This is a genomic window from Rhodopseudomonas parapalustris, assembly GCF_053772255.1.
In genome coordinates this window covers 56,851-112,377 of sequence record NZ_JAMKBZ010000003.1, presented here as the reverse complement: position 1 = coordinate 112,377, position 55,527 = coordinate 56,851, and the positions used below count along the sequence as shown (strand labels likewise).

Here is a 55,527-nt window from a genome sequence, read left to right as displayed (position 1 = left end):
CAGTCGATCAGCAGCGCTTCGGTCTCCAACGTCACCGCATTCACCACCAGCCGGCCGCCGGCGGGCAGCGCGTGCCACACCGCATCCATCACGCCCGGACGGCTGGCGCCGCCGCCGATGAACACCGCGTCGGGTGTGGGCAGTCCGGCGAGCGCCTCGGGCGCTGCGCCGAGCCGCAGATCGAGTTGCGGCACGCCGAGCGCCTCGGCATTGGCGCGCGCGGTGGCGAGCCGGTCGGCGCGCGTCTCGATCCCAATCGCGCGATTGCTACGTGCTGCCAGAAGCCATTCGATGCCGATCGAGCCGGCACCGGCGCCGATGTCCCAGAGCAGCTCATGGCCGCGCGGCGCCAGCGTCGACAGCGTCACCGCGCGGATCTCGCGCTTGGTGAGCTGGCCGTCGTGCTGAAACAGCTCGTCCGGTAGGCCGCTGACGCACGGCATGATCACGGCATTCGGCTCCGCGGCTGCGGCGATGCCGAGTGCGACTGGCGCGGTGACGTCGGGGAAAGCGAAGATCGAGGCGGTGGTTCGCCGAACGCGCTCGCGCGGGCCGCCGAGTGCCTCGAGCACGGTCAGTTCGGACGCGCCGAATCCGTTCGCCGCGAGATGCGCGGCGATCTCGCCGACCGCGGCGCCGTCGCGCACCAATACGATCAGCCGCGCCTGCGGGCGGAGATGCGGACGCAGCGTCGCGACCGGCCGCGCGTGCAGGCCGAGCGTCACGGTGTCTTCCAGGCGCCAGCCGAGCCGCGCCGCAGCCCAGGCAAAGGTCGATGGCGCCGGGACGGCGGTCCATTCCTTTGCCGCGAGATGATCGGCCAGCACTGATCCCGCGCCGTGCCAGAACGGATCGCCGGAGCAAAGCACGGCGACGCGGCGGCCACGCTGCGCCAGCACGTCGGCGAGAGAAGCCGCGAACGGCACGCGCCACGGCATTGTGGGCTTGTTCAATGTGGCGACGAGGGAGAGATGGCGATCACCCCCGACGATCAGCTCGGCGGTGTCCAGCAGCGCGCGTGCGCGCGCCGACAACCCGTCGAGGCCGTCCTCACCGATTCCGACGATGGACAGCCAGGGCTGCGTCGTGTCATCGCTGGTGATCATGACGCTCCCTTCATCGCACCGCTCGCGCGTATTGATCCTCGGCGGCACGGCCGATGCCTCGGCGCTCGCCAGGACGATCGCCGCCGAGCCCAACATTGACGCGGTGCTGTCGTTCGCCGGCCGTACCGATCAGCCGAAGCCGCCGCCGATTCCGTTTCGGGTCGGTGGTTTCGGCGGCGTCGGCGGTCTGGTCGATTACTTGCGCGCCGAGCGGATCGAGCGCGTCGTCGACGCGACGCACCCGTTCGCGGCGCAGATGAGCCGCCATGCGGTGATCGCCTGTGCCGAAGCGGGCGTGCCGCTGTTGGCGTTGGAGCGGCCGGCGTGGCAGGCGGTCGCCGGTGATCGCTGGGTCGACGTCGAAGATCTCGCTCAGGCGGTGAGCGCGCTCGGCGCAGTGCCGCGACGGGTGTTTCTCGGCATCGGCCGGCAGAACCTCGAGCTGTTCGCCGCGCAGCCGCAGCACGCCTATCTGGTGCGGCTGGTCGATCCGCCGCGCGGACCGTTGCCGCTGCCGAATGTCGAGGTGGTCGTGGCGCGCGGACCGTTCGATCTCGCCGGCGACCTTGCGCTGCTGCAGGCGCACCGCACCGAAATCGTCGTCGCCAAGAACGCCGGCGGCGAGGCTGCCGTAGCCAAGATCACCGCGGCGCGTGAACTCGGGCTGCTGGTGATCATGGTGAAGCGGCCCGCGGTGCCGGATCGGCGCAGTGTCGCCGCGGTCGCCGACGTGATGGCCTGGCTCGCTCACGACACCGCTCCGGCGAACCGCGGAGTGTAGACGAAAGCGGCGGCGCTGCGACGCGGAATGATCCGGGTCTGCGACGAGCCGATCATCACCAGCGTTCGCATGTCGGCGCGTTGCGGCACCGCCTCGCCGAGCGGCGCCACGTCGATGCGCTCGCGCGGATCGCTGATTGCGGTCGCAAAGATCACAGGCACGGACGCGGGATGGATGCTGCGCAGCAGCTCGAAGGCGCGGCCGAGCTGCCAGGGCCGGGCTCTCGAGATCGGGTTGTACAGCGCGATGACGAAATCGGCTTCGGCCGCGGCGCGCAGCCGCTTCTCGACGGTCTCCCACGGCTTCAGATTGTCCGACAGGTTGATCGCGCAGAAATCGTGGCCGAGCGGCGCGCCGATCCGCGCTGCAGCGGCGAACATCGCGCTGATGCCGGGCAGGATGCGGATGTCGAGCTCGCGCCACGACGGATCGCCGGCCTCGATCGCCTCGAACAGCGCCGCCGCCATCGCGAACACGCCCGGATCGCCGGAGGAGACGATCACGACATGCCGGCCCTCGGTCGCCAGCCGTAGCGCGAAGCCGGCGCGATCGAGTTCTTCGCGGTTGTCGGAAGCGTGCCGCTGCAAGCCGTCGCGTTCGGCGACGCGAGCGACATAAGGTGCGTAGCCGACGATATCGGTCGCATGCGCCAGCGCGGCGCTGACTTCCGGTGTGATCAGTTCCTGCGCGCCGGGCCCGAGGCCCGCGACAACGACAGATCCGGTCATGGCCGTCGCCCCTGTCCGTGGACCAGCACGATCGAGAAGTAGGGCGCGTCGTCGGTGGTCTTGTCGGCGAGCGGCATCACCACCTGATCGGCCATCGCGCCGCGCTCGACATAGATCGCCCGGTCGAGCAGGCCGGCGTCGTCGAGCGCGCGGCGCACCTTCGGCAGATTGCGGCCGAGCTTCATGATCACGATCGCATCGCCGGTGGCGAACGCCGCCTTCAGCCGGTCCGGCCCGAGGGTCGCCGGTACCACGCAGAGCACGTCGTCACCGTAAGTGATCGGCGTGCCGCTGGCGGTCCAGCACGCCGCCATACCGGAGATGCCGGGCACGACTTCGACACGCATGCGCGGCGCCAGCCGGCTGTGCAGATGCATGAACGAGCCGTACAGAAACGGGTCGCCTTCGCACAACACGACGACGTCGCGGCCTTGTGCGATGTGCTCGGAAAGCCGCGCGACGCATTGTTCGTAGAAGCTGCGCAGCGTCGCCGCATAGGCTGGATCGTCGAGCGCGATCTCGGTCGTCACCGGATAGTCCATCGGCTCTTCGATGACGCCCTCCGGCAGCAGGCCGTCGGCGATGCGGCGCGCGTGGCCGGGGCGTCCGGCTTTGCGGAAATACGCCACCACCTTGGCTGCACCGATTAGTCGCGCGGCGCGGACGCTCATCAGGTCCGGCGCGCCGGGGCCGACTCCGACACCGTAGACGGTCGGTGCGCTCATTCACGTTCACTCGCCAGCGCGTTGATTGCGGCTGCGGTCATCGCGCTGCCGCCGCGACGGCCGCGCACGATCACGCAAGGCGAGGGCGAGTCCGCCAACAGCGCCTCCTTGGACTCGGCCGCGCCGACGAAACCGACCGGGATGCCGATAATCGCCGCGGGGCGCGGTGCGCCGGGCTCGGCAAGGATTTCGAGCAGTCGGAACAGCGCGGTCGGCGCGTTGCCGATCGCGACCACCGCGCCCTGCATCCGGTCGCGCCACAGATCGACCGCGGCGGCCGACCGGGTGGTGCCGAGCTTTGCGGCGAGGGCCGGGACATCGGGATGGTTCAGCGTGCAGATCACTTCGTTGTCGGCCGGCAGCCGCTTGCGGGTGACGCCGTTGGCGACCATCTGCGCGTCGCACAAAATCGGTGCGCCGGCCTGCAGCGCGGCGCGGCCGGCCGATACAAAGCCGGGCGTGAACGCGATGTCGCCGGCGACTTCGACCATGCCGCTGGCGTGGATGATACGCACCGCGATCTTCTCCTCGACGGCGGTGAATCGATCGAGCGCAGCTTCGGAGCGGATGATCGAAAACGACTGACGATAGATCGCGTCGCCGTCTCGTTCGTAGGCGTAGGTCATCGGGCGGCGTCCTCGATCAGCTCGGGGAGAATGGAGGGATGCTGGTTGGCTTCGGCGGTCGCGCTCTCGCTCGGCGCGTCCATGGCAGAGATGCTGAGGCCCGCGGCGAGCGCGAGCTGCATCAGGATGGCGCGTGCGGCATCGCCAGCGCGCTGAATGTACAGCCTGTTCAGGCGACGGAGCGTCGTGGGGGGCAGGTTGGTAATCAGTTCGCTCGGAACGTTGGGCTGCTCGCGGGCAGAGAGGACCGCGAAGGCAATGCGTCGGCTGCCGGCGAATGCGGCGATTGCTTCGACGGCTTCACGGCAAGGATGCGCCTGATCCGGCAGCGCGATCAGAATCGCGCGTAGCGGCGACGCGTCGAGGGAGCGATCACATGCCTGCGCAGCAAAGCTTGCGAGATCGCTGGTGTGCAATCGGTTGACGTTGCCGGGCCATGCCTGGGCGAAGGCCGCCAGCGTTTGGGCGCCGGGCGACAGCACCGCGATCTCGGCGGCGTCCAGCGTAAGCGACGGCTGAGAACCGGTAAAGACACCGGGATGGAGCGCAGTGGGCGGCATCGCGCCGAATCTCGTCGGTTGGCCATCGCGAGCGATGGCTCAAAACCGGCGAACGGACCTGCACTCCGGACCGCCGAAAGACATCCCGGGGCACCCCGCCCGAAACGACGTCAACATAGCAGGCGACGGCAGGTCTCCTGGCTCACGGGTCGTCGCCGATGCAGCCTTCCCGGAGGTTATCCAGTGGCGTGTTGCGTCGGCTCACCGTTTACAGTTGCGGGGGCAGCTTCGGCTCGATCGCTGCGGGCAGCGACCTTCCGATATTCCCTCTTCGTCCTGTCCGAGGACAGGACACCGTCGGCGCGCGATGTTTGGGACGGAAACGGCGAACTGTCAATCGACCTTGATGGTCGGGCGGTTGCCAGCAAAACATCATCAATTTCGCGCCAGCTTGATCGGGATCAAGGCGAGTCGCTGGCTGCATCAGGAGCGCGCCCCGAAGCGCTGCGCTGGCTGTCGATCGCGGCCCGCAGCAGCGCAGCCGCCCGGAACGGCGCGTGCAGCGCCTTGCTGAACGGCAGCGCGGCGAACAGGCCGAACACCAGTCCGAGATGGGTAGCGAGCAGCAGCCCCATCGCCGGCGTGCTGCGGAAGCCGAGCACCGCGAGCCCGCTGGCACCGACCAGGGCCAGCAGAATCAGAAACGCGACGTTCAGCCGGGTCTCGCCGCGATCACTCGGCGCGCGATCGGCCCACGCTTCCAGTCCCAGCAGCCCGACAGCGCCGATGGTCATCGTCACGCCGCCGCCGAGCCCGAGCATCACCGGCAGGCTGGCGACAGGGTAGGGCGCCATCACGCCCAGCAGGTGATGATAAGCCGAGGCTACGATCGTCGACAGGCCGCTGAGCACGAAGCCGCCGGCGGTGAGGTGATGCAAGATCCGTCGCCGCTGTGAGGTTCGCTCATCATGGTCGTGGCAGCCGGGGCCGCCGCCGCCGAGGTGGCGCAGCGTGACGATGTCGGACAACGCGATCGGCAGCGCGCGCACGATTTCGCTGATCGTCGTCTTTGGCGCGATCGTGCGCCAGTATCGCAGGGTCGCCAGCGTGACCGCGATGACTGCCCATCCGAAGGTGGCGGCCGCGAGCCCGGCCATCGCCGGCCACGGTAGCACGCGATAGAACGCGCCTTCGCTTGCATCGGCGGCGAGGAAGGTCGCTGGCGAACCGGCGCTGAGCACGAGAGCGAAGGTGATCAGCAGCGCGAGCGCGACAGTGCCTGGCACCGCAAGCGATGATGCACGAAAGGCGCGCCCGAGCACCGGCGGCCACAGATGGTCAGCGTAGGAGCGCTGCCGCAGGCCGGCGAATGTCGCCGGCAGGTTGACGGCGAACGGATGCGGCGGCGCGTACTGACAATCGTGCCAGCAGCCCTGGCAGTTGTGGCACAGGTTCGACAGGTAGCTGACCTCGCTCAGGCTGAAGCCGTGCTTGCCGTCGATCGCCGGAAACACCGGGCAAAGTCCGTCGCAATACATGCAGGCGCTGCAGATCCGCAGCACGCGCTCGGCTTCTAACATCGGATCAGCCGCGGACATGGCGCGCCGCCTCGTCGCCGGCGATCTGGCCGAACGCCGCCGACAGGGTGATGCCGAGCCCGGCGAGATAGCCGCGGCGCAGCACGTTCGCAGCCATGATCATGCCGGCTGCGAACAGGCCGTCGTGTCGGCTTCCGTCAGCCTGCACCACCCGCATCGTCGCATCGACCTTGATGCCGTAGTGTACGAACGTCAGCCCCGGCCGCATTGGATAGGCGGCGAATGGTGGCTCCGCGATGGTCCGCGCGGCGTTGGCCGGCGTGGCATTGAAGTGATCGATGCTCCGTGAAAAGGCCGTGGGATCGATCTGCAGCGCAGCAGCCAATTCGCCGAGTTTAGGTGCAGTGATCGGTGCCAGCGCGGACGGCGCCGCGCGGGCTAGACCCGCTGCATCGAGTATCAGATGAGCGAGTTGGCCGGGGCAGGCGGCGATCCTTGGTCCCCATTTGGCGTAGTGCGTCGGCTGCGATCCTGCCCCTGCGACGTCGATGCGCGCGCCGGATCGGTCGACCACGAGGCCGAGCGGAATGGATGTGATTCGAGTGACGATGCCGCCGTCGAACTGCGGCCCGCGCGCATCGACCGGAACGACATGGCATGTAGTCGGATCGCCGATCGCACAGCCGCCGGCCCCGATCAGCAGATCGAGCAGGCGACCGTCCGAATAAGGCGTACCGCGGACCATCCATCCTTCGGCGGCGCTGCCGAAATTTTCGTGCAACCAGGCGGGGTCGGCCCCGGGGCCACCGGCACAGGCCACGACGCTGCGCGTGCGGATGGCGGCGTCCGCCCCAGCGGATCGAACGTTGATCGTCCAGCCTTCGTCTTCGGCACGCCGCAGCGACCGTGCCTCGCTGTCGTAGCTGATCGCGACGCCCATCCGGTTGGCGGTGGCGTACAACGCATTGATCATCGCCTTGCCGCCACCGAGCGGAAATGCGGTGCGTCGGGAATACGGCATCACTCCGGTGCTTGGTGGCTGCAGGTGCACGCCGTGGTCGATCAGCCAGCCGGCGATACTGTGCGCGCGTTCAATCAGTAGCTCCGTCAGCGCCCGGTCGGTGTCGTCGCCCGTCACGCTGCGCAGCTCGGCGCGCAATTCTTCCGCCGTGTAGCGATCGGGGACGTAGTCGAGTGGCGTCTCGTGTGTCAGCCGGAAATTGCGACCGTGGCGCGCATTGCCGCCGCGAAGGGGGCGCGGTGCCGCTTCGAGCAAGCGGACCGCGGCGTCGCCGCGGCGCGCGGCGATCGCCGCGCAAAGACCGGCGATTCCGCCGCCTATCACTGTCACGTCCCACAGCAAGATGCGGTCAATCCGGTCGAGATGATGCGCCTAAGCCGCTCGATAGCGGCCAAGAAAAGCGCGGCCTGGTGGACCTTCGTCTTAGAGGGCGGCTCCGGGGCGTTGTCAATCTTGCGCCCGAGGCATCGGCGTGCTGTGGTGCCGCTCGCTTCGGTGCCCTTCGTTCGAAGGGTGAAACGGGAATGCGGTGCGGCGAGCAATCGCCAAGTCCGCGGCTGCCCCCGCAACTGTAAGCGGACCGCTTCCGGTCACACCGCCACTGAGCACGGCGCAACAGCCGCTCGGGAAGGCGACCGGGACAATGTCCGCGAGCCAGGAGACCGGCCGAAGTCCGAAAACCATGCCATTCGACGGTGGGTCGAAGAAGGACACAGACATGCTGCACCGACCGCCGACCTGACGCGCGCCTCCGCTTCTCGCGGAGACATCCTGCCGTCGCCCGAACGAATCCGCGCGATCAGCTTCGCTGTCGTCGCCGCTATTTTGTTCGATCGTTCTCACTGCCCCGCAGAAGCGGCGGCAGCGCATTGCTATTGCCGAGCTTCCGAATGCACGCGCCCTTGCTTGATCCCCGTATCGTTTCCGTTCCGCCGATCGATCCTGCTCCTGAGCTTGAGCTGCGATCCCGGCTCGACGGCAAGGCGAAGCCGCCGGGCTCGCTGGGCCGGCTCGAAGATATCGCTGTGCAGCTCGGGCTGATCTGGCATCCCGCGCCGCCGCGCGCTGAGCGGGCGGCGGTGTTCATCTTCGCAGGCGATCACGGCCTCGCCGCCGATCGGGTGTCGCCGTATCCGGCGAGCGTCACGCGTGCGATGGTCGAGGCGTATCTAGCGGGTCGCGCCGGCGTCAACGTTTTGGCGAATGCGGTGACGACCGAGGTGCGGATCGTCGACGGCGGCATCGATGCCGACATGCCGCCGCACCCCAAGCTGATTGATCGCAAGATCCGCCGCGGCACCCGCAACGCCCGCCACGAACCGGCAATGACTCACCAGGAGGCCGCGCGTGCCATCACCGCGGCGGCCGATCTGGTGCGCGAGGATATCGCCGGCGGGCTCGACATCGTCGCGATTGGCGAGATGGGAATCGGGAACACCACTTCGGCCGCACTGATCACCCACGCGCTGACGGCGGCGCCGATCTTCGATTGCGTCGGCCGCGGCGCCGGGATGGACGATGCCGGGGTCGCGCACAAGCGCGCCATCGTCGAACAGGCGGCGGCGCGGGCGCAGCCGACGGCGCCGCTCGACGTGCTCGCCGAATTCGGCGGCTTCGACATTGCGATGATGGCCGGCGCAGTGCTCGGCGCCGCGGCCTCGCGGCGGCCGGTGGTGATCGACGGCTTCATTGCCAGCGCTGCGGCGCTGCTCGCGGTGCGGCTGCAGCCCGCGGCGCGCGGTTACTGCGTATTCTCGCATCGCTCGGCCGAGCGTGGCCACCGTGTGCTGCTCGAAGCGATGCAGGCGGTGCCGTATCTCGATCTCGGCTTGCGGCTGGGCGAGGGCACTGGCGCATTGATGACCGTGCCGTTGTTGCGCGCTGCCGCCGGCATTCTCAACGACCTCGCCGCGCTCTCGGACGTGCTGGCGGGCCGGCTCGGATCGCGCTCGTGAGCCGGCAGATCCAATCCCTGCTCAATGCCGTGCAGTTCATGACGTTGGTGCCGACGCCGCGCACCGCGCAGTTCGACGACGACTGGCTGCTGAGCGCATCGAAGTACTTTCCGCTGGTCGGCGCTGGGATCGGTCTGGTCTGTGGTGGCGTGCTGCTCGCGGGCTCGCTGATCTGGTCGGGCATGGTGCCGGCGATGATGGCGGTGGCTGCTGGCGCCGCGCTCTCCGGCGCGCTGCACGAAGACGGCATCGCCGACACCGCCGATGGGTTGTTCGGCGGCCGCACCCGCGAGCGGCGCCTGGCGCTGATCAAGGACAGCCGCCTCGGCCTGTATGGCGCGGTGGCGCTGGTCCTCAGTTTCGCGATCCGCGTTGCAGCGCTTGCGAGCCTCCCACCGTGGCTCGGCGTCGCCACTCTGGTGGCCGGCTATAGTCTGGGGCGGACCGGCATCGTCGCGGCGATGTCCGCGCTGCCTTATGCCGGCGACGCCGCCACCGGCAAGCTGAGCTATCCGACGCGCACGATCAGCACTGCAGGCTGGTTCGGGCTGGCTGCGTTCAGCGTGCTGGGCGCGCTGTGGCTGATCATGCTCAATCCGCTGGCGGCCATCGTCGGGCTGCTGGTCGCGGGTGTGTTCGCCCTTGCGGCGCCGTGGATCGCGCTCCGGCTGATCGGCGGCTATCGCGGCGACGTGCTTGGCGCCACTGAACAGATGATCCAGATCGGCCTGTTGCTCGGCGTCGTCGCGATGGCCGGTCCTGGCTGAGTGATGCCGCTGCTGCCGATCACCGTCAACCGCAGGCGCCGGCGCCTGCGGTGTTTCCTCTCAACTGCATGCCATCGAGTAGTTTCATGACCGACGCCCATGTCGAGGAGCTCATCTCCCGAATCCAATTTACGCCGCGCACGAGCAACGGCTCGCGCCGCGCCCGCTCGCTGATGATCCAGGGCACCAGCTCGGATGTCGGCAAGAGCATGGTGGTCGCGGGACTGTGCCGCGCCTTCACCCGGCGCGGGCTGGTGGTGCGTCCGTTCAAGGCGCAGAACATGAGCAACAATGCCGCGGTCGCATCCGACTCCGATCTGCCTCTCGGTCCGAACGGTGAACTGGTCCGCGGTGAGATCGGCCGCGCCCAGGCGCTGCAGGCGCGCGCGTGTCGGGTCGCGCCGTCGATCCACATGAACCCGGTGCTGCTGAAACCGCAGTCTGAAATCGGCGCCCAGGTGGTGCTGCGCGGACGCGTGCTCGGCAACTGCCCGGCGCGGATCTATCACCACATGCGGCAGCGGCTGATCCCGGCGGTGGTCGACAGCTTCGAGCGGCTCACCGCCGAGGCCGATCTGGTGCTTGTCGAAGGCGCCGGTAGCGGCGCCGAGGTTTATCTGCGCGCCTCCGACATCACCAATATGCGGTTTGCGGAAGCGGCCGATCTCCCGGTCGTGTTCCTGTCCGACATCGATCGCGGCGGCACCATGGCGGCACTGGTCGGCAGCTATGTTCTGCTCAACGAGGGCGATCGCGCCCGCGTCGTCGGCTATCTGATCAACAAATTCCGCGGCGACTTCTCGCTGTTCGAACCCGGCTGCAAAACGATCACGGCCGAGACTGGCTGGCCGTTCCTCGGCGTGCTGCGCTGGTTTCCAGGCGCCGACCGGCTGCCGGCCGAAGACTCGCTGGCGCTGGAACGGGCCGCGGCGGCGAGCCGGGGACAGCTCAAGATCGCGGTGCCGCGGCTGCAGCGCGTCGCCAATTTCGACGACCTCGATCCCCTGGTGGCCGAGCCCGACATCGATCTGCAGTGGATTCAGCCGGGCTCGCCGATCCCGGCGGATGTCGACGTCGTGGTGCTTCCGGGCTCAAAAGCGACCCGCACCGAGCTGGACCTGATCCGGCGCGAGGGCTGGGACATCGACATTCATGCTCACGTCCGCCGCGGCGGACGCGTCGTCGGACTGTGCGCCGGCTTCCAGATGCTCGGCCGCGTGGTGCGCGATCCGCAAGGCATCGAGGGGCCTGCCGGCGAGACCGCGGGGCTTGGCCTGCTCGACATCGAGACCGAGATTTCCGGCGATAAGCGCTTGGTCGAGATCGATGCGCTCGATCGGGTCAGCGGATGCCGGGTCGTCGGCTACGAGATGCATATGGGCCGCACCACCGGCGCAGGATTGTCGCGGCCATGGCTGAGGCTGGAGGAGGGTGGCAGCGAACGGGCCGAAGGCGCAGTGTCGGCTGACGGCCGGGTCAGCGGCGGCTATCTGCACGGCATCTTCGGCGGCGATGCGTTCCGCTCCGCCTGGCTGGCGCAGATCGGTGCGGCGTCGTCCGGGCTCGATTTCGAGCGCCGGGTCGAAGAGACGCTGGACGCGCTCGCGGATCATTGCGAAAGCAATCTCGATCTCGACGCTTTGCTGGCGCTGGCGCGGTGACGCGGCGTTTGCGCGCAGGAATAGGACGACGATGCGGAAGATCTTGTTGATCGGAATTGGGCCGGGCGGTCCGAACTACCTGACCCTTCAGGCGGTCGAGGCGTTGAACCGCGCCACCGTGTTCTTCATTCCCGACAAGGGCGAGGAAAAGGCCGAGCTGCGGCTGGCGCGCGAACAGATTTGCGAGCGCTTCATCAAGTCGCCGGACTATCGTTTCGTCACCATCGACATTCCGAAGCGCGAGGCGCAGCCGCAGGACTATCGCGCCACGGTGAACGATTGGCATGCCGAGATCGCGGGCCGGTTTCAGCAGGCGATGATCGAGCACCTGCCGGAGGACGGCTGCGGCGCATTTCTGGTGTGGGGTGATCCGTCGCTGTACGACAGCACGATCCGTATTCTCGACCGGCTGCGCACGCGCGGCATGGCGCTCGACTACGAGATCATTCCCGGCATCACCGCGGTGCAGGCGCTGACGGCGCGTCATGGCATCGCGCTCAATGGCATCGGCGAACCCGTCACGGTCACGACAGGGCGGAAGCTCGCTGCCGCCGGTCGCTGGTCGGGCGAGACCATGGTGGTCATGCTCGACGGCGAGGAGACCTTCGCCAAGATCGCCGCCGAGGGCGCCGAGATTTTCTGGGGCGCCAATCTCGGGATGGACGACGAAGTGCTGGTAGCGGGGAAGCTCCCGGAGATCGTGCCGGAAATTCAGCGTGTCCGCCGGCAGGTCCGCGCCGCCAAAGGCTGGGTGATGGATATCTATCTGCTGCGCAAGGCGGACGGCGACGCGGAGACCTGACACCCCGTTGTCAGGCGTCCGTCATCGGCGTCGAGTTCGCCACTTACGCCTGTCCTCGCGGCGAGGCGATGCCGAGCGCCTTGATCCGGGATGCCAGCGTGGTCGGCTTCATGTCGAGCATCGCCGCGGCGCCGTCGTCGCCGAACACCTTCCCTTTGCACGCGCGCAGGGCCGCGACGATGTTGGCGCGTTCCAGGTTGCGAAGGTCGGCGGTGGTCATCACGGCAGGCTGCGCGTCCGGTTTTTGGCGGCCGGCACTCGCCGCGGCGTGGCTGCTCGCTGATTCCGGCAGGTCGATGCGGAGCCGGCCATTCTGCGCCAGGATGGTGGCGCGTTCGATGACGTTCTGCAGCTCGCGGACGTTGCCGGGCCAGTCGTAGCGCATCAAACGCCGCACGTCGCCCTGCGACAGCCGCAACTCGGCTTTCATCTCGCGGGCTTCGTTGGCGAGGAAGTGCTGAGCCAGCAAGGGAATGTCCTCGCGGCGGTCGCGCAGCGGCACCGACTCGATCGGAAACACGCTGAGCCGGAAGTACAAATCCTCGCGGAAGTGCCCGCGCTGCACTTCGCGTTTCAGGTCGCGGTTGGTGGCGGCGATCAGGCGGACGTCGACGTTGCGGGTGCGCTCCTCGCCGACGCGCTCGAAATTGCCCTCCTGCAGCACGCGCAGCAGCTTGCTCTGCAGCTCCAGCGGAATTTCGCCGACCTCGTCGAGAAACAGCGTGCCGCCGTCGGCGAGCTCGAAACGGCCGATGCGATCACGCACTGCGCCGGTGAAGGCGCCGCGGGCGTGGCCGAAGAATTCGCTCTCGAACAGCTCCCGCGGGATCGCCGCGCAGTTGACCCTGATCAGCGGACGGTCGCGGCGCGTGCTGGCTTCGTGGATCGCGCGCGCGATCAGCTCCTTGCCGGTGCCGGATTCGCCGGTGATCAGCACCGTCGCGGCGGTCGGCGCGACCAGCTTGACCTGGCGCAGCGTGGTCTGGATGGCTTCGCTTTGCCCGATGATGCCGCGCGGATTGGTCTCGATCCGGATTTCTTCCTGCAGGTAATCGTTTTCGAGCTGCAGCCGCTCGCGGAGGCGGTCGACTTCGGCGAGCGCGGCGTGCAGCTTCTCGTCGGCTTCGTGGCGCTGGCTGACGTCGCGAAACACCACCACCGCGCCGACCACCACGCCGCTGCGGTCGTGGATCGGCGTCGAGGTGTACTCGACCCAGACCGGCTTGCCGTCCTTGTGCCAGAACACTTCGCTGTCGACGGTGTGCACCGCGCCGTCGCGGAACGCCGCATAAATCGGGCACTCCTGGCCTGGATAGTGCCGGCCGTCGTGATGGCTGTGATGCACCATGGCGTGCATCTCCTTGCCCACCAATTCATCGGCGGACCAGCCCAGGATCAGCTCTGCGGCCGGATTGACGAAGGTGGTCTTGCCCTCGGCGTTGACGCCGTAGATGCCTTCGCCGGCGGCGCGCAGGATCAGCTGGTTCTCGCGTTCGATGTTCTGAAATACGCGCTCGACGCGCTGCCAGGCCGGCAGACCGTCGCGCATGTAGTCGTCGGCGACGGCATCGACATAGCGTCGCCGGCGCTGCTCCAGATCGCTCATCGTCAGCAGCAGCAGCGACCGATCGCGGTAGGACAGGTGTTTGCCGGCGTATTCCAGCCGAAGCTGCGCGCCGTCGGCGTGGGTCGGCGTCAGCGCGTGGCTCCAGTAGGTGCTCTTGGCAAACACCGCCTGGGTGAACACCACGAGGGCCGGCAGTTGCGAGCCGTGCAGCGCGCTGAACTTGGTCCGCAGCAGGGTGTCGTAGTCGAAGCCGAGCAGATCGCAGGCCGCGCGATTGGCGTCGACGATCTGGTCCGATGCCGGGTCGATCAGCAGAACCGCCTCGATCGCGCCGTCGAACACGGAGGCCCGCAGCGACGGATCAATTGAGGGCGTCAGCGCGGAAGGCGACGAGAGGTCCATTGGACGCTCCGAGATTTCGTAACTCGACTACGAAATTCCGTATATTACGAGATTTCGTATCCGGCAATCACTGGAAAGCACCCATATCGTCGCATCCGGCGATGATCCTGCGGTTGGCACGCTCCTTGCGAACTTGGTCCCGACGTCAGCGCAGGAGGTCCCATGTCAACATTCGACAATCCGTTCGATCCCAATCGCCGGCTGCATACCACAGGTTGTAGTTGCGGTCGTCATGCGACCGAAGCCGAGCACGCCGCCGAACAGGCGTCGTTGCAGCTCGCCGTGACGCAGGGTGAGGAGAAGCGGTTCGAAGGCGTCGTCGCCTCGGCGGTGATGCGGGCGATGTTTCCGCAGGATGCGTCGCGCCGCGCGTTCCTGAAGTCGGTCGGGGCGGCCACGGCGCTGGCCGCGGTGTCGCAGTTCTTCCCGCTGCAGACCGCCACCGAGGTGTTCGCCGCGGGCGGCCCGCTGGAGAAGACCGACCTCAAGGTCGGTTTCATTCCGATCACCTGCGCCACGCCGATCATCATGGCGCATCCGATGGGCTTCTATGCGAAGTACGGCCTCAATGTCGAAGTGATCAAGACCGCCGGATGGGCGGTGATTCGCGACAAGACGCTCAACAAGGAATACGACGCCGCACACATGCTGTCGCCGATGCCGCTCGCGATCACCATGGGGGTCGGATCGAATCCGATTCCGTACACCATGCCGGCGGTGGAGAACATCAACGGCCAGGCCATCACCCTGGCCATGAAGCACAAGGACCGGCGAAACCCGAAGGACTGGAAGGGGTTCAAGTTCGCCGTCCCGTTCGACTACTCGATGCACAATTATCTGCTGCGCTATTATCTCGCAGAGCACGGCATCGATCCCGATGTCGACGTCCAGATCCGCGCCGTGCCGCCGCCGGAGATGGTCGCCAACCTGCGCGCCGACAACATAGACGGCTATCTGGCACCAGATCCGATGAACCAGCGTGCCGTCTATGACGGCGTCGGCTTCATCCACATTCTCACCAAGGACATCTGGGAAGGCCATCCGTGCTGCGCGTTCGCCGCCTCGAAGGAGTTCGTTACCACGATGCCGAACACCTACGGTGCGCTGCTCAAATCGATCATCGAAGCGACCGCCTACGCGCACAAGCCGGAGAACCGCAAGGAGATCGCGCAGGCGATCGCGCCGGCCAACTACCTGAACCAGCCGGCAATCGTGCTGGAGCAGATCCTCACCGGCACCTACGCCGACGGTCTCGGCAACGTCGTCAAGCAGCCGAACCGGATCGATTTCGATCCGTTCCCGTGGCAGTCTTTCGCCGTCTGGATCATGACGCAGATGAAGCGCTGGGGCCAGGTCAAAGGCGACATGGACTACAAGAGCATTGCCGAGCAGGTCTATCTGGCGACCGACACCGCCAAGCTGATGAAGGAGGCCGGACTGACCCCACCGGACAAGACCACGCGGTCGTTCTCGGTGATGGGCAAGTCGTTCGACGGCTCCAACCCTGAAGAGTATCTCGCCAGCTTCAAGATCAAGAAGGCATCCTAGCGGGGCTCGCGTCGTGCTCCGGACGCGCCGGGGTACGACGCTCGCCCGCGACAGCGTTCGACGTTGCAGCGCCGTGGACAGGACGCTGCAGCGCCGGACCACAGTGGATCGGTGAACGTCATGACAAAATCCCTTCGTCTCCGTGCTGCGATGGTCTCCATCCTGCTGTTCTGCGGCTTCATCGCTGCCTGGCATCTGGCGACGCGCGGCAGCGGCGAGGTCGCCAAGATGAGTCCGGAATATGCGGCGCTGATGGGCGCCACCGCGACCCAGGGCAAATCGGCAATGCCAGGGCCGTTCGACGTCGGCGCCAAGCTGTGGGAGCACATTCAGCGACCGTTCTACGACAACGGACCCAACGACAAAGGGCTCGGTATTCAGCTCGGCTATTCGATCGCACGGGTGATGATCGGCTATTTACTGGCGGTGGCCGTCGCAATCCCGCTCGGCTTTCTGATCGGAATGTCGCCGCTGATGAACAAGGCGCTCGATCCGTTCATCCAGGTGCTGAAGCCGATCTCGCCGCTCGCCTGGATGCCACTGGCGCTCTACACCATCAAGGATTCCAGCCTGTCGGCGATCTTCGTGATCTTCATATGCTCGGTGTGGCCGATGCTGCTCAACACCGCGTTCGGCGTCGCCTCGGTCCGCAAGGAGTGGATCAACGTCGCGCGCACGCTCGAGGTCGGCACCGTGCGCCGCGCCTTCACGGTGATCCTGCCGGCCGCCGCGCCGACCATTCTCACCGGCATGCGCATCTCGATCGGCATCGCCTGGCTGGTGATCGTCGCCGCCGAGATGCTCGTCGGCGGCACCGGCATCGGTTACTTCGTCTGGAACGAGTGGAACAATCTGTCGATTACCAATGTCATCATTGCGATCTTGACCATTGGTATCGTCGGCATGCTGCTCGATCAGGTGCTGGCGCGGTTCACCCGCATGGTCACGTTTCCGGAGTGAGCCAGATGACGAACGAAAAGTTCATTTCCGTCGAAGCCATCGCCAAGCGCTACCCCGCCGCGGGCGGGGGGCAGACCACGATCTTCGAGAATCTGTGGCTGTCGTTGCCGCGCGGCGAGTTCGGCTGCGTGATCGGCCACTCCGGCTGCGGCAAGACCACCGTGCTCAACATCCTCGCCGGCCTCGATCAGCCGACCGACGGCGCGGTGATCGTCGACGGCCAGGCGATCGAGGGCACCAGCCTCGACCGCGCGGTGATCTTCCAGAGCCACGCGCTGCTGCCGTGGCGCACCGTGATGGGCAACGTCGCTTACGCGGTGTCGTCGAAGTGGCGCGGCTGGGACAAGGCCAAGGTCCGTGCCCATGCGCAGCGCTTCATCGATCTGGTCGGGCTCACCGGTTCGGAGAACAAGCGGCCGTCGGAGCTGTCCGGCGGCATGAAGCAGCGCGTCGGCATCGCTCGGGCGCTGTCGATCACGCCGAAGATCATGCTGATGGACGAGCCGTTCTCAGCGCTCGACGCGCTGACCCGCGGCTCGCTGCAGGACGAGGTGCGGCGGATTTGCCTGGAGACCGGGCAGACCACCTTCATGATCACCCACGATGTCGACGAAGCGATGTATCTCGCCGACAAGATTTACCTCATGACCAACGGCCCCGGCGCGGTGATCGCCGAGATCGTCGAGAACCCGCTGCCGAAGGATCGCGCTCGGATCGATCTGCACCGGCATCCCTATTACTACGGCCTGCGCAACCACATCGTCGACTTCCTGGTGACGCGCAGCAAGACCTTCACCAGCAGCAATCCGAACCACGATCCGCTGCATGTGCCGATCGTGCGTCCCGGCATCGAGGACGCCTCGGTCGTGCCGCTGCAGGCGAACGCCCGCTGATCCCCACCACCCACCGATCCCCCACCTCACAAGGAGACCGACCATGAAACGAGCCGACCTGACCGAGAAGCTTCTCGACATCAAGCGCGAGAAGGGCTGGACCTGGAAATACATCTGCGAGACCATCGGCGGCCATTCCGAAGTGCTGGTCGTCGGCGCGATCCTCGGCCAGATGAAGCTGACCAAGCAGCAGGCGGCGAAGGCGGCTGAGCTGTTCGGGCTGTCGGCGGTGGAGACCGCGATGCTCAACGAGGTGCCGATGCGCGGCGAGGGCCTCACCATGCCGCCGACCGACCCGTTGATCTACCGTTTCTACGAACTGGTGATGATCAACGGCCCGGCCTGGAAGGCGCTGATCGAGGAAGAGTTCGGCGACGGCATCATGTCGGCGATCGACTTCGACATGGTGATGGAACGGCTGCCGAACCCGAAGGGCGACCGCGTCAAGCTGTCGATGTCCGGCAAGTTCCTGCCGTACAAATACTACGGCGCCACCGGCAACCACGCCGAATACGGCTTCAAGGAGGAGTGAGGCGCGAACCTCGCGAACAGCACCTGACGCCAATCGTCGTCGTCCCCCGCGCAGGCGGGGGACACAGTATGGCAGAGAGTTGGTAGAGGGCTCACGACGGATCAACCAGCGCTCTGAGATACTGGATCGCCCGCCTGCGCGGGCGATGACGTGAGGGGTGGGAGCGACGCCTCCCATCACGGATAGCGTTTGCGGACTAGGGGCCGTGCAGGCACATGGTCGAGCGGCGATCCAGCGCTGCCGACCGTCAGTGAATCAGCACCGGCTCGTTCGGCGCCACGGTGTGGGTCGGCTCGGCGACCGGATCGACTACATCGCCGCCGCTGCGGGCGAGGAAGCGGTGGCACTGCAGTTCGCGGTCGTAGCCGAGCAGGATGCCGAGCATGAAGTCGTGCTCGGCCGACAGATTACACAGCGGCCCGGTCATGAAGCCCTGCACCGTGCGCACCGCCGAAGCGACGCCGAACACCACGTTGATGCGGTGCTGGCAGGCTTCGTGGACGTGATGGGCGATGCCCGCGGTGCGCAGCCGTGCCACGATCGCGGTGGCGTCGACCGCCGGCAGCGTCATCATCGCGAGCGGGCGCATGCCCTTCGACAGCTCGTAGAGGTGATGCTGGAAGATCTGCAAGGTGGCGGCGCTCATGTGAGACGACTGATCCATTCGGTGATCCTTTTTTCGGTCTTGGATGACTGTCCGTCCTCGTCGAGGGCGAGGCCGACGAAGCGGCCGTCGCGCTCGGCTTTGGACGCCGTGTAGTCGTAGCCCGCGGTGTCGGTGAATCCGACGACGTCGGCGCCGAGATCGACGACGTGGTCGTAGAGCAGCCCCATCGCATCGACGAAGCTGTCCGGGTAGTTGGTCTGATCGCCGGTGCCGAACAGCGCCACCTTCTTCCCCGTCAGATTGGCGGAGGTGAGCTTGTCGATGTTGGCTTCCCAGTCGGTCTGCAGATCGCCGAATCCGTAGGTCGGCGCACCGAGGATCAGCAGACTGCACGTTTCGAAATCGGCGGTGGTGGCGGATTTGATATCGACGGCGCGCCCCTGCATCCGTTTGGCGATGCGCGAGGCGATCGAGCGGGTTACGCCGGAATCGGAGCCGAATATCACGTTGACGCTCATAGGCTGTTGGACTTTCGCTGCGAACGATGAAAAGTGATTTCTGGTGGTAATCGTTGTCGCGGCGATAGATTGGTAACGCCGCGCCCGAACAAGCTAAGCGGCGGGGCGCGAACCAACAAATTGAACTGGTCCAAAACCGGACCGATTGGGGCCGCGACGATTTAGAATGTGTGTCAGGTGGTAGGCGGAGGCGGTGTGGCGCGCTGTCAGGCGTGCGTAGCGCTGCGGCGAGCGTCCGCCAGTTCCGGCAGCACGAAGGGCTGGCCGGCGCGGTCGGTGTTGACGGTGAGCGCCACGTCGAACACCTCTGCGATCAGCTCGTGACGCAGCACGGCAGCCGGAGCGCCATCGGCGGCGATCCGGCCGCCGCTCAGCACGATGATGCGATCGGCGAAGCGGGCGGCGAGGTTGAGGTCGTGCAGGATCGCGATCACGGTGGTGCCGCGGTGGGCGCAGCGCCGCGCGGTCTCGGCGAGATCGAGCTGGTGGCGGATGTCGAGGCTGGAGGTCGGCTCGTCGAGCAGCAGCAGTCCGGGGCCGGTGTCTGCTTCGCCGCTCCACAATTGCACCAGGATGCGGGCGAAATGCGCGCGCTGCTGCTCGCCGCCCGACAGCGTGGTGATGTTGCGGTGGCGGAACTGGTCGAGGCCGACGTCGCGTAGAGCGGCGTCGAACAGCGGCGCCGCCTTGCGCGGATCGATGTCGGCGCCCATCGCCACGATCTCTTCGACCGAAAACGGGAACGAGACGGTGGTGTGCTGCGCCAGCATTGCGCGCCGGGCGGCGAGCGCGCGCGGCGAGTAATCCGCGAGCGCGCGTCCGTCCAGCGACACGGTGCCGGAGGTCGGGCGCAGATCACCCGACAGCATCCGCAGCAGCGTCGACTTGCCGGCGCCGTTGGGGCCGACGATCGCCACCAGTTCGCCTTGCGCGATGCTGAGATCGACGCGGTCGACCAGCACGGCTCCCGGCAGCGCGAACGAGGCGGCCTCGGCTTTCAGCACGCCGCTCATGGGCCGACCAGCTTGCGCTGCCGCAGCAGGATGGCGAGGAAGAACGGCGCACCGATCGCGGCGGTGAGAATGCCGATCGGCATTTCGGCAGGCGCCACGATGGTCCGCGCGACGGTGTCGGCGATCAGCAGCATGACTGCGCCGAGGCAGGCCGAGGCCGGCAGCAGCAACCGATGCGACGGGCCGATCACCAGCCTGAGCAGATGCGGCACCACGATGCCGACGAAGCCGACGACACCGGCAACCGCGACCGCGACGCCGGCCATTGCCGACACCAGCACGATCGTGACCCGCTTCAGGCGCTCGACATCGACGCCGCTGTGATAGGCTTCGGTCTCGCCGAGCACCAACAGATCGAGCCGCCCGGCGAGGCGCTGCAGCACCAGCAGCGCGATCAGCAGCACGGAGGCGGTGGAGGCGGCCTTGGGCCAGTTGGCGCCGCTGAGCGAGCCGAGCATCCAGAAGGTGATGTCGCGGAGCTGTCGATCGTCGGCGACGAACACCAGGACGCCGAGCCCGGCATTGGCGATCGCCGCGATCGCCAGGCCGGCGAGCAGGAACAGTGCGATCGAGGTGCGGCCAGATCGGCTCGCGATCCGGTACAGCAGGATGGTGGTCACCAGCGAGCCGGCGAAGGCGGCAAACGCCAGCAGATATTCCTGCAGGCCGCGCAGATGCGGGCCGAGCACGTGCTCGAGGAACACGATCGAGGCGGCCGCACCGAAGGCGCCGCCGCTCGAGACTCCGACCAGCGCCGGATCGGCCAGCGGATTGCGAAACAGACCCTGCATCAGCGCGCCGGCGGCGGCGAGCAGGCTGCCGACGATCGCGGCGGTGAGGATGCGCGGCATCCGGATCGACCACAGCACGAGCTGATCGCGGGTGGTGGTGGGATCGGCCGCGGCGCCGGACAGGCCGAGCGCGGCGGGCAGCCGTGATAGTGGAATGCCGGCGGCGCCGACCGTCAGCGCCAGCGCAATCGCGGCGATCAGCACCATGCCGAGTACTGCCAAAGCCAGCCCCGCAGGCGGGCGCGGCGCGCCGGTGCGACCGCGGCGATGCAGTGCGAGCACGCTCATGAGCGGCAATCGACCGTGGTGGCCTTCGGCTTGAAGCCGGCGGCCTCTGCTGCGAGCTGCGGATACAGTTTCGACGCGACTTCGATCGCGGCGGCCGGTGTGCGCGGCCCGAAGCCGAGCAGATACAGCCCGTCCATCGCCAGGAAGGCGCGGTGCTGGCCGGCCGGCGTCAGCGCGAACGCCGGATGGGCGTAGAACGCATCGGCCTCGAACGAATCCCTGCCGCGCTTGATCGTCAGCACCATGTCGGGCCGGGCTGCGACAATCGCTTCGTCGTTGATCGCCTTGTAGCCGTCGTAGCCGTCGATCGCGTTGACGCCGCCGGCGAGCGCGATGACCGCGTCGGCCGCAGTGTTGCGACCTGCGGCCATCGCCTGGCCGTTGACCAGCGACATCACAAACATCACCCGTACCGGCTTGGTGATCGCGGCGCGCAGCTTGCGCAGCGTGGCGAAATCGTCGCCGACCGCGGAGGCGAGGCAGGTGGCGGCCTTGTCCGCCTGCATCGCGTGGCCGATCAGCGCGATCTTGTCGAGCAACCCCTTCTCGGAATACGTCTCCGGCACCGACACCATCGGAATGCCGGCCGAATTGATCGCATCGATGGTCTGCTTCGGCCCGGCGTAGTCCATCGCCAGGATCAGGGTCGGATTGAGACCGATCACGCCTTCCGACGACAGCTGGCGCAAGTACCCGACATTGGGTTTCCCGGCGACGGCTTCGGGCGGATACACGCTGGTGGAGTCGACGCCGGCGATCCGCTTCTCCAGCCCGAGATCAGCCAGCACTTCGGTGATCGCGCCGCCGATCGACAGCGTGCGCGAGGAATCGGCGACCACGACGTCGTGGCCATGCGCGTCGGTGACCTTGACGGGCTCGGCGCCGTGCACCGGCAGCGCGGTTGCGCAGGCAAGGAGCATGGCGGCGAGCAGGGCGCGGCGGCGCGCAAAAGTACTCAGCACGATCATTTGGTCAGGATCAGTTTGTTCTGCGAGGTGAGGCGGAGGCGGTAGCGGTCGTCGCCGTGCGCGATCACGATTTCCCGATCCATCGTGAACAGGTCGCGGCTGTCGATCTGGTTGCCGACGATGCTGACGGCGCGCGCGCCACCCGGGCTCGCGACGGACTGCGTAGGATCTGCGCCCAATCGATCGGATGTTGTCATCATACCGCTTCTGGTTGTTCTGAGTTCGACGTGAGCGATTGGTTATAAGCGGTGATCCGAAAATGTGTCTTATAATTACTATAAACGGCGTGATCGGCGCTTGAGCGATCGCTGCGGTGCATCGTAACGTTCAAGGAACGCGAGGCCGAATTGTGCCTTGTGGTGCGCCAGCCAGCTCCCTGCGTTTCGCAGCGCCCGCCAGCAACTTCTGCAAACTACGAGTGTGATCGGATGGTCGGGCCGGCCAGCTACTCGCACGCGCATGCGTCGGCTGACCGTGCGTCGCGCGCGGCTGGCGCTGCTGCCCGTTGGACGATGGAGCGCGGGCGGTGAGAATGGCTGAGGCGAAGCAGGGCGATCGGATCGCTGTGCCGGCACATGGCGGGCACGGCAGTCACCCAGGGCATGGCAGCCTACGGGGGCATGGCGCCGGCCATCCGGCGGCTCTCAAGCCTGTATCGATTGGGGATTACTTGGTGCGGGTCGGCTGCGATCCGCTCACCGAGGCGTTCGGAAAGCGGGCGTTCTCGCCGCCGTGGCGCGGCAGCCGGCCGATCGATGCCGACAATGCCGACGTGGTGATCGAGCGGGTATTCGCGACGCCGCGCAGCGAGACGGCGGTGGCTTATTTGCACGTCCCGTATTGCCAGAACCATTGTCTGTTCTGTGGCTTCTTCGAAAACGTCTGGCGGCCCGAGGCCGGCCCGGCCTATGTCGATGATCTGATCGCGGAGCTGGCGGCGAAATCTCATTCCCCGCTGATCGCGAGCGCGCCGATCGATGCGATCTATATCGGTGGCGGCACGCCGTCGGCGCTTGATGCGGACGATTTGTCGCGGCTGATCGAGGCGCTGCATCGCTACCTGCCGCTCAGCGCCGATTGCGAGATCACGCTGGAGGGGCGTTCCTACGGTTTCGATATCGCCAAGGCGGCAAAGCTCGCCGATGCCGGCGTCAACCGGCTGTCGATCGGCGTGCAGAGCTTCTCCACTGACGTGCGGCGGCGGCTCGGCCGCAAACGCACGGGTGAGGAGGTTGCGGCGTTCCTCTCCGAGCTGATGGCGCTCGGCCGCACCTCGGTGGTGTGCGACCTGATCTATGGGCTGCCGGGGCAGAGCGACGCCGACTGGCGGCGCGACATCGACACCGTGGGCCGAATCGGCCTCGACGGTGTCACGCTGTATGCGCTCAACATGTTTCCCGGCGGGCCGATGGCGCGTGCGGTGGAGAACGGCAAATTGCCGCGGCCGGCGACTCCGGCCGCACAGGCCCGGCTCTACGCCGAAGGCGTCGAGCGGTTGACCGAGAACGGCTGGCTGCAGGTGTCGCAGTCGCATCTGGTCAGGTCGCTGCGCGAGCGCAACCGCTACAACGCGTCGATCAAGCGCGGCGTCGCCTGCCTGCCGTTCGGCGCAGGAGCCGGCGGTCAGGCGCACGGCCATCGCTGGCGCAACGTCATCGACATCGCGCAGCGCCGCGACATGATCGCGCAAAACCGTGCGCCGATCGAGGGATTGGCGCTGGTGCCGCCTGATCATGCCGCGCATGCGATGATCGCCGCGGGGCTGGAGACCGGGCGGCTCGATCTGGCCGCGGTCGAAGCGCTGCGGCCGGGATTCCGCGTCGCTGTCACGCCGCTGCTGGCGAATTGGACGGCGGCCGGCTTGGGCGAATTGCAGGGCGACGGATTTTCGCCGAGCCTTGCCGGATCGTTCTGGATCAGCAATCTGACCAGCGGGCTGACGGCCGGCCTGTCGACCGCGGCGACGATGTGAGAGGACAGATGCGTGTTGTGATCTTCGGCGCCACCGGGCGTACCGGGCGGCATCTTGTCACGCAAGGTGCGGGGCGCGGCTGGACGGTGTTCGCCGCGGGGCGGGACGAGGTGCGGCTCAACGAGCTGAACGGCATTGCCGGTGTTGCCAGCGTCGATCTGGCTGATAGCAGCTCGGTCGCGGCGGTGCTGAACGGGTTGAAGCCGCAGGCGATCATCTCGACCATCGGCGGCGCCGGACCGGAGGCGCTGCTGATCGACGAGATCGGCAACAACGCGATCACCGACGCTGCGGTGAGTTGCGGTGTGCGGCGCGTGCTGCAGGTGTCGTCGCTGGCCTGCGGCGACAGTCGCGCCTATGCGTCGGAGCGAATCGTCGCGGCGATCGGGCCGGTGCTCGACGCCAAGACCCGTGCCGAAGATCATTTGCGGCACAGCGCGCTCGACTGGACGATCGTACGGCCGGGCGGGCTCACGGAGGGGGAGCCGACCGGGCAGGGGGCGCTGTACGACGACCCGCGCGTGCACGGCCGGATCGCACGGGCCGACCTCGCGACGCTGCTGCTCGACGCGCTGGCGACGCCGGCCAGCATCGGCCGCGTGCTGTCGGCGGTCGATCGCCCCACCTTGCCGGCAGAGCCGGCGGACATCGCCGAATTCGATCTCACCGTCGCAGCGTAGTGGGCGGCGCGCCATAGCGTCCCGCCGACGCGTGTCCGGCGCCGCCTCCACAGATTGGTTATAATTGCTTTAATCAGCGCCTCGGTCCGATTGACCGGGAACCGTCGCTCGGTTACCAAAAATGAGAGCCGTTAGCAGTTGTGCCGACGGCAAATTGCCAGCCAGCCGCCTCGTGCGAGCCCGCCAGCCAGAGTCAACTAACAACACTGGGGCTGTCATGGTGGGGCTGAATTCGCGCGCCTGCGCGCTATTGCTATCCGTATCCGTCGTCGCGTTGGCGACTGCACCGGCTGTCGCGCAGACCGCGACCGGGCAGGGTTCGTCCCGATCGCAGACAGAGGCGAAGCGAGACCGTGCCGTGCCTGCCGCGCAACCTGCTGCTCCGGCCGCCAATCCGCGTGACGCCTATGCCCAGGCGGCCGGATCGACGCAGTCGCTCGACGCCATCACCGTGGTGGCGACCAAGAACGAGGAGAAGGCGATCGATGCGCTGGCGCCGGCCAGCGCCATCACGCTGCAGCAGATCCAGCAATTCCCGCCGAACCGGCTGCAGGACGTGTTCGTCGCCACGCCCGGCGTGTCGTTCCAGGACCGCGGCGACGAGCCGTCGACCTCGATCAACATCCGCGGTCTGCAGGATTTCGGCCGGGTTGCGGTGGTGGTCGACGGTGCGCGGCAGAACTATCAGCGCTCCGGCCACGGCGCGCAGGGCTCGTTCTTCCTCGACCCCGAACTGATCGGTGGCATCGACGTGGTTCGTGGGCCGAGCGCCAACATCTACGGCTCGGGCGCGATCGGCGGCGTGGTGTCGTTCCGCACCAAGGACATCGACGACGTTGTGCGCGCTGGCGAGCGCTGGGGCGTCGATCTCAGTGGCTCCTACGGCAGCAACAATGCACGCGGACTCGGCTCGGTGTTCGGCGGCGTGCGGGTGGATCCCAGCGTCGATGTGTTCGGCGGCGCGGTGTACCGTACCCAAGGCAACTACAAGGATGGCGCCGGCACCGAGATCGGTAACACCGGCAACGATCTGGCGGCCGGGTTGCTGAAATTCACGGTGCGCCCAGCCGACGGCCACGAGGTCAAGATCGGCGGCATCTTCCAGGACTTCAACTACGACGTCGGCCAATTCAATCGCGGCCCGGTCCTGACCGCGGCGCAGCGCGCGCTGTATCAGGGCTCCTCGGTGTACGGCACCAATCTGCGGAACTACACCGGAACCCTGAGCTGGAAATATTCGCAGCCGGACGACACCTGGTTCGACTGGAATATCAATCTGTACGGCAACCGCACCACCAGCGACCAGACCAAGACCTATCACTATTCGACCAGCGGCTCGGGCTATTGCGGCGCCGGCAATTACGGCAACAATATCTCCGGCTGCATCGGCGACCAGCGCGGCTACAATCTCGACACCGTCGGGATCGACGCCCACAACACCTCGCGGTTCGAATACGGCAATTGGCGCACCGCAGTGACCTACGGCGTCGACGCATTCAACGACAAGGTGACGACCTGGGATGGCCGCGGCAATTCCAATGTCACCACGCCGGGCGGCGAGCGCACGGTGTCGGGCGGCTTCATCCAGGTGAAGAACAATTACGCGCAGTGGCTCGAAGTGATCGGCGCGGCGCGCTACGACCATTATGAGCTGAATTCGCAGTCGACCACCGCGAGCGGCAGCCGGCTGTCACCGAAGGTGACACTCGGCCTGACGCCGATCGCGGGCTTCACCCCTTACGTCGCCTACGCCGAAGGCTATCGCGCGCCGTCGATCACCGAGACGCTGATCTCCGGCGCTCACGTCACCGGCGGAGGCCCAGCGCTGTTCACCTGCGGCGACGGCTCCACCGGCCTTTTCTGCCTGATCCCGAACGCCGGGCTGCGTCCGGAAGTCGGCAAGAACAAGGAGGTCGGCATCAACCTGAAGTACGACGGCATTTTTACGGCGTCCGACAGCTTCCGCGGCAAGATCAACGCCTTCCGCAACGACGTCGACAATTACATCGAGCTGGTCGGCTCCACCCCGCAGGTGTCGCAGCTCGGCCCGGCGTTTGGCCTGTACAGCAAATACTATCAGTACCAGAACATCCCGCGCGCCCGGATCGAGGGCGTCGAGGTCGAGACCAATTACGATGCGGGGATCTGGTTCGTCGGCGTCAACGCGGCAGTGATCCGTGGCACCAATCCGGACACCGGCCTCGGTCTGGCCTCGGTGCCGGCGCGCAAGGTCGTCACCACCGGCGGGCTGCGGCTGCTCGATCGGCAGTTGACGATCGCGGCGCAATGGGCGTCGTATGCGGCCAACACCAATCTGCCGACGGGCTATCTGCCGGGAACCTCCTACGACCTCGTCAATCTCAACATCGCATATCGGCCGACGCCGGACGTCACGCTGAACTTCTCGATCGATAATCTGCTCAACAACTATTATCGTCCGTATGCGATCCCCGGATCGTCGACCGACGGCACGTCGCAGAACGACATTCTGTTCAGCAGTCCGGGGCCGGGCGTGGTGTATAAGGGCGGCATCAAGGTTCACTTCGGGGGAGCGTGAACCGCCGGTTCCATCGGGCCGGAGCGCGGCGAGCTAAAACAACAAGCCAGCAAGCAACAAGCCAGCAAGGAGAGAAAATGTTCATCGCGATGAATCGGTTTCAAGTGAAGCGCGGCGCCGAGCAGACCTTCGAGGACATCTGGGCCGCGCGCGAATCCTATCTCAGCGAGATGGATGGCTTCGTCGAATTCCATCTGCTCAAGGGGCCGGTGGCGGAGGATCACACGCTGTATGCGACCCACACCACCTGGGCCAGCAAGTCGGCGTTCGAAGCATGGACGACATCCGAACAGTTTCGGCGCTCGCATGCCCGCGCCGGCAACGACACCGGGCAGAGCATCTATCTCGGCCATCCGCGGTTCGAGGGGTTCGAGGTGATCCGCAGCGAGCGCAACGCCGCGGCGGCGTAAGACGGAAGGAGAGTGTGATGGCGACTGCAGCGGCATCGGTGGTGACGTCCGAGACCGGGGATCTTCGTGCTTTCATGGCGGCCAACCCGGCCGCCGTGATCGAGGAGGTCGCCAAGCAGTGGAGTGTGTCGCCGCTCGCGGTGATTGAGGCGCTGCCGGACGGCATGGTCCGGCTCGGGCCAGGCGACGGCTTCGTCGCGGCGATGAACGACATTGCGGCCTGGGGCGAGGTGACGCTGATCGTCCACACCGAGGATGCGATCTTCGAATTCACCGGCGAAGTGCCGCGCGGCGAAGTCAGTCGCGGTTATTTCAACCTGATGCAGCCGAAGGGGCTGCACGGCCATCTGCGTCACGACAACTGCGGCGCGATGGCGTTCGTCGAGCGCCCGTTCATGGGTAAGGCCAGCGCCTTCGTGGCGTTCCTCAACCGCGACGGCGGCATCATGTTCAAGGTGTTCGTCGGCCGCGACGCCAATCGCGAGCTGCGCGGCGATCAGCTTGCACGATTTCATGCGCTCGCTGAGCAGTTCAGCGAGGCGCGCAATGCGTAAACCCCAAGGCGCCGCGGCTCGATCGGCCGGTGCTGCGATTGCGGCACTGGCGGTCGTCGCAGCGGCGCTGCCGGGGGAGGCTTGCGCCGCAGCGGCCGATCTGGCGACGCTGCCGCGCGACCTGTCGCCGTGGGGCATGTTCCTCGGCGCCGACGTGGTGGTGAAGACCGTGATGGTCGGTCTGGTCGCGGCGTCGCTGGCGGCGTGGACGGTGTGGCTGGCGAAGTCGATCGAACTGCGCCGCAACGTTGCGGTCGCCCGGCGTGGTCTCGACCGGCTGGAAAGCGACACCACGCTGCAGCAAGCCGCAGCCGAAACCGCCGATCAGCGCGACGCGGTGGCGCAGATGATTCACACTGTCGATCGCGAGGCCAGTCTGTCCGGCGGCGCTCACGACGACGGCTTTCGCGAGCGCGTGGCGCTGCGGCTGGAGCGGGTCGAGGCGGCGGAAGCGCGGCGCGCGGCGATCGGCACCGGGCTGCTTGCCAGCATCGGCGCGGTGGCGCCTTTCGTCGGCCTGTTCGGCACGGTGTGGGGGATCATGAATGCGTTCATCGGCATCTCCAAGGCCAACACCACCAATCTAGCGGTCGTCGCGCCAGGTATCGCCGAAGCGCTGCTAGCGACCGCGCTCGGCCTCGTCGCGGCGATCCCGGCGGTGGTGATCTACAATCATCTGACGCGGCGGGTGTCGGCGTATCGGGCGCTGCTCGGCGACGCATCCGCGCAGCTCTTGTTGATGATCAGCCGCGAGGCGGCGCGACCGCCGATGCGGGCGCGTGCGGTGAGGTGAGAGCGATGGCTGCCAAGATAGCGGGCCGCCGCGGCGGTGGCGACGACGACATGGTCGAGGCGCACGAGATCAACGTCACGCCGTTCATCGACGTGATGCTGGTGCTGCTGATCATTTTCATGGTCGCTGCGCCGCTCGCCACGGTCGATGTCGGCGTCGATCTTCCGGCCAGCACCGCCGAGCCGCAGCAGCGGCCGGACAAACCGGTGTTTGTTTCGTTGAAGCCGGATCTGTCCTTGGCACTCGGCGAGAACATCGTGCCGCGCGACGCGCTGGTTTCGGCGTTGGATGCCGCGACCGGTGGCAACAAGGACGAGCGGATCTTCCTGCGCGCCGACAAGGCGGTGAGCTACGGTGATCTGATGGCGGCGATGAATCTGCTGCGCGATGCCGGCTATCTGAAGGTGGCGCTGGTCGGTCTGGACGGCCACGCCGCGCAGCCATGAACGCCCGCGCGCTGCACGACACCGCGGCGGCGCCGGGGGCGTCGCGCTGGCTGCTGTCGGCCGCGGTGATCGTCGGGGTCCACGCCGTGGCGGTCGCGGCGGCGCTGGCGTACTACACGCAGACGCCGCCGCCCGGCGAGCCGCTGGCCGCGATCATGGTCGACATGGCGCCCGTCACGGCGTCGCCGCAGCCGAGTTCGCTCGATCTCGCGCCGGGTCCGGAGATGCAGGAGGCCGAGGCGCCGCAACCGGAGCCCGAGCCGACGCCGCAGGCAACGACGGTACCGGAGATCGCGCCGACTCCGCCACAGCCGAAGCCCGAGGTGGCGCTGCCGCCGGAAGCCAAAGCGGCGCCGGAGCCGAACAAGCCCCAGCCGGTGAAGATCGAGCAGCCGAAACCGGTCGAGCCGAAGCGCGAGCCACCGAAGCGGCGCGAGCGCACGGCCAAACAGCATCCGTCCGAACGACCGCCGGCACCGCGGACGACCGCGCCGCAGCGGGCAGAACGCCGCGCCGCCGACGCGATGGCGTCGCTCGCCGGTGCGCGCGCCGCCGCTGTGCTGCCGAGCTATCGTCAGCGTCTGGCGGCGCATCTGCAGCGGTTCAAGCGCTATCCGTCCGAGGCCCGCGCATCCGGCGTGCAGGGCACTGCGACGCTCAGCTTCACGGTCGGGCGCGGCGGGCAGGTGCTCGGCGCGCGATTAGTACGGTCGTCGGGCAGCGCCGCGCTCGATGCCGAAACCCTGGCGATGGTACACAGGGCCCAGCCGTTGCCGGCATTCCCGCCCGAGATCACTCAGGCTTCGCTGAATTTCAGCGTGCCGGTGAATTTCTCGGTGAGGTAATTCGCGGTCACAGCGCTGCTACGCATCGTCGTCTTCCGCACCATCGATCGCCACGCGTCGTTAGTTTGGAACGATTCAGGGTGGCGATGCACAGAAACTACCGCCGCCAGCAGACCAAATCATGCATGTAGTTGCGTGCACGGCGCGCGACGCGAGACAGCGTGCGGCCGGAGCCGAACAGCCATGCGGAGGGAATGATGGCGAACGTCGATGCCGAGCAGCAATCGAAACACAACGAACCGTTCGACAGCGCGCGCAGTGAGGCCGAGCGGCCCGGTCTGGCGATGCGGGTCTGGGCGCGGCATCGGCTGCGTGAGCTCGCCGAGAGCGGTCGCCTCGGCATCGGCGTGGTGGCGGAACGCCGACGCGGCTGATCAGCCCGCACCGCGCCGCGCGTGAGCAGCGGTGCGGTGCCTCGTCGGTGAGGCGTTGCCGCGACGGATTACGCGCGCAGCGCTTCGGAGCGAGGGGGATCGATCCGAATCGCCGACGACGCATCGCTGGCGCAGCGCGAGGCGGCGGTCTGAGCGGCAAGCAGCGAATCGAACGATTGACGCTCCAGCGCGTGGAAGTCGCGATGAGCGGCGAAGAAGCAATAATTGTCTCCCTCGCGAACCACGATACCCGCAGTGCGGGCGCGAACTTCGATGACGCAGGCGTCGGGCATTGCATCTCACCGGAGGTTCCGGTGCCTTCTTGGCTGCATCGAACGCAGGGGCATGATGCCGATCGTTCGACACGAGCGTGAGTGGTCGATCTAGACGCTTCGCAACGCTTAGGGTGACCGAACGTTCCGGCAGTTTCGATGTGTTCTACGGTCGCATTCGTCTTTGGTCGAAGCCCTGCGGCTACATCAGCAGCCCTTTGAGTCCGGCGGCGAACAAAACCACCGCCAGCGCGATCTGCAGCCCGCGGCCGGGCAGCCGGCCGGCCGACAGACCGCCGAGGATCACCGCGGGAATCGAACCGATCAGCAGGCTGACGAGCATTCCCCAATCCACCATGCCGACGATCAGATAGCCGGCGCCGGCGACGGTCGCGAGCGGGATGGCGTGGGCGAGGTCGGTCGCCACCAGCCGATGCGGCAAGAGCCGGCGCGGATACAGATAAAGCAGCGCCACTGTGCCCAGCGCGCCGGCTCCGATCGAAGTGAGCGCCACCAATCCACCGAGTGTCGCGCCGGTCAGCACCGTCAGCACGGTGCGATCCTGGGATGGCGATGTATCCTCGGTGTGTGACGCCGGATACAGCGACGCGAGCAGGGCGGGTGCGAGCACGATGCCGAGGGCGGTGAGGATCACCACCACGCCGATGAGCCTGGTCAGCCACTCGGTCCGTCCGACTGGATCGGCGAGGGCGACGATCGCGACCATCAGTGCGGCGGCTGGAAGGCTTCCGGCCCACAGCCGGGTGACGATCCGCCAGTCGATGTTGCCCTTGCGATTGTGCACTGTCGCACCGACCAGCTTGGTGATCGCGGCGAACCACAGATCGGTGGCGATCGCCACATGGGGCGCGATGCCGAACACCAGCAGCAGAATCGGCGTCATCAGCGCGCCGCCGCCGACGCCGGTGAGGCCGACGACGAATCCAGTGGCTGCGCCTGCAAGCGCATAGCTCGGATCGATTGCGATGCCGTGGAAACCCGTCAGTTGATCGCCTCCCCATGGACGACGCGCGTCGGCGCGACTCGGCCCGTCAGGTTGTACGCGGCGACGGCACGCCGCGGCAACGCAGGATCGTGGTTTCGGGGGGCGGCGATGATGCTGCGATCGCGGCGGGAAGGGGATGGTAGTTCTACTTGGGTGTTGATTTCGAACTAATTCGCTCGATTCGATCGAAGATGATTGGTTAGTGCTGCTGGAACCACGCCAATCGATGTCGCTTTCGTTCGCTGCGCAGTGCGTGCAGAGTTCGCGCAGACAGGACGCTCACCGTAGGTCAGCCCTTGGCCCGGAGATCCTGCTGTCAGCGCCGAGACCTCCCCGGTAGGCGATGACTGGCCCCGGGGCTACCCCCGCCAGCCCTGGGGCCACCCTGTCTTCTCCGATGCAAGCGCGGCCCGTTCCCAGCGGGTTACGGACGTGGGAGCCTGCCTGGAAGCCCCGTCTCGTCCTGGAAGGTACCGTCGAGGACGAAGAACTCCTCACCGCCGGGATGACCATGATGGGGAAAACGGCTCACCGGTGCATAGCGCACGATCGCCGTCGCGCGGGCCTCCTCGCCGCCAGTGCGGAACAGTATTCGCCAATCCACGCCCGGCGTGGGGCTAGCGACCAGTCCTGCCTTGCCGCATGGGCATCCGCCGGCAAGCTCAGATCGTCGTTGAGAAGCATCGTCAGATCTCCCCAAGCCCGCCATCGACGGCGATCTCGGCGCCGAGCACGTAGCTGGAGTTGTCGCTTGCAAGAAACGCAACAGCCGCAGCGATCTCCTCGGGGCGGCCCATGCGCCCGGCGGGCACTCTCTTGCCGACCTTCTCCGCATATGCCCTGAATTCCTCTTCGGTCTGACCCGGCGAGCGGTGGATCGGCGTCTCGATCGGGCCGGGGCTGACCGCATTGACGCGGATCTTCCGATCGACAAGCTCGGCGGCCAGCACCCGCGTGAACGAGCGAACGGCAGCCTTGGACGCCGACAGCGCCGCGCGGCCCGGCGTGCCGACCTGGCCCAGCCACGAGGTGTTGAGGATAATCGAGCCGCCGTCCGCCATGATCGGCAGAACAGACTGGACGGTGAAGAACACGCCCTTGACGTTGATGTCCATCAACCGGTCGAAGCTCTCTTCGTCGGTTGTGCCGATCGGGGTGCCGTAAGCGGCCCCGGCATTCGCGAAGAGGATGTCGAGTTTGCCGAATGTCGCGCCTACGGTCTCGGCCATCGCCTTCAGGTCGGCGACCGAGCGCACATCAGCGCGTATTACCAGCGTGTCGTCGCCAATCTCCTGACGTGCGGATTCCAGCTTACCCACGTCGGTACCAGTGATCGCGACACGGGCACCCTCGGTGCGCAGGCGCTTCGCCGTGGCAAGGCCGATCCCGCTACTGCCGCCCGAGATCAGCGCGGTCTTTCTACTCAGCATGTCGCGGTCTCCTTCGCATCAACGAGTCGGGTTCTGATCTCGGCGACGGCGCGCTTTGCGGCATCGACAGCACCGGCGAGATAGCCGGGCTCGTGAGCGCTGGTTTCGCTGCCGCCAAGCGACAGCCGATCGGCCCAGGCGCCGGTTATCCATGGCATCTGACTGGGTGCCGGGTGAGCCCCGCCGACCCGATCGGCTTCGGTCGCTGTCAGTGGATCGGCAGCCCAGTCTTTGAACAAGGTGGCTCGAGGCCTTGCCGCCTCGGGTCCGAACAGTCGACCAAGCTGAGCGAGGCACGAATGCGCCAGCGCATCTTCGCCGATGGAACTGCGCTGATCGACGCCGACGCCGAGAAAGCCGAACAGCGCGGCCGTAGCCGAGGCCGTCGTGGCGTCGTGAATTTCGACGAGCGGCCCTACCATGCTCTGCGCCGTTCCGGAGAGCCCCGCATCGCGCCAGAATGGCCGATCGTAGATCGCGAAGAATTTCGCATGGGGGGCCATCCAAGTCGCGGTGCCCTGCCAAAGCGAGACTGTTGACGGCTCTATCGGCGGATCGAATGCAATCGTTCGCGCCAGGAGTCTTGGCGGCAGCGCAAGGATCAGATGACCGGCAATCAGGTCTTCAACCGAAGCATCCGTTCTGCTGACGGTCAGGGCCATGCCATCATGCATGAGCGTCAACTTGGTCACAGGCGCGCCGAGATGGAGTCGCTCCGGCGGAAGCGCTGTGACGAGTGCGTCGATCAGCGCTCCAGTCCCGCCGGCAAACCGCATCGAATCGGGCTCCTGCCGCATGGGTCGGAAGCGGTGGATGGGTTCCCTCGACATGCGTTCGAACAGGACGTCGCCTTCACTGTGTTGCGGGAACACTGCGAGCCGAAGCTCGCGGGCCAGAGCAGCCATAGCCGGCTGCATGCCGGGCCAGAACCAGGACGGGCCAAGATCGAAGCCGTCGGCGGAAGGCCTGCCGGCGCTATTGAGCGAGAGAATGCGTCCGCCGAAGCGATCCCTCGCTTCGAGCAACTGGAAGTCGATTCCGGCGGCGTGAAGCAAGCGCGCGGCATAGAGACCTGAGAGGCCGCCTCCGACAATGGCGACAGTGGTGCGCATGAGGCGCCTCCTGGAAAGATCGGGTAGGTACGTTGACCCGCGGTTCGGATGGCTGATGCCGGACCGGCCAAGCCGATCCGGCATCACCGTGGATAGTTACATTTGGGGCAGTGCGTCGATAGTGTCGAAGACGCGCGCGGTGTAAGTGAGCGCCGCGCCCGCATTCAGCGCAATTGCGACGCCGAGCGCTTCGGCGATCTCCTCGCGCGCTGCGCCGAGTTGCACCGCCTTCTTCGCATGGATCGATATGCAGCCGTCGCAACGGGTCGTCACGGCGACCGCCAGCGCGATCAGCTCGTGCATCTTCGGCTCGAGCTTGCCGGTCTTGGCGGCGCTGCCTTCGATCGTATTCAGGCCACGCAGCACGTCGGGGCTGAGATTGGCGAAGTCGCCGACGCGCCCCAGAAGCGCGTTGCGATAGGCGTTCCAGTCCTGCATATGGCTCATGATCTGGCTCTTTGTTCTGCTTACTGGCGTCCGGCGGTTACGCCGCCATCGACCGGAAGGACTGTGCCAGTGATCCACGACGCCAGATCCGAAGCGAGGAATAGGATCGCCTCGGCGACGTCGCGCGGTTGTCCGTTGCGACCGAGCGGATGAAAGGCGTCGAAGGTCGGGAGAACCTCCCGTACCTGATCGTCGGACATGAAGGTGTTGTACACCGGAGTTTCGACGACGGCGGGGGCCACCGCGTTGATGCGGATCTTGTATGGCGCGAGCTCGATGGCGAGGTTACGCACCATCGCGTGGACGCCGGCATTCGCGGCCGAATAGGCGGCCGACGGCGTAGCACCGATCGCCTGGATCGCCCACATGGAGCCGGTTTGGACGATCGCGCCGCCGCGGTCCCCGTTGTGCTCCTTCATCGCCTTGGCGGCAGCCTGTGCGGTGAAGAACTTCCCCTTGAGGATCGTGTCGAGATACCAATCGTAGTCAGCCTCGGTCAGGTCGAGGAACGGCTTGGGATTGAACACGCCCGCATTGTTCACCAGCACGTCGAGCTTTCCGAACCGGGAAACGGCCATATCGACCAGAGCCGCGCCCGTAGCCGGATCGGCGATGTCGCCTGCCGAAACGGCGACCTTTTGGCCGTTGGGATCGATCTCGTGCGCGGCTGCTTCGAGCTTGGCCTGATTACGGCCGTTGATCACGACCATGGCACCTTCCGCCACGAAACGCGCCGCCGTTTCCTTGCCAATGCCGGAGCCAGCGCCGGTAAGCGCCACGACCTTGCCTTCAAATCTCGTCATTTTCACTCTCCTTACCTGTCGGTAGATAGATTGACGGCGCGTGCTTACGTCTTGCCAGGCGCGTTTGCAAGAACTATCTACCGATAGGTAGGTAAATCGTTTTTGATGGATGAGATCGTATGAGCGAAACAGTGGAAGCGATCATGGATGCGACTGAGCGCCGTATCAGGGAGGCCGGCTATAGCGGCTTCAGCTTCCGCGAGATCGCCGCAGAGGTGGGCGTGAAAAGCGCCAGCATTCACTATCATTTCCCGACCAAGAGCGCGCTCGCTGCCGCCGTTGCCCGTCGCTACAATGCCCGCATCATCGCCGCAGTCGATGCTTCAGTCGCAGCCGGACACAATGTCGTGCAGGCTTGGAGAGCCGTCTTCCGGAGCGCGCTCGATGAGGGGGCAAAAATGTGCCTGTGCGGCTCGCTTGGCGTTACGGTAGGGGATCTTACGCCAGATGTGGGCCACGAAGTGCGGCAGTTCTTCGAGGCGGGTATCGCCAGTCTGGTCGCCGGCGGGCTGACGCAGGAGCGCGCGACCCAAGTACTCGCGACACTTGAAGGCGCAATCCTGATGGCCAGCGCGCAAAGCGATCCAGTCATCTTCGATCGAGCGACCGTGGATCTCGGCTGAGGCCGCTCCACATTCGTAGAAATGAATCAGCGAAGCGCACGGCAATTCAGCAAGTTGCGCGGCGCTTTCAGGCGTTAACTTGACGCCCTTAGCTTAGGCGAAGCCATCATCTTCAATCGGTCCGACGCGCCGCAAATCCTGCGACTGCCGAAGCGTGAGAGAATTTTGCAATTGATTTGCAATTGCAAAATTATCAGAATGTTCCCTGCTTGAATTTTGCGGCGCTCTCGCGCGGTTGTGGTGCACTATCGATGCACGTCGGATGCGGGACTGCGAATGGGGCTTTCCGGGCCGGTGTTGGCGGCCCTTTCGGGGATCGGGATGGCGGACGGACAATCGGGATTGGCGGGCGCCAGGGGACGGCAGGGGCTCGCCCAAGCTGGGACGCGTCGCGGCGGCTTCTACGCCGCCCGGTCTCTGGTTGCTCTGCTGGCGGGCGCCGTGCCCGCGGTAGGCGAGGAGGCGCCAGACTGGCGCGGCGCTGCGCGGTCTCCGCAGCTTGCGGCGCCGCACGTCGCCGCCGACAAGCCGGAGACGGTGCCGGGCAGCCACCATGCCGAGGGCATCGACACCGAGCACATCTTCGGCTTCAGCATGGGCTCCGATATCGGGCGGCCGGGCGAGATCGAGGTCGAGCTGGAGAACGTCGCCGGTTTCGGTAAGCGCAGCGGCAGCTACGCGGCGCTCACAACCCTGACCCAGGTCAAATACACCCTGACCGATCGCCTCCGGATCGCTCCGGGCTTCGCGATCGGTGCGCAGCGGATCGATGCCGTTCCCGGCTACGACGACCGCCGACATCTGTCGTTCAACGGCGCTGGGTTCGAGGTCCGTTACAAGCTGATCGACCGCGAGGTCGCGCCGTTCGGACTGACGCTGCACGTTCAGCCGGGCTGGAGTCGCGTCGACGAGGGCAGCGGCGTGCGGATCGAGCAGTACGGTGCCGAATTCGCCGCCTTGTTCGACCGCGAACTGATCAAGGACCGGCTGTTTGCCGCTTTCAACGTCTGGTTCGGCACCGCGGCGACCCGCGAGCACGGCACCGGCCTCTGGGGGCACGATTCCGAGCTGCAGCTTCATGGCGCGCTGTCCTATGCGTTCGCGCCGACCTTCGTCGCCGGCGTCGGGCTGCGCTATCTGCGTGCCTATGACGGCGGCGGGCTCGACCGGTTCGGTGGCGACGCGGTGTTCGTCGGTCCGACCCTCTCCTACGCGATCACCCCGACGCTCGGCGTCTCCGGCACCTGGCAAGTGCAGGTCGCCGGCCGGGCGCTCGGCGATCCGCAGCGGCTCGATCTCGATCACTTCGAACGTCACCAGGCGATGCTGCGGCTCAACGCGCATTTCTGAACCGGCGCAATATGCCAATGCGGCAGCGCTGCGGCGTCACCATAATCTGGTCCAACTCCACAACTAACAGTCGCATCTGAACGCGGGGGCGTTGGTCGTGCGCAAGCTGCGCACCAGTTGGATGTCCAGATGCCCGAAGCCGTTTCTCCGGCCGCCAGTTCGTCGTCACAGTCTCCGTCGTCCGTCGCTCCGACTATGGTGCCGCCGTCGCTGCTGTTGTCGCGCGGCGTTGTGCGGCTCGAAGTGATGCTGAAACTGACTACCGCGATTCTGGCGCTGGCGGCCGGCGTCTACACCTATCTCGGCGTGCGCGACCTGCTCAACGGCAGCGCCACCACGGTGTTCTTCGCCGCCTTGATCTACTCGGTCGCGGTGTCGGTCGGCATCTACGCGTTCTGGGTGTTCCTCATGCAGTTCATGCCGCATGTCGTCGATCGCGCCGGCCGCGGGCTGATGTTCGGCTGCATGCTGCTCGGCTCGCTGATGATCGTGGCGATGTCGTCCTGGCTGAACGCCTCGGCGCTGGCCGGCGCGGCGGCGATCCGGCAGCACCTGGCGATCACCGTGCAGGACTACACCCGCGATCTCGACGCCGCCAACACCAACGCGATCGCCGCGCAGGGGCTGCTGCCGGACATCCAGATCGCCGCATCGCGGTTCGCCAAACTCGCCGAAGCCGAACGCACCGGCTCGCTCACCGGCACCGCCGGATCGGGCACGGTGGTGCAACTCCTGACCCAGATGTCGAGTCAGCTCGACAGCCTCGCCAAGGAGGTCGAAGCCTCCGGCAAACGCGTCTCGACGCTGTTCGAAGAGGGAGGCAAGCATCTCGCCAAGATGCGCGAGCTGGTGTCCGACCGCGGCCCGATCGGCGAGCGCAGCGACGGCTTCGCCACCGAGTCCCTGGCGCTGATGGGGGTGATCGCCAATCTGCAGCAGACCTCGGTGGCGCCGGCGGTGAAACGCGCCGCGACCTCGCTGTCGTCCTCGTTCATCGCACCGGCCGCGAGCGGACGCAGCGTCGATCTCGCCGACCGGCAGACCGCGGTGGTCGGCAAGGTCGAAGGGGCTGTGGCCGCCCAGGCGGCCTCGCTCGCTGCGGCGGCCGATGCGATCCTCGATCGTCCGAAGATCGAGCCGGCGCGGTTCCAGGCGATGTCGCCGGCCGAGGCGGTGCTGCGCTATGCCGGCGACTTCATCCCGAGCTGGGCCGGGGCGATCTCGATCGACCTGATGCCGGCGGTGCTGGTGTTGATCCTGTGCGTCGTCCACGCCGCGATCCGCCGCGAGGGACTGCCGGCCTCACATGCATCGACCATGACCGCGGCGGAGCTGATGGCGGCGCTGCAGATGGCACGCGAGGTCGAGCAGGCCAGCCGTCATGTGGCTGAGCCGGTCGCGCCGTTGGCGCCCGATCAGCCGGCCCCGACGGCCGAGACCGCAGCCGCAGCCGACGAGAACGTCACCGCGCTGGTCTCGGCGCGCCACGTCAAGTAACCGCATGACGACTTTGTCGCAGCGCGTCCATGTCTGGCTCTCCGGCAATCCGGAGGATGCGGTCTTGCGCCTGATCTTCCGGCTGCTGATCGTCGGCACCATCGTGGCACTCGGCTACGATCTTGCCGGCGCGCCGGCCGATCGTGACGGCGGCACGCAGCCGGACACGGCGCCGTTCAGCCTGCCGGCATTGCCTGCGGTGCTGTCGCCGTGGTTGCCGGACGGCGACCGCTTGACGCCGCTGCCTCAGCCCGGCGGCACGCTGGGCGAGGCGATGACGTTCGAACTGGTCGGCGGCGGACGGTTGATGGCGACCGGGACGATCACGCCGGGCAGTGCGGAGGCTTTCGGCAAAGAGCTCGCGCGCCACGCCGAATACATCAAGACGGTGGTGCTGAATTCGCCGGGCGGTTCGGTGTCGGACGCGCTGTCGATGGGGCGGATGATCCGCGACCACAAGCTGGCCACCGAAGTCGAACCCGGCAAGTACTGCGCCTCGTCCTGTCCGCTTGTGCTGTTCGGCGGCACCGAGCGGCGTGTCGGCGCCAAAGCAGCGGTCGGGGTGCATCAGGTGTTCGCGCTCAAGAGCGCCGAGAAAGGCGCATCGCGCGACCAGATGAGCGACGCGCAGCGGATCTCGGCGCGCTGTCAGCGCTATCTGCGCGACATGGGAATCGACCTCGAAGTCTGGATCCGGGCGATGGAGACGCCGAAAGACCGGCTGTTCGTGTTCAAGCCCGAGGAGCTGACCAAATACGGCATCGTCACCGCACCGGTCTCAGCGGTGAAGTCGTGATCCTCCGGCGTCTGCTGCCGGGTGCGACAACGGGCTTGGTTCCGTCTTTCGCTCCCTGACGTACACAAATTTTACGCATGAATTCCAATCGCGCGCTCAGGATCCCGCAACTTTTGCCGGGAACTGCAGTTTAATCGACCACATCAACGCTCACAGGATGTGCTCCATGAGGAAAACTGCTCTGGTTCTCGGAACTGTCGCCACCCTTGCGGTTGCTACCGTTGCGGCTCCGGCCCCGGCCGAAGCCCGGAACGGGATTGGTCCGTTCATCGGTGGTCTCGCTGCTGGCGCGCTGATCGCCGGTGTGGCCTCGTCGGCTTACGCCTACGGTCCCGGCTACGGCTATTACGGCGGCGGTCCTTACTACGGTGGTTACGGTTATGCGCCGCGTGTCGTGACCTATTACGGCGGTCCGGCGTATTATGGCGGCGGATGGGGGTGGGGCGGTCCGCGCTACTACTATCGCCCCCGTCCGGTGTATTACGGCTACCGCTCTTATTACCGGCCGTATCGCGCCTACGGCTATTACGGCGCGCCGGTGATCCGCGCCGGCTATGGCCCGGGCTGGCACCGCCGGCACTGGCATCATCATCGCCATCGCCACTGGTAACACCGATCCCCCGCGGAGCAATGGCTCCGCTTGGGACGGTCGCGCGATCAGGCCGTTGGCCTGATCGCTGCGCGTTGCATCGCCTGTGTCAGCGCGGTGCGCATCGTTTCCAATGTGTAGGGCTTCTGCAGTAACGGGAATCCTTCGCTCAGCGCCGAAGCCGAACGGTCGCTGTAGCCCGACGCCAGGATCACCGGCGTTTCTGGATGGTGCTCGCGGATCAGCCGCGCCAGCTCCAGGCCGCTCATGCCCGGCATCACGATGTCGCTGAACACCAGATCGATGTCGCGGCGGCGGTTGAGAACCTCGATCGCGGCTTCGGCGCAGTTGGCCGGGACCACCGTGAAGCCGCATTGCGCCGCGTAGTCCGCCGCAACCGCGGCGACGTCCGGGTGATCCTCCACAAGCAGCAGCGTCTTGGGCGTTTCGGCGCCGCGCACCTCCATCTGGGGGGCGGATTCGTCGCGCGCCGGCGCTTCCGAACTCAGCGGCAGGAACAGATCGAACCGGGTGCCGCGGCCGACTTCGCTGTCGACCGTGATGGCGCCGCTCGATTGCTGGACGAAACCGTAGATCTGGCTGAGGCCGAGACCGGTGCCGCGATCGACCGGCTTGGTCGTGAAGAACGGTTCGAACACCCGCTCGCGGATGTCGTCCGGAATGCCGACGCCGGTGTCGGCGAACGACAGGATGGCGTAGCGGCCGGTGAGTCGGCGCGGGCCGAAATTCTTCAGCGTCTCGGTGTGGATCGAGATGGTGATGCGCCCGCCCTCAGGCATCGCGTCGCGGGCGTTGAGCGCGAGGTTGAGCAGCGCGATCTCGAATTCGTTGGGGTCGATCATCACCACCACCGGTCCGGCCGGCGGCTCGATCGTGATGCCGATGTCGCTGCGCACCGACTGCCGCAGCACGTCCGCGAACTTGTGCAGCGCTTCGCCGAGATCGATCGCCTTGGCGGCAACGTTGTGACGGCGCGAGAACGACAGCAACTGCCGGGTCAGCGCCGTGCCCTTGGCGACTGCGGAATCGATCATGTCGAAGCTGCGGATGTCCTGCAGGTCGCCGTGACGACGCCGGAGTTTCTGCACCGAGCCGCCGACCACCATCAGCAGATTGTTGAAGTCGTGCGCGACGCCGCCGGTGAGGCGGCCCAGCGACTCCAGCCGCTGTGACTGCTTCAGCGCGTTTTCCGCGGCGTGGCGACGGTCGGCCTCCTCGTACAGCTTCTGCGTTCGCCGCATCGCCAGCAGTACGATCGCGATCAGCGCTGCGGTCGCCGGCAGGCCGACCAGCAGATAGGCGCCGATCTGCGACAGCCACATCGAGTGGATCGCGCGCGTCTCCAGTCCGGCGAACACATAGACCGGCAGGTTGGGCAGCTTGCGGAACGCGACGCGGCGCTCGATACCGTCGAGCGACGACACCGTGGTCATCCGCCCTTCGCTGTGGCCCTCGCGGATCGCCTGGCCGACGATTCCGTCGGGCTTGACTGCGACATCGGTGCGATCGATCTCGGGCATCCGGGCGAGGATCGTGCCGTCTTCGCGCACCAGCGCGACGAAACCGCCGTCCTCGCGGCCGACCTTGGCGTAGAAGCCTTCGAAGTAGTCCGGCAGAACCGAGGCCTGGATCACGCCGGCGAAGCTGCCATCCGGCGCGGAGCGGCGCCGGCTGACGCTGAAGAACGGTGCTCCATCGAACGGCGGGCGCGGCTCCAGCACACGGCCGACATACAGGCCGACGTCCTTGCCGAGATGCACCCTGAAGTAATCACGGTCGGACAGATCGGGGCGCGCCGATGGAACTTGCATGGTGGAAACCAGCGGCCGACCGGTCTTGTCGAAGATCCACATCGACTTGATCTGCTCGGAGCCGCCGACCAGGCGTGTCAGCCGGGCGTGCAGGGCGGGCTCGGCGGCGCGAATCTGGTCGTCCGACATGTCGCGGACGATCTCGGCGGTTTCCGCGATCGAACGCTGCACCGACTCGAAGATCTTCAGCGCGTGCTCGGTGACAACGTCGCGGGTCTTGTCGATCTGACGGTCGGCATTAGCGTCGTTGGTGCGATACGACAGCCACGAGGCATAGCTGAACAGCGCGATCGGCAGCACCACGGATGCGACCAGGATCGCGCGGAGCAGCCGCAGCGAATCACGCTGTGCGGCCAGCATGGGGCGGGAGCTTCCAAAGCGGGGCCATGAGCGGATCGATGGTGCACCTTTCAGGATCGAGCAACGCTGTTGCAACTCGGTGGCGGCAAAAGCAGGACGGGAACCGCGAGGCGACCCCCGCCGATCGACCATCTATCGCCCCGGCGCAGGTTGAAGTAAACAGCGGAACTTGCAGTGATTTGCCCGGCGGCGGTCGCCGTCTGACGAACACGGGGAGCCGTCGATGCGTGCTTTGACCCTCGGCCTGTCGCTCGTGCTGATTGCCGGCACCGGCCCCTCGCTTGCCGCCGATGCGCAGAACGGTGAGACGCTGGCCACGCGCTGGTGCACCGGTTGCCACGTCGTCTCCGACGAGCAGCGCAAGGGCAGCGACATGGCGCCGTCGTTCGCAGCGATCGCCTCGCAGCCGAATTTCAACGAAGAGAGGCTGGCGTTCTTCCTGCTCGAACCGCATCCGAAGATGGCCAACATGGCGCTGAGCCGAAGCGACACCAAGGATCTGGCGGCCTATATCGCGGGGCAGAAGCACCGCTGACGCGAGTAACGGCCGCGCCAGGAGCCAGCGCCTCGACGCAAGGCGGTTCCGGTCTTTCCCGGCATCCTCGCCGCCGTCATGAGCTGACCGCGGGTGCGAGGATTGAGCAACTCACCATTCTACAATGCGGACCACATCGCATTTCGCGACGTGGTGCGGCGTTTCGTCCAGAATGAAATCGAGCCGTTCGCCACCGAGTGGGACGAAGCCGGCGGCTTCCCGCGCGAGCTGTACGAGAAGGCCGCGGCGATCGGGCTGCTCGGACTCGGCTTCCCGGAAGAATACGGCGGTACGCCGTGCGATCAGTTCATGTGGATCGTCGCCACACAGGAACTCGCGCGGGCGGCGGCCGGCGGCGTCAGCGCCAGCCTCAACAGCCATTCGATCGGCGCGCCGCCGATCGCGCGTGCCGGCTCGGCCGAACTGAAGGCGCGGGTGCTGCCGGAGATTTTAGCGGGCAAGAAGATCTCGGCACTGGCGATCACCGAACCCTCGGGGGGCTCCGACGTCGCGAATTTGCGCACCCGCGCGGTGCGCGACGGTGACCATTACGTCGTCAACGGTGAGAAGACCTTCATCACCTCCGGCATGCGCGCCGACTACATCACCACCGCGGTCCGCACCGGCGGCGACGGGCCGGGCGGCGTTAGTCTTCTTTTGATCCCTGGCGATACGCCAGGGCTGACACGGACGCCGCTGAAGAAGATGGGGTGGTGGGCCTCCGACACCGCGACGCTGCATTTCGACAATTGCCGCGTCCCGGTCGCCAATTTGCTCGGCACCGAGGGCGCCGGCTTCATGATCATCATGATGAACTTCAACAGCGAGCGACTGACCATGGCGGCCGGCTGCATCGCAGCTTCGAAGGTCTGCCTCGACGAGGCAACGGAATACGCCAAGCAGCGCGTCACCTTCGGCAAGCCGCTGGTGAAGCATCAGGTGATCCGCCACAAGCTGGTCGACATGGCGCAGAAGATCGCCGCCTCGCAGGCGATGCTGGAACTGCTCGCCTGGCGGGTCGATCAGGGGGAAAGCCCGATCGCGGAAATCTGCATGCTGAAGAACCAGGCGACGCAGACGATGGCGTTCTGCGCCTCCGAAGCGGTGCAGATCTTCGGGGGCGCCGGCTACATGCGCGGCGTCAAGGTCGAGCGGATCTATCGCGACGTCAAGGTCAACGCCATCGGCGGCGGCACCGAAGAAATCATGAAGGACCTCGCTAGCCGGCAGATGGGGCTTTAGCCTCACACCGTCATTCCGGGGCGCGCGCAGCGCGAACCCGGAATCCCGAGGTGATAACGACGAACGATAATAACAAGCGAGATTCCGGGTTCGCCCGCCTGCGGCGTGCGCCCCGGAATGACCAGGGAAGAAGCCAGATGCTGTTCAGCCAAGACCATGACGAACCGCGCCGCATTCTGCAGAAGTTCATTCAGAGCGACATCAATCCGCACGTCGACGAGTGGGAAAACGCCGGCATCTTCCCGGCCCACGAACTGTTCAAGAAGCTCGGGGACCTCGGCTTCCTCGGGCTCAACAAGCCGGTGGAATATGGCGGACAGGGGCTCGATTACTCCTACGCGCTGATGATGGCGGAAGAACTTGGCGCGATCAATTGCGGCGCGGTGCCGATGGCGATCGGCGTGCAGACCGATATGGCGACGCCTGCGCTGGCGCGGTTCGGCTCCGACGAGTTGCGCAAGGAGTTTCTGGCGCCGTCGATCGCGGGCGACTACGTCGCCTGCATCGGCGTGTCCGAGCCCGGCGCCGGCTCCGACGTTGCCTCGATCAAGACCACGGCGAAATCTGACGGTGACGACTACGTGATCTCCGGCGGCAAGATGTGGATCACCAACGGCACCCAGGCCGACTGGATCTGCCTGCTCTGCAACACCGGCGAGGGGCCGGTGCATCGCAACAAGTCGCTGATCTGCGTGCCGATGAAGAGCAAGGGCGTCACCATCGCGCGTAAGCTCGACAAGCTCGGGATGCGCTCATCCGACACCGCGCAGATTTACTTCGACGAGGTGCGCGTGCCGAAGCGCAACCGGATCGGCGAGGAGGGCAAGGGCTTCACCTATCAGATGGTGCAGTTCCAGGAGGAGCGATTGTGGGGCGCGGCGGCGTGCCTCAAGGCGCACGAGAGGACGATCCAGAACACCATCGACTACACCCGCGGCCGCAAGGCGTTCGGCAAGCCGCTGCTCGACAATCAGGTGATCCACTTCCGGCTCGCCGAGCTGCAGACCGAGGTCGAGCTGCTCCGCTCGCTGGTGTATCGTGCCGCCGAAGCGCTGGTTGCCGGCGAGGACGTTACTCAGCTCGCCACCATGGCCAAGCTCAAGGCCGGCCGTCTGGGCCGCGAATTGCCCGACGCCTGCTTGCAGTTCTGGGGCGGCATGGGTTTCATGAACGAAACGCTGGTGAGCCGCTCCTATCGCGACAGCCGTCTCACCGCGATCGGCGGCGGCGCCGATGAGGTGATGCTCGGCATTCTGTGCAAGATGAACGGCACGCTGCCGGGGAAGGCGTGAGCGTGTGACCGCAGCCGCGGCTCACCTCTCCCCGCGCGCGGGGAGAGGTCGGATTGCGCAGCAATCCGGGTGAGGGGGCGTATTCGCGAGGCCGAGAGTCAGTGCTTGCGTCGCCCCTCACCCCAGCCCTCTCCCCGCAAGGGCGGGGCGAGGGAGCGCGCTGTGCGATTGGCTGTGGCGATGCTAACAAACAATGACAGGGAGAACGCATACCATGATCACGCTGTATCACTGCCATGGCGCGCGGTCGTTTCGGCCGCTGTGGATGCTGGAGGAAATGGGTCTCGATTACGAGCTGAAGATGTTGCCGTTTCCGCCGCGGGTGCTCGCCAAGGAGTATCTGGCGATCAATCCGCTCGGCACCATTCCGTTCATGATCGACGGCGAGACCAAGATGACGGAGTCGTCCGGGATCTGTCAGTATCTCGGCACGCGCCACGGCCCGACGCCGCTGGTGGTCGGGGTCGATGATCCGGCCTACGGCTCGTACCTCAATTGGATGTTCTTCTCCGACGCGACGCTGACCTTCCCGCAAACCCTGGTGCTGCGCTACGGCACGCTGGAGCCGGCGGAACGGCGTCAGCCGCAGGTGGTGGAGGACTACGGCAAGTGGTTCCTCGGCCGGCTCCGCGCGGTCGAGGCGGCGGCCGGGCAGGGCGATTACCTCTGCGCCGGCCGGTTCACTGCGGCCGATGTGGTAAACGGCTACGCGCTGCGGCTGGCGAGCAATCTCGGCCTCGCCAAGGATTTTGGCCCGAACGTGACAGCCTACTGGGCCCGGCTGCAGCAGCGAGACGGCTATCAGCGGGCGCTGGAAGCTGAAACCCGTGCCGGCGAAGAGCAAAAGGTGCCGAAACGGGCCTGAATTCCGACGTCGCGTCCCCGGCGAAAGGCTCCGCCGGGGACGGAACTTCCGCGTCATCTCGCCCGGTGACAACGCCGGGCGTTGCTGTATTGTCCGTGATGCTCCGCGAAGAGGGCACCGCAGAACAATGCGGCAACGGGCGACAACCCGCCCCGGGAGGACCGATGACGAACGACGACTGTCCGGATTCCGGCCATCTGATGCTGATCAGCCCGGAACGGGTGTTTTACGCCGGCCTGCTTGGCCGTCCGCGACGCCGCACCAGCGGCGGCTACGCGATTTACGTCTCGATGCAGGGCAGCTTGCGGGTGACGATCGAGGGACGGCCCGAACAGGTCGGCGCGGTCGCGTTCGTGCCGCCTTATCTGCCGCACAACGTCGAATCGGATTCGCGCTGCATCATCAGTCTGGTGATCGAGCCCGAAACGGTGCTGCCGGCGCCAATGGCGGCGCTCGGAGCGCGGATTGCCGGGGCCACTGCGCCGGCACTCGCGAGCCGGATCCGCCAGGCTTATCGGGCTCTGGTCGAGACCGGGCGCCGCGACGGCTTCACAACGTCCGAATTCGACGATTTGTTCTTCGGCGAACCGCTGCCGGCGCGCGCGATTGATCGGCGTGTCGCCCGTGCGATCGCCCGCATCAACGACGTCGGCACGGACACCGTCAGCGCCGAGGATTGCGCCAGCGCGGCCAACCTGTCGCAGTCGCGCTTCCTGCATCTGTTCAAGGACGAGACCGGCGTCTCGTTCCGCGCCTTCCGCGCCTGGAAGCGGGCGCGGCATCTGCTGCACTTCGTCAACTCCGATATCAACCTCGCGCATCTGGCGCAGGACATCGGCTATCCGGACTCGACGCACTTCAGCCATTCGATCCGGCGCTTCTACGGCCTGCAGCCGCGCGCGATCTTCTCCGGCTCGCGCGATCTGGCGATCTGGCGCAGCGATCCGCACAGCATGCGTGTCGCCGAACTGCGGCACGGCCGCACCTAGCCTCTGCACTCAGCGCGTCGGCGCAAGATACGCCGGCGCGTGCTCAGCATCATTCTGCCCAACATGGTTCGCGTCGCAATCCCAGGCGGCGCTACAGCAACCTGAAAGGGCTGGAAGCGAATGAGCGACAAGGCGGTGATCACCTGCTCGCTGAACGGCGTGCTGACCGATCCGAAGCAGCACCACGTCCCGGTGACGCCGGAACAGATGGCCCGCGAGGCCAAGGCGGCCTACGATGCCGGTGCCGCCATCGTTCATATCCATCTGCGCGATCAGCGCCCCGACAAGGGCCATCTGCCGAGCTGGGACGTCAACGTCTCGCGCGAGATCCAGCAGGCGATCCGCGACGCCTGCCCGGGCATCATCATCAACCACACCTCCGGCACCTCGGGCCCGAACTACCAGGGCCCGCTCGCGTGCATCCGCGAGACCAAACCGGAGATCGCGGCCTGCAACGCCGGTTCGCTGAACTACCTCAAGGTCAAGGCCGACAACACCTGGGCCTGGCCGCCGATGATGTTCGACAATTCGGTCGAAAAGATCGCGGACTTCCTCGGCGCGATGAAGGACGCCGGGACCATCCCCGAATTCGAGTGCTTCGACGTCGGCATCGTGCGCTGTGTCGGCATGTATGTGCAGACCGGGATGTATGCCGGCCCGCTCGAATACAACTTCGTGATGGGCGTCGCCTCGGGCATGCCGGCCGATCCCGAATTGCTGCCGATCCTCTTGAAGCTCAAGCGCCCCGAAGCGCATTGGCAGGTCACCGCGATCGGCCGCGCCGAGATCTGGCCGCTGCATCAGGCCTGCGCCGACCTCGGCGGCCATCTGCGCACTGGTCTCGAAGACACGTTCTATCTGGCCAATGGCGAGAAGGTGACCTCGAACGGGCAGTTGATCGAAGAGATCGCCGGCTGCGCCCGCCGGGCCGGGCGTGAGATCGCTTCGCCCGAAGAGGCGCGCAAGATCTTTGGTGTGCTGCACTAATCACGAGTCATTCCGGGGCGCGCGTAAGCGCGAACCCGGAATCCCGAGATGTTCTGCCACCGTCGAGATTCCGGGTTCGCCGCTGCGCGGCGCCCCGGAATGACAACCGATAAGCATCGCACATCAAGCAGCCGGAAGAGCTGCCTCACCTCGAGGGAGTGAACCATGACCAGTCTTGAAGCGACCGGCGGCGTGCCGGGACCGGGGCGGATCGGCCGCGTGGCGATCGGCGACATTTTGCGTAAATCGGCGAAGCGGTTTCCGAACCGCATCGCACTGACCGACGGCGCCCGTCAGGTCAGCTATGGTGAACTCGAACGCGACGCCAACCGCTTCGCCAATGCGCTGGTCGCGCGCGGGCTGCAGCCGGGCGCCAAGATCTCGACCATCTGCAACAACTCGGTCGAGTTCGTCAAAGCGCTGTTCGGCATTCATCGTGCGGGGCTGGTCTGGGTGCCGATCAACACCATGCTCGGTCCGGACGACATGAGCTACATCCTCGACCACGCCGGCGTGAAGGTCGCGGTGATCGACGACAATCTGTTCGGCCAGCCGGAGCGCCGCGCTGCGCTGGAAGCGCGCGGCATCGATCTGATCGCTGTCAATCTGGCCGGCAAGGCCGCCGAAACCGGACTGCCGACCTTCGATCAACTGCTCGACGGCCAATCCGAGATCGAGCCGGACGTGGCGTTCGACGATCGCGATCTGGCGATGATCATCTACACCTCGGGCACCACCTCGCGGCCGAAGGGAGCGATGCACGGCCACCTTGCGGTGACGATGGCGGCGATGAGCAATGCGATCGAGATGCAGCTCTCGCGCACTGACGGCATCACCGGGCAGTTTCCGCTGTTCCACTGTGCCGCCCACGTCGTGCTGCTGTCCTATCTCATCGTCGGCGGCAAGATGGCGCTGATGCGCGGCTTCGATCCGGTCGCCTGCATGGAGGCGATCCAGCGCGACAAGCTCACGGTCTTCATCGGCCTGCCGCTGATGTATCAGGTGATCCTCGACCATCCGCGGCGCAAGGAGTTCGATCTCTCGACCCTGCGCTGCTGCATCTACACCATGGCGCCGATGCCGCGGCCGCTGCTGGAGCGCGCGATCGCCGAGCTCTGCCCGACCTTTGTCCAGCCTTCGGGGCAGACCGAGATGTATCCGGCGACGACGATGTCGCAGCCGGACCGTCAGCTCGCTCGCTTCGGCAATTACTGGGGCGAGTCGACGCTGGTCAACGAGACCGCGATCATGGACGACGCCGGCAACCTTCTCGGCGTCGGTCAGGTGGGGGAGATCGTGCATCGCGGCCCCAACGTGATGCTCGGTTATTACAAGGATCCCGAAGCCACGGAGGCCGCGCGAAAATTCGGCTGGCACCACACCGGCGACCTGGCGCTGATCGACGAGCACGGCGAGGTGCTGTTCCTCGACCGCAAGAAGGACATGATCAAATCCGGCGGCGAGAACGTCGCCTCGGTCAAGATCGAGGAGACGCTGCTGGCGCATCCGGCGGTGATGAACGCCGCGGTTGTCGGCCTGCCGCATCCGCAATGGGGCGAGGCGGTGTCGGCCTTCGTTAAGCTGAAGCCAGGCGCCTCCGCGGCCGAGACCGAGATCATCGAGCACTGCAAGAAGCACCTCGGCGGCTTTCAGGTGCCGAAGCTTCTGAAGATCGTCGACGACATGCCGATGACCGCCACCGGCAAACTGCGCAAGGTCGAACTGCGCAGCGCCTTCACCGATCACTTCATGCTCGGGCAGACGGGGTGATTCACCGTCATTCCGGGGCACGCCGCGACGCGGCGTGAACCCGGAATCCCGAGGTTCAGAACACATCGAGATTCCGGGCGCGCGACCTGCGGTCGCGCCCGGAATGACGGAAACGACTAAGGGAAGCGTGAATGGGAATCATCGAATCCACCGTGGCGCCGGGGAGTGAGGGCTTCAGGGCCAATCGCGACGGCATGCTGGCGCTGATCGAGCGGATGCGGATGCTGGAGGCGCGGGCGCGGACGCTGTCGGCAGGCTCCGCCGAGCGCTTCCATAAGCGCGGGCAGCTCTTGCCGCGCGAGCGCGTCGCGCTGGTGCTCGATCCCGGCACGCCGTTCCTCGAACTGTCGACGCTCGCCGGCTACATGTTCGACACCGCCAACGCCGACAAGAGCGTGCCCGGCGGCGGTGTGATCGGTGGCATCGGCTATGTTTCCGGCATCCGCTGCATGATCAGCGCCAACGATTCCGGCATCGACGCTGGAGCGCTGCAGCCGTTCGGGCTCGACAAGACGCTGCGGATTCAGGAGCTGGCGCTGGAGAACAGGCTGCCGTTCGTGCAGCTGGTCGAAAGCGCGGGCGCCAATCTGCTGCGCTACCGCGTCGAGGACTTCGTCCGCGGCGGCAACATCTTCCGTAATCTGGCGCGAATGTCCGCCGCCGGACTGCCGGTGGTGACGGTGACGCATGGCTCGTCCACCGCGGGCGGCGCGTATCAGACCGGCCTGTCCGACTATATCGTGATGGTGCGCGGCCGGACCCGGGCGTTTCTCGCAGGCCCACCATTGCTCAAGGCGGCCACCGGCGAGATCGCCACCGAGGAAGAACTCGGCGGCGCCGAGATGCACACCTCGATTTCCGGTCTCGGCGATTACCTCGCCGAAGACGATCGCGACGCGCTGCGGATCGCGCGCGACATCATGGCCGGGCTGCCATGGGACCGCTCCGGTCCGGGGCCGGATCCCGCGACCTATCACCCGCCGCTGTACGATCCGGAGGAACTGCTCGGCATCATGCCGATGGATCACAAGCGTCCAGTCGACATGCGCCAGGTGATCGCGCGGATCGTCGACGACTCCGACTTCACCGAGATGTCGCCGAACTACGGCCCCGCCACGGTGGTCGGCCAGGCGCGGATCGCCGGCATGGCGATCGGCATCATCACCAACAACGGTCCGCTCGATCCGGCCGGCGCCAACAAGGCGACGCATTTCATCCAGGCCTGCTGCCAGTCGCGCACCCCGATCCTGTATCTCAACAACACCACCGGCTACATCGTCGGCCGCGCCTATGAGGAAGCCGGCATGATCAAGCACGGCTCCAAGATGATCCAGGCGGTGACCTCGGCCACCGTGCCGCAGATCACGATCTATTGCGGCGCTTCGTTCGGCGCCGGCAATTACGGCATGTGTGGCCGCGGCTTCCATCCGCGGTTCTGCTTCTCCTGGCCCAACGCCAAGACCGCGGTGATGGGCGGCGAGCAGGCCGCCGAAACCATGGCGATCGTCGCCGAAGCCGGCGCGGCGCGGAAGGGCGTGCCGGTCGACCGCGAAAAGCTCGATCAGATGAAGGCCGGTATCACCGCGGTGTTCAACGGCCAGATGGACGTGTTCGCGACCTCGGCGCGGATGCTCGACGACGGTGTGATCGACCCCCGCGACACTCGCGCCGTGCTCTCCGAAGTATTGGCGATCTGTCGTGAGAGCGAAGCGCGCGAGCCGCAGCGCATGCAGTTCGCGGTGTCCCGGCCATGAGTGTGACCCGTATGTTGAAGCTGACGCCGTTCTCCAAGATCCTGATCGCCAACCGCGGCGAGATCGCGCTGCGGGTGATGCGCAGTGCCTGCCGGCTCGGTTATGGTGTGGTCGCCGTGTATTCCGACGCGGATCGCGACGCCGCCCACGTTCGCGCCGCGGACGAGGCGGTGGCGATCGGCGGCGCGCAGCCGTCGCAATCTTACCTGAACATCCCGGCAATTATTCAGGCAGCGAAGACTGCCGGCGCCGACGCGGTGCATCCCGGCTACGGATTCCTCGCCGAGAACGAAGACTTCGCCGCTGCCTGCCGCGATGCGGGGCTGGTCTTTATCGGACCGTCGCCCGAGTCGATCGCCGCGATGGGCAACAAGGCCGGCGCCAAAGCGATCATGCTGAAGGCCGGCGTGCCGTGCGTGCCGGGCTATCAGGGCGAAGACCAGAGCGACGCCGCGATGATCCGCGAAGCCGAGCGGATCGGCTTTCCGATCATGATCAAGGCGGTGGCCGGCGGCGGCGGACGCGGCATGCGGCTGGTGGCAGACGCCGCGGCGCTGCCCGACGCGCTGCGCAGCGCCCGTTCGGAGGCGCAGAGCGCGTTCGGCGATCCCACCGTGATTTTGGAGCGGGCGATCCTCGAGCCCCGCCACATCGAGATTCAGGTGTTCGGTGATCGCTATGGCGCCGCCATCCATCTCGGCGAACGCGACTGCTCGGTACAGCGCCGCCATCAGAAGCTGATCGAGGAGGCCCCATCGCCGGCGGTGTCGGAAGCCCTGCGTGAGCAGATGGGCACCGTGGCGGTGAATGCCGTCAAGGCGATCGGCTACGAAGGCGCCGGCACGCTGGAGTTCCTGCTCGACACCGAAGGCAACTTTTACTTCATGGAGATGAACACCCGGCTGCAGGTCGAGCATCCGGTGACCGAAGCGATCACCGGGCTCGATCTGGTCGAGCTGCAGCTTCGGATCGCCGCCGGCGAACCGCTGCCGCTGCGCCAGGACGATGTGACCTTCAAGGGTCACGCCATTGAAGTGCGGCTGTGCTCGGAGGATGCCGACCACGACTTCATGCCGCAATCGGGGCGGATGGCGCTGTGGCGGATGCCGGGCGAGCTGCGGGTCGAGCACGCGCTGCAATCGGGTGCGGAGATCCCGCCGTATTACGACTCGATGATCGCCAAGGTGATCGCGGTCGGTGCCAGCCGGGATGAGGCGCGGCGCAAGCTGATCCATGGTCTCGACGGCACCATTGCCTTCGGTGTCACCACCAATCGCGGCTTCCTCGCCGCCTGTCTGCGCCACCAGGTATTCGCCGCCGGGGAGGCGACCACGGCCTTCATCGGGCAGCATCGCGACGCATTAGTGCGGTCGCTGCCGGACGATGCGGTGCCGGCACCCGCGGTCGCGGCGCTGCTGCTCTACGTCACCGACCGCCACGCGCCGCCGCATCGGCCGGGCCGTTCGCTCGCGACGGTGTTTCCGACCCGGCTCAAGTTCGAACTCGACGGCGCGGAGCAGGCTTGCGAAGTGGTGCGTGAGCGCGACGGTAGCTACGTCGTGAGCCAGGAGGGGCAATCGATCAGCTTTGTGATCGAGGAACTGTCCGCTGGCGGCATCCGCTTCCAGGCCAAAGATCTCGGCGAGTCCGCGGTCTTCCACCGCGACGGCGACCGGTTGTTCGTGCAGCGGCTGGGCGTGCAGAACAGCATCGTCGACCTGACCCGGGCGGCGCCGCAAAGCGCGGCGCGTGGCGGCGGCGACGGCAAGCTGCGCGCGGCGCTCAACGGCCGCGTCGTCGCGGTGCTGGTCAAAGCCGGCGACCGCGTCGAGGCCGGCCAACCGGTGCTGACGCTGGAAGCGATGAAGATGGAGCACGTGCACACGGCGCCTGGCTCTGGCATCATCACCATCGATGTCGCCGAAGGCGAGCAGGTCACCGCCGGCCGCATCGTCGCCGAGATCGAAGCGGCGACGTAGAGTTCTGGAGCACTGATTATCCCCGTCATTGCGAGCGAAGCGAAGCAATCCAGAGCGCAGTGCACGGAGCTGGATTGCTTCGTCGCTCCGCTCCTCGCAATGACGAAGACGAAGGGTATTTGACATGAGCAACGACGCCGTGATCATCGAGAAGCGCGAAAGCGCGCTGTGGATCACCATCAACCGTCCCGACAAACGCAACGCCATTAATGCCGGCGTGGTCGAGGGCATCACAAGCGGCTGGAAGCAGGCGCATGAAGACGCCGAGGTGCGGGTGATCGTGCTCACCGGCGCCGGTGACAAGGCATTTTGCGCCGGCGCCGATCTGCAGTCGACCGGGGCGGCGTTCTCGTTCGATTTCTCCAAGCCGAATGTCGACTACGCCGATCTGTTGCGCTTGGCGCAGAACGCGACCAAGCCGTCGATCGCCCGCGTCAACGGCACCTGCATGGCCGGCGGCATGGGGCTGTTGTGCATGACCGACATGGCGGTCGCGGCCGACAACGTTGTGTTCGGGCTGCCGGAGGTGAAGGTCGGCGTGTTCCCGATGCAGGTGATGAGCCTGCTCCAGGACATCGCGCCCCGGCGGCTGATCGCCGAATGGGCGCTGACCGGCGAGCCGTTCGATACGCAAGCGGCGCTGGCGGCTGGCCTCCTCAACTACGCCGTGCCGGCGGCCGAGCTCGACGCCAAGGTCGAGTGGCTGGCGAAGCGGCTGACCGACAAATCGCCGACCGCGATCCGCCGCGGCAAATACGCGATGCGCGCGATTTCATCGATGTCGTTCGACGAGAGCATCGCCTACACCGAAAGCCAGATCGCCCTGTTGGCTATGACCGAGGATGCCAAGGAAGGCCTGAAAGCCTTCGCCGAAAAGCGCAAGCCGGTGTGGCCGGGGAAGTGACCGCCGCAGGCGGTCATTCCGGGGCGCGCGGAGCGCGAACCCGGAATCCCGAGGTTGTGGCGGCGAGATTCCGGGTTCGCTCACTTCGTGAGCGCCCCGGAATGACTCGTTGAGCGGACGAAGACCTAACAGCCACGCCGCAGCAAGGGGCGGGCGCAGACAGGG

The 55,527-nt window shown here is 66.4% G+C and carries 54 protein-coding genes, 1 pseudogene and 2 riboswitches (1 of these 57 only partly in view); of the genes and pseudogenes, 33 read left to right on the top strand and 22 right to left on the bottom strand.

Going from position 1 to position 55,527, the window contains the following annotated elements:
• Positions 1-1,106, bottom strand: partial view of a precorrin-6y C5,15-methyltransferase (decarboxylating) subunit CbiE gene (cbiE, locus tag M9H71_RS04020; protein WP_455403800.1) — the 5' portion only. 118 nt of this gene lie to the left of the window's left edge; only the first 1,106 of its 1,224 coding nucleotides appear in the window; the start codon lies at positions 1,104-1,106; its stop codon lies off the left edge, out of view.
• On the opposite strand from cbiE, the gene M9H71_RS04015 reads away from it, so the two are divergent.
• The gene (locus tag M9H71_RS04015; RefSeq protein WP_455403799.1) at positions 1,105-1,887 is read left to right on the top strand and encodes a cobalt-precorrin-6A reductase; all 783 of its coding nucleotides are present in this window, start codon (positions 1,105-1,107) and stop codon (positions 1,885-1,887) included. The genes cbiE and M9H71_RS04015 overlap by 2 nt on opposite strands.
• On the opposite strand, the gene cobJ is transcribed toward M9H71_RS04015, so the two are convergent.
• The 6 genes from cobJ to tcuA all read right to left on the bottom strand — a co-directional run bounded on the left by cobJ (position 1,854) and on the right by tcuA (position 7,355).
• Positions 1,854-2,615 (bottom strand): precorrin-3B C(17)-methyltransferase, encoded by a 762-nt coding sequence (cobJ, locus tag M9H71_RS04010; protein ID WP_455403798.1) that lies wholly within the window; start codon positions 2,613-2,615, stop codon positions 1,854-1,856. The two genes, M9H71_RS04015 and cobJ, sit on opposite strands and share 34 nt — an antisense overlap.
• Positions 2,612-3,340 carry a precorrin-2 C(20)-methyltransferase gene (locus M9H71_RS04005; protein WP_455403797.1) on the bottom strand — a complete coding sequence of 243 codons (729 nt, stop codon included), beginning with the start codon at positions 3,338-3,340 and terminating at the stop codon, positions 2,612-2,614. The genes cobJ and M9H71_RS04005 overlap by 4 nt, the downstream gene beginning before the upstream one ends.
• A complete protein-coding gene (locus tag M9H71_RS04000) occupies positions 3,337-3,966 on the bottom strand; it encodes a precorrin-8X methylmutase (RefSeq protein WP_455403796.1) in 630 nt (209 codons plus the stop codon). The genes M9H71_RS04005 and M9H71_RS04000 overlap by 4 nt, the downstream gene beginning before the upstream one ends.
• Positions 3,963-4,526 (bottom strand): hypothetical protein, encoded by a 564-nt coding sequence (locus M9H71_RS03995; RefSeq protein WP_455403795.1) that lies wholly within the window; start codon positions 4,524-4,526, stop codon positions 3,963-3,965. Before M9H71_RS03995 ends, M9H71_RS04000 begins: the two co-directional genes overlap by 4 nt.
• Positions 4,527-4,636: 110 nt before the next feature.
• A riboswitch (cobalamin riboswitch) is annotated at positions 4,637-4,840 on the bottom strand.
• Between the two features lie 87 nt (positions 4,841-4,927).
• The gene (tcuB, locus tag M9H71_RS03990) at positions 4,928-6,064 is read right to left on the bottom strand and encodes a tricarballylate utilization 4Fe-4S protein TcuB (RefSeq protein ID WP_455403794.1); all 1,137 of its coding nucleotides are present in this window, start codon (positions 6,062-6,064) and stop codon (positions 4,928-4,930) included.
• On the bottom strand, positions 6,051-7,355 hold the full coding sequence (gene tcuA, locus M9H71_RS03985; protein WP_455403793.1) for an FAD-dependent tricarballylate dehydrogenase TcuA: 1,305 nt from the start codon (positions 7,353-7,355) through the stop codon (positions 6,051-6,053). The genes tcuB and tcuA overlap by 14 nt, the downstream gene beginning before the upstream one ends.
• Positions 7,356-7,501: 146 nt before the next feature.
• Positions 7,502-7,710: riboswitch (cobalamin riboswitch) on the top strand.
• A 205-nt stretch (positions 7,711-7,915) separates the two neighbouring features.
• On the opposite strand from tcuA, the gene cobT reads away from it, so the two are divergent.
• The 4 genes from cobT to cobF all read left to right on the top strand — a co-directional run bounded on the left by cobT (position 7,916) and on the right by cobF (position 12,210).
• Positions 7,916-8,980, top strand: coding sequence for a nicotinate-nucleotide--dimethylbenzimidazole phosphoribosyltransferase (cobT, locus tag M9H71_RS03980; RefSeq protein WP_455403792.1), 1,065 nt, complete (start codon positions 7,916-7,918; stop codon positions 8,978-8,980).
• Entirely contained in the window at positions 8,977-9,747 is a 771-nt protein-coding gene (locus tag M9H71_RS03975) for an adenosylcobinamide-GDP ribazoletransferase (protein ID WP_455403791.1), read from the top strand. Before cobT ends, M9H71_RS03975 begins: the two co-directional genes overlap by 4 nt.
• Positions 9,748-9,833: 86 nt before the next feature.
• Entirely contained in the window at positions 9,834-11,408 is a 1,575-nt protein-coding gene (locus tag M9H71_RS03970; protein ID WP_455403790.1) for a cobyric acid synthase, read from the top strand.
• A gap of 31 nt (positions 11,409-11,439) precedes the next feature.
• Positions 11,440-12,210: a precorrin-6A synthase (deacetylating) gene (cobF, locus tag M9H71_RS03965; RefSeq protein ID WP_455403789.1), complete on the top strand. Its 771-nt coding sequence runs from the start codon at positions 11,440-11,442 to the stop codon at positions 12,208-12,210.
• 43 nt (positions 12,211-12,253) lie between these two features.
• Here cobF and M9H71_RS03960 read toward each other — a convergent pair whose 3' ends face one another.
• On the bottom strand, positions 12,254-14,179 hold the full coding sequence (locus tag M9H71_RS03960; RefSeq protein WP_455403788.1) for a sigma 54-interacting transcriptional regulator: 1,926 nt from the start codon (positions 14,177-14,179) through the stop codon (positions 12,254-12,256).
• 162 nt (positions 14,180-14,341) lie between these two features.
• On the opposite strand from M9H71_RS03960, the gene M9H71_RS03955 reads away from it, so the two are divergent.
• The 4 genes from M9H71_RS03955 to cynS all read left to right on the top strand — a co-directional run bounded on the left by M9H71_RS03955 (position 14,342) and on the right by cynS (position 18,112).
• Positions 14,342-15,727 carry a CmpA/NrtA family ABC transporter substrate-binding protein gene (locus M9H71_RS03955; protein ID WP_455403787.1) on the top strand — a complete coding sequence of 462 codons (1,386 nt, stop codon included), beginning with the start codon at positions 14,342-14,344 and terminating at the stop codon, positions 15,725-15,727.
• 120 nt (positions 15,728-15,847) lie between these two features.
• Positions 15,848-16,687 (top strand): nitrate ABC transporter permease, encoded by an 840-nt coding sequence (gene ntrB, locus M9H71_RS03950; protein ID WP_230761612.1) that lies wholly within the window; start codon positions 15,848-15,850, stop codon positions 16,685-16,687.
• Between the two features lie 5 nt (positions 16,688-16,692).
• Positions 16,693-17,580, top strand: coding sequence for an ABC transporter ATP-binding protein (locus tag M9H71_RS03945; RefSeq protein ID WP_455403786.1), 888 nt, complete (start codon positions 16,693-16,695; stop codon positions 17,578-17,580).
• Between the two features lie 43 nt (positions 17,581-17,623).
• Entirely contained in the window at positions 17,624-18,112 is a 489-nt protein-coding gene (gene cynS / locus M9H71_RS03940) for a cyanase (RefSeq protein ID WP_455403785.1), read from the top strand.
• 247 nt (positions 18,113-18,359) lie between these two features.
• Here cynS and M9H71_RS03935 read toward each other — a convergent pair whose 3' ends face one another.
• The 6 genes from M9H71_RS03935 to M9H71_RS03910 all read right to left on the bottom strand — a co-directional run bounded on the left by M9H71_RS03935 (position 18,360) and on the right by M9H71_RS03910 (position 22,497).
• The gene (locus tag M9H71_RS03935) at positions 18,360-18,776 is read right to left on the bottom strand and encodes a DUF2023 family protein (RefSeq protein WP_164602634.1); all 417 of its coding nucleotides are present in this window, start codon (positions 18,774-18,776) and stop codon (positions 18,360-18,362) included.
• The gene (fldA, locus tag M9H71_RS03930; RefSeq protein WP_455403784.1) at positions 18,755-19,237 is read right to left on the bottom strand and encodes a flavodoxin FldA; all 483 of its coding nucleotides are present in this window, start codon (positions 19,235-19,237) and stop codon (positions 18,755-18,757) included. The genes M9H71_RS03935 and fldA overlap by 22 nt, the downstream gene beginning before the upstream one ends.
• A gap of 206 nt (positions 19,238-19,443) precedes the next feature.
• Positions 19,444-20,250 (bottom strand): heme ABC transporter ATP-binding protein, encoded by an 807-nt coding sequence (locus M9H71_RS03925; protein WP_455403783.1) that lies wholly within the window; start codon positions 20,248-20,250, stop codon positions 19,444-19,446.
• Positions 20,247-21,329 (bottom strand): FecCD family ABC transporter permease, encoded by a 1,083-nt coding sequence (locus M9H71_RS03920; protein ID WP_455403782.1) that lies wholly within the window; start codon positions 21,327-21,329, stop codon positions 20,247-20,249. The genes M9H71_RS03925 and M9H71_RS03920 overlap by 4 nt, the downstream gene beginning before the upstream one ends.
• Positions 21,326-22,297 carry a heme/hemin ABC transporter substrate-binding protein gene (locus M9H71_RS03915; protein WP_455403781.1) on the bottom strand — a complete coding sequence of 324 codons (972 nt, stop codon included), beginning with the start codon at positions 22,295-22,297 and terminating at the stop codon, positions 21,326-21,328. Before M9H71_RS03915 ends, M9H71_RS03920 begins: the two co-directional genes overlap by 4 nt.
• Complete coding sequence (locus M9H71_RS03910) at positions 22,294-22,497, bottom strand: hemin uptake protein HemP (protein ID WP_455403780.1); 204 nt, start codon at positions 22,495-22,497, stop codon at positions 22,294-22,296. The genes M9H71_RS03915 and M9H71_RS03910 overlap by 4 nt, the downstream gene beginning before the upstream one ends.
• A gap of 332 nt (positions 22,498-22,829) precedes the next feature.
• Between M9H71_RS03910 and hutW the strand changes: the two genes are divergently transcribed.
• The 9 genes from hutW to M9H71_RS03865 all read left to right on the top strand — a co-directional run bounded on the left by hutW (position 22,830) and on the right by M9H71_RS03865 (position 30,928).
• On the top strand, positions 22,830-24,269 hold the full coding sequence (gene hutW, locus M9H71_RS03905; protein WP_455403779.1) for a heme anaerobic degradation radical SAM methyltransferase ChuW/HutW: 1,440 nt from the start codon (positions 22,830-22,832) through the stop codon (positions 24,267-24,269).
• Between the two features lie 8 nt (positions 24,270-24,277).
• The gene (locus M9H71_RS03900) at positions 24,278-24,949 is read left to right on the top strand and encodes an NAD(P)H-binding protein (RefSeq protein ID WP_455403778.1); all 672 of its coding nucleotides are present in this window, start codon (positions 24,278-24,280) and stop codon (positions 24,947-24,949) included.
• A gap of 217 nt (positions 24,950-25,166) precedes the next feature.
• Complete coding sequence (locus tag M9H71_RS03895; protein ID WP_455403777.1) at positions 25,167-27,506, top strand: TonB-dependent hemoglobin/transferrin/lactoferrin family receptor; 2,340 nt, start codon at positions 25,167-25,169, stop codon at positions 27,504-27,506.
• 77 nt (positions 27,507-27,583) lie between these two features.
• Positions 27,584-27,916, top strand: a complete 333-nt coding sequence (locus tag M9H71_RS03890; protein ID WP_415216746.1) for an antibiotic biosynthesis monooxygenase family protein — start codon at positions 27,584-27,586, stop codon at positions 27,914-27,916.
• A gap of 17 nt (positions 27,917-27,933) precedes the next feature.
• A complete protein-coding gene (hutX, locus tag M9H71_RS03885) occupies positions 27,934-28,470 on the top strand; it encodes a heme utilization cystosolic carrier protein HutX (RefSeq protein WP_230761602.1) in 537 nt (178 codons plus the stop codon).
• On the top strand, positions 28,463-29,263 hold the full coding sequence (gene exbB, locus M9H71_RS03880; RefSeq protein ID WP_164602653.1) for a tonB-system energizer ExbB: 801 nt from the start codon (positions 28,463-28,465) through the stop codon (positions 29,261-29,263). The genes hutX and exbB overlap by 8 nt, the downstream gene beginning before the upstream one ends.
• A 5-nt stretch (positions 29,264-29,268) precedes the next feature.
• Positions 29,269-29,709, top strand: coding sequence for a TonB system transport protein ExbD (gene exbD, locus M9H71_RS03875; protein WP_455403776.1), 441 nt, complete (start codon positions 29,269-29,271; stop codon positions 29,707-29,709).
• Positions 29,706-30,554: a TonB family protein gene (locus tag M9H71_RS03870; protein WP_455403775.1), complete on the top strand. Its 849-nt coding sequence runs from the start codon at positions 29,706-29,708 to the stop codon at positions 30,552-30,554. Before exbD ends, M9H71_RS03870 begins: the two co-directional genes overlap by 4 nt.
• Positions 30,555-30,751: 197 nt before the next feature.
• Positions 30,752-30,928, top strand: coding sequence for a hypothetical protein (locus M9H71_RS03865; RefSeq protein WP_164602659.1), 177 nt, complete (start codon positions 30,752-30,754; stop codon positions 30,926-30,928).
• 68 nt (positions 30,929-30,996) lie between these two features.
• Here M9H71_RS03865 and M9H71_RS03860 read toward each other — a convergent pair whose 3' ends face one another.
• The 7 genes and pseudogenes from M9H71_RS03860 to M9H71_RS03830 all read right to left on the bottom strand — a co-directional run bounded on the left by M9H71_RS03860 (position 30,997) and on the right by M9H71_RS03830 (position 35,998).
• Positions 30,997-31,221 carry a hypothetical protein gene (locus M9H71_RS03860; protein ID WP_455403774.1) on the bottom strand — a complete coding sequence of 75 codons (225 nt, stop codon included), beginning with the start codon at positions 31,219-31,221 and terminating at the stop codon, positions 30,997-30,999.
• Between the two features lie 181 nt (positions 31,222-31,402).
• Positions 31,403-32,182, bottom strand: coding sequence for a sulfite exporter TauE/SafE family protein (locus M9H71_RS03855; RefSeq protein WP_455403960.1), 780 nt, complete (start codon positions 32,180-32,182; stop codon positions 31,403-31,405).
• A 435-nt stretch (positions 32,183-32,617) separates the two neighbouring features.
• Positions 32,618-32,890 (bottom strand): annotated as a pseudogene (locus M9H71_RS03850) (cupin domain-containing protein); the annotation flags it as partial.
• Between the two features lie 2 nt (positions 32,891-32,892).
• Positions 32,893-33,636, bottom strand: a complete 744-nt coding sequence (locus M9H71_RS03845; RefSeq protein ID WP_455403773.1) for an SDR family oxidoreductase — start codon at positions 33,634-33,636, stop codon at positions 32,893-32,895.
• Positions 33,630-34,748 (bottom strand): flavin monoamine oxidase family protein, encoded by a 1,119-nt coding sequence (locus M9H71_RS03840; protein WP_455403772.1) that lies wholly within the window; start codon positions 34,746-34,748, stop codon positions 33,630-33,632. Before M9H71_RS03840 ends, M9H71_RS03845 begins: the two co-directional genes overlap by 7 nt.
• 96 nt (positions 34,749-34,844) lie before the next feature.
• Positions 34,845-35,195 carry a carboxymuconolactone decarboxylase family protein gene (locus M9H71_RS03835; RefSeq protein ID WP_455403771.1) on the bottom strand — a complete coding sequence of 117 codons (351 nt, stop codon included), beginning with the start codon at positions 35,193-35,195 and terminating at the stop codon, positions 34,845-34,847.
• Between the two features lie 20 nt (positions 35,196-35,215).
• The gene (locus M9H71_RS03830) at positions 35,216-35,998 is read right to left on the bottom strand and encodes an SDR family NAD(P)-dependent oxidoreductase (RefSeq protein WP_455403770.1); all 783 of its coding nucleotides are present in this window, start codon (positions 35,996-35,998) and stop codon (positions 35,216-35,218) included.
• Between the two features lie 119 nt (positions 35,999-36,117).
• On the opposite strand from M9H71_RS03830, the gene M9H71_RS03825 reads away from it, so the two are divergent.
• The 5 genes from M9H71_RS03825 to M9H71_RS03805 all read left to right on the top strand — a co-directional run bounded on the left by M9H71_RS03825 (position 36,118) and on the right by M9H71_RS03805 (position 40,874).
• Positions 36,118-36,621 carry a TetR/AcrR family transcriptional regulator gene (locus M9H71_RS03825; RefSeq protein WP_455403769.1) on the top strand — a complete coding sequence of 168 codons (504 nt, stop codon included), beginning with the start codon at positions 36,118-36,120 and terminating at the stop codon, positions 36,619-36,621.
• A gap of 321 nt (positions 36,622-36,942) precedes the next feature.
• Entirely contained in the window at positions 36,943-37,971 is a 1,029-nt protein-coding gene (locus tag M9H71_RS03820) for a transporter (RefSeq protein WP_455403768.1), read from the top strand.
• 129 nt (positions 37,972-38,100) lie between these two features.
• On the top strand, positions 38,101-39,468 hold the full coding sequence (locus M9H71_RS03815; protein WP_455403767.1) for a hypothetical protein: 1,368 nt from the start codon (positions 38,101-38,103) through the stop codon (positions 39,466-39,468).
• Between the two features lie 4 nt (positions 39,469-39,472).
• Positions 39,473-40,264, top strand: a complete 792-nt coding sequence (locus M9H71_RS03810) for a hypothetical protein (RefSeq protein WP_455403766.1) — start codon at positions 39,473-39,475, stop codon at positions 40,262-40,264.
• Between the two features lie 166 nt (positions 40,265-40,430).
• On the top strand, positions 40,431-40,874 hold the full coding sequence (locus M9H71_RS03805; RefSeq protein ID WP_455403765.1) for a hypothetical protein: 444 nt from the start codon (positions 40,431-40,433) through the stop codon (positions 40,872-40,874).
• A 47-nt stretch (positions 40,875-40,921) separates the two neighbouring features.
• Here M9H71_RS03805 and M9H71_RS03800 read toward each other — a convergent pair whose 3' ends face one another.
• Positions 40,922-43,045, bottom strand: coding sequence for an ATP-binding protein (locus M9H71_RS03800; protein ID WP_455403764.1), 2,124 nt, complete (start codon positions 43,043-43,045; stop codon positions 40,922-40,924).
• 223 nt (positions 43,046-43,268) lie between these two features.
• Here M9H71_RS03800 and M9H71_RS03795 point away from each other — a divergent pair, with 223 nt between their 5' ends.
• The 10 genes from M9H71_RS03795 to M9H71_RS03750 all read left to right on the top strand — a co-directional run bounded on the left by M9H71_RS03795 (position 43,269) and on the right by M9H71_RS03750 (position 55,362).
• On the top strand, positions 43,269-43,580 hold the full coding sequence (locus M9H71_RS03795; protein ID WP_455403763.1) for a c-type cytochrome: 312 nt from the start codon (positions 43,269-43,271) through the stop codon (positions 43,578-43,580).
• A gap of 102 nt (positions 43,581-43,682) precedes the next feature.
• Entirely contained in the window at positions 43,683-44,822 is a 1,140-nt protein-coding gene (locus tag M9H71_RS03790) for an acyl-CoA dehydrogenase family protein (RefSeq protein ID WP_455403762.1), read from the top strand.
• Between the two features lie 137 nt (positions 44,823-44,959).
• Entirely contained in the window at positions 44,960-46,114 is a 1,155-nt protein-coding gene (locus M9H71_RS03785; RefSeq protein WP_455403761.1) for an acyl-CoA dehydrogenase family protein, read from the top strand.
• 214 nt (positions 46,115-46,328) lie between these two features.
• On the top strand, positions 46,329-46,979 hold the full coding sequence (locus M9H71_RS03780) for a glutathione S-transferase family protein (protein WP_455403760.1): 651 nt from the start codon (positions 46,329-46,331) through the stop codon (positions 46,977-46,979).
• Between the two features lie 164 nt (positions 46,980-47,143).
• Positions 47,144-47,968, top strand: coding sequence for a helix-turn-helix domain-containing protein (locus M9H71_RS03775; RefSeq protein WP_455403759.1), 825 nt, complete (start codon positions 47,144-47,146; stop codon positions 47,966-47,968).
• Between the two features lie 120 nt (positions 47,969-48,088).
• Positions 48,089-48,955 (top strand): BKACE family enzyme, encoded by an 867-nt coding sequence (locus tag M9H71_RS03770; RefSeq protein ID WP_164602683.1) that lies wholly within the window; start codon positions 48,089-48,091, stop codon positions 48,953-48,955.
• A gap of 165 nt (positions 48,956-49,120) precedes the next feature.
• Positions 49,121-50,725 (top strand): AMP-binding protein, encoded by a 1,605-nt coding sequence (locus M9H71_RS03765; protein WP_455403758.1) that lies wholly within the window; start codon positions 49,121-49,123, stop codon positions 50,723-50,725.
• Between the two features lie 131 nt (positions 50,726-50,856).
• A complete protein-coding gene (locus tag M9H71_RS03760; protein WP_455403757.1) occupies positions 50,857-52,479 on the top strand; it encodes an acyl-CoA carboxylase subunit beta in 1,623 nt (540 codons plus the stop codon).
• Entirely contained in the window at positions 52,476-54,458 is a 1,983-nt protein-coding gene (locus tag M9H71_RS03755) for an acetyl-CoA carboxylase biotin carboxylase subunit (protein ID WP_455403756.1), read from the top strand. Before M9H71_RS03760 ends, M9H71_RS03755 begins: the two co-directional genes overlap by 4 nt.
• A gap of 124 nt (positions 54,459-54,582) precedes the next feature.
• Positions 54,583-55,362 (top strand): enoyl-CoA hydratase/isomerase family protein, encoded by a 780-nt coding sequence (locus M9H71_RS03750; RefSeq protein ID WP_455403755.1) that lies wholly within the window; start codon positions 54,583-54,585, stop codon positions 55,360-55,362.
• The last annotated feature ends 165 nt before the right edge of the window (positions 55,363-55,527 follow it).

Excerpts from the sequence above, each read along its gene's own strand:
- M9H71_RS04015 (WP_455403799.1), top strand. The coding sequence starts at position 1,105 with ATGACGCTCCCTTCATCGCACCGCTCGCGCGTATTGATCCTCGGCGGC.
- cobJ (WP_455403798.1), bottom strand. The coding sequence starts at position 2,615 with ATGACCGGATCTGTCGTTGTCGCGGGCCTCGGGCCCGGCGCGCAGGAA.
- M9H71_RS04005 (WP_455403797.1), bottom strand. The coding sequence starts at position 3,340 with ATGAGCGCACCGACCGTCTACGGTGTCGGAGTCGGCCCCGGCGCGCCG.
- M9H71_RS04000 (WP_455403796.1), bottom strand. The coding sequence starts at position 3,966 with ATGACCTACGCCTACGAACGAGACGGCGACGCGATCTATCGTCAGTCG.
- M9H71_RS03995 (WP_455403795.1), bottom strand. The coding sequence starts at position 4,526 with ATGCCGCCCACTGCGCTCCATCCCGGTGTCTTTACCGGTTCTCAGCCG.
- tcuB (WP_455403794.1), bottom strand. The coding sequence starts at position 6,064 with ATGTCCGCGGCTGATCCGATGTTAGAAGCCGAGCGCGTGCTGCGGATC.
- cobT (WP_455403792.1), top strand. The coding sequence starts at position 7,916 with ATGCACGCGCCCTTGCTTGATCCCCGTATCGTTTCCGTTCCGCCGATC.
- M9H71_RS03970 (WP_455403790.1), top strand. The coding sequence starts at position 9,834 with ATGACCGACGCCCATGTCGAGGAGCTCATCTCCCGAATCCAATTTACG.
- cobF (WP_455403789.1), top strand. The coding sequence starts at position 11,440 with ATGCGGAAGATCTTGTTGATCGGAATTGGGCCGGGCGGTCCGAACTAC.
- M9H71_RS03960 (WP_455403788.1), bottom strand. The coding sequence starts at position 14,179 with ATGGACCTCTCGTCGCCTTCCGCGCTGACGCCCTCAATTGATCCGTCG.
- M9H71_RS03955 (WP_455403787.1), top strand. The coding sequence starts at position 14,342 with ATGTCAACATTCGACAATCCGTTCGATCCCAATCGCCGGCTGCATACC.
- ntrB (WP_230761612.1), top strand. The coding sequence starts at position 15,848 with ATGACAAAATCCCTTCGTCTCCGTGCTGCGATGGTCTCCATCCTGCTG.
- M9H71_RS03945 (WP_455403786.1), top strand. The coding sequence starts at position 16,693 with ATGACGAACGAAAAGTTCATTTCCGTCGAAGCCATCGCCAAGCGCTAC.
- cynS (WP_455403785.1), top strand. The coding sequence starts at position 17,624 with ATGAAACGAGCCGACCTGACCGAGAAGCTTCTCGACATCAAGCGCGAG.
- M9H71_RS03935 (WP_164602634.1), bottom strand. The coding sequence starts at position 18,776 with ATGGATCAGTCGTCTCACATGAGCGCCGCCACCTTGCAGATCTTCCAG.
- fldA (WP_455403784.1), bottom strand. The coding sequence starts at position 19,237 with ATGAGCGTCAACGTGATATTCGGCTCCGATTCCGGCGTAACCCGCTCG.
- M9H71_RS03925 (WP_455403783.1), bottom strand. The coding sequence starts at position 20,250 with ATGAGCGGCGTGCTGAAAGCCGAGGCCGCCTCGTTCGCGCTGCCGGGA.
- M9H71_RS03920 (WP_455403782.1), bottom strand. The coding sequence starts at position 21,329 with ATGAGCGTGCTCGCACTGCATCGCCGCGGTCGCACCGGCGCGCCGCGC.
- M9H71_RS03915 (WP_455403781.1), bottom strand. The coding sequence starts at position 22,297 with ATGATCGTGCTGAGTACTTTTGCGCGCCGCCGCGCCCTGCTCGCCGCC.
- M9H71_RS03910 (WP_455403780.1), bottom strand. The coding sequence starts at position 22,497 with ATGATGACAACATCCGATCGATTGGGCGCAGATCCTACGCAGTCCGTC.
- hutW (WP_455403779.1), top strand. The coding sequence starts at position 22,830 with ATGGCTGAGGCGAAGCAGGGCGATCGGATCGCTGTGCCGGCACATGGC.
- M9H71_RS03900 (WP_455403778.1), top strand. The coding sequence starts at position 24,278 with ATGCGTGTTGTGATCTTCGGCGCCACCGGGCGTACCGGGCGGCATCTT.
- M9H71_RS03895 (WP_455403777.1), top strand. The coding sequence starts at position 25,167 with ATGGTGGGGCTGAATTCGCGCGCCTGCGCGCTATTGCTATCCGTATCC.
- M9H71_RS03890 (WP_415216746.1), top strand. The coding sequence starts at position 27,584 with ATGTTCATCGCGATGAATCGGTTTCAAGTGAAGCGCGGCGCCGAGCAG.
- hutX (WP_230761602.1), top strand. The coding sequence starts at position 27,934 with ATGGCGACTGCAGCGGCATCGGTGGTGACGTCCGAGACCGGGGATCTT.
- exbB (WP_164602653.1), top strand. The coding sequence starts at position 28,463 with ATGCGTAAACCCCAAGGCGCCGCGGCTCGATCGGCCGGTGCTGCGATT.
- exbD (WP_455403776.1), top strand. The coding sequence starts at position 29,269 with ATGGCTGCCAAGATAGCGGGCCGCCGCGGCGGTGGCGACGACGACATG.
- M9H71_RS03870 (WP_455403775.1), top strand. The coding sequence starts at position 29,706 with ATGAACGCCCGCGCGCTGCACGACACCGCGGCGGCGCCGGGGGCGTCG.
- M9H71_RS03865 (WP_164602659.1), top strand. The coding sequence starts at position 30,752 with ATGGCGAACGTCGATGCCGAGCAGCAATCGAAACACAACGAACCGTTC.
- M9H71_RS03860 (WP_455403774.1), bottom strand. The coding sequence starts at position 31,221 with ATGCCCGACGCCTGCGTCATCGAAGTTCGCGCCCGCACTGCGGGTATC.
- M9H71_RS03845 (WP_455403773.1), bottom strand. The coding sequence starts at position 33,636 with ATGCTGAGTAGAAAGACCGCGCTGATCTCGGGCGGCAGTAGCGGGATC.
- M9H71_RS03840 (WP_455403772.1), bottom strand. The coding sequence starts at position 34,748 with ATGCGCACCACTGTCGCCATTGTCGGAGGCGGCCTCTCAGGTCTCTAT.
- M9H71_RS03835 (WP_455403771.1), bottom strand. The coding sequence starts at position 35,195 with ATGAGCCATATGCAGGACTGGAACGCCTATCGCAACGCGCTTCTGGGG.
- M9H71_RS03830 (WP_455403770.1), bottom strand. The coding sequence starts at position 35,998 with ATGACGAGATTTGAAGGCAAGGTCGTGGCGCTTACCGGCGCTGGCTCC.
- M9H71_RS03825 (WP_455403769.1), top strand. The coding sequence starts at position 36,118 with ATGAGCGAAACAGTGGAAGCGATCATGGATGCGACTGAGCGCCGTATC.
- M9H71_RS03820 (WP_455403768.1), top strand. The coding sequence starts at position 36,943 with ATGGCGGACGGACAATCGGGATTGGCGGGCGCCAGGGGACGGCAGGGG.
- M9H71_RS03815 (WP_455403767.1), top strand. The coding sequence starts at position 38,101 with ATGCCCGAAGCCGTTTCTCCGGCCGCCAGTTCGTCGTCACAGTCTCCG.
- M9H71_RS03810 (WP_455403766.1), top strand. The coding sequence starts at position 39,473 with ATGACGACTTTGTCGCAGCGCGTCCATGTCTGGCTCTCCGGCAATCCG.
- M9H71_RS03805 (WP_455403765.1), top strand. The coding sequence starts at position 40,431 with ATGAGGAAAACTGCTCTGGTTCTCGGAACTGTCGCCACCCTTGCGGTT.
- M9H71_RS03800 (WP_455403764.1), bottom strand. The coding sequence starts at position 43,045 with ATGCTGGCCGCACAGCGTGATTCGCTGCGGCTGCTCCGCGCGATCCTG.
- M9H71_RS03795 (WP_455403763.1), top strand. The coding sequence starts at position 43,269 with ATGCGTGCTTTGACCCTCGGCCTGTCGCTCGTGCTGATTGCCGGCACC.
- M9H71_RS03785 (WP_455403761.1), top strand. The coding sequence starts at position 44,960 with ATGCTGTTCAGCCAAGACCATGACGAACCGCGCCGCATTCTGCAGAAG.
- M9H71_RS03780 (WP_455403760.1), top strand. The coding sequence starts at position 46,329 with ATGATCACGCTGTATCACTGCCATGGCGCGCGGTCGTTTCGGCCGCTG.
- M9H71_RS03775 (WP_455403759.1), top strand. The coding sequence starts at position 47,144 with ATGACGAACGACGACTGTCCGGATTCCGGCCATCTGATGCTGATCAGC.
- M9H71_RS03770 (WP_164602683.1), top strand. The coding sequence starts at position 48,089 with ATGAGCGACAAGGCGGTGATCACCTGCTCGCTGAACGGCGTGCTGACC.
- M9H71_RS03765 (WP_455403758.1), top strand. The coding sequence starts at position 49,121 with ATGACCAGTCTTGAAGCGACCGGCGGCGTGCCGGGACCGGGGCGGATC.
- M9H71_RS03760 (WP_455403757.1), top strand. The coding sequence starts at position 50,857 with ATGGGAATCATCGAATCCACCGTGGCGCCGGGGAGTGAGGGCTTCAGG.
- M9H71_RS03755 (WP_455403756.1), top strand. The coding sequence starts at position 52,476 with ATGAGTGTGACCCGTATGTTGAAGCTGACGCCGTTCTCCAAGATCCTG.
- M9H71_RS03750 (WP_455403755.1), top strand. The coding sequence starts at position 54,583 with ATGAGCAACGACGCCGTGATCATCGAGAAGCGCGAAAGCGCGCTGTGG.